Here is a 57,671-nt window from a genome sequence, read left to right as displayed (position 1 = left end):
TTCTATCTGTTCACCCCGCAGGCGCAGCAGGATGGCTCGTTGTCGTTGCCGGGGCCGCTGGCGTCGCTGACCACCACGACGGTCAGCCAGAATCAGCTCAACGCGCAGGGGTACATCGACATCACGTACACCTCCATCCCGACCACCTCGGGCGCTGCGGCCGCCCCGATCGACAAGTCGTCGATCGAAACCCGCACGACTGCACCGTTCACGCTCACCGGCCCCCTCGGTGACCTCGCCATGACCGGCAGCACACCGGTCATCATCGGCGCGCCTCTGCTGATCGCCGGTGACGCGGCAGATGCCACGACCGTGACGTACCGGTACTTCCTGAAGGACAAGAACACCGCCAACACTCTCGGTCTGTTCTCGGGGGCCGGGCCCCTGACCATCACGATGGTCGCCGGCCAGGTGCGCAGCGGCAGCGGTGCCGTCCAGGCATCCAACGCGGCGCAGACACTGACGATGACCGTCGGCGCCGGCACGGTCGGCGAAGCGACCTCGGGCGGCCCGATCTCACTGGGTCCCCTCACACTGCAGGGGCCCACGGTGGGACTCGGCGGCTTCGGCTTCGTCGACGGCAAGGTCGTCGTCTCGGTCACGGTCGGGGTGCAGCGGGCCTCACTGGCGTTCGGCGGCGGCGGTGCAACCAGCGATGCGCAGTCGAGCTCCGGCGTCACCGTCGACCTGATCGGCCTGTCCGGCTCGTTCGAGCTGGCCGTCGACGTCTTCGGTCTGCTCAGCGGCAACGTCGATGTCCGCCTGACCGGAAAGTGGGGCATCCAGGTGGCTGCCCTGGACGCGCAGATCCCCGGAGTCGCCCGACTGCAGGCGACCGGCATCAAGCTCGGCTACGACCCGAAGGCACCGTCGACCCAGCAGCTGGTGAGCATCAACACCGCGACCATCACCTTCCCCTCACTGGGAGTCACCGGCTCCCTGCGCCCCTACAATCCGGCCACGTCCTCCAACATCGCCGCGAACAACGATCAGACGCTGGCCGCTTCGGTGATCCCGGGGCTGACCATCTACGGCGACGGATTCAAGCTGGGCACCGCCGAGCTCGCGTACGGCCTGCCGCCGACCACGGGCACGACCGACCCCGGCAACGCGCTGTCGTCGACGGCGGCCGACAAGCAGATCTCCCTCGGCGGCATCCTCATCCTCAACGACATCCGCATCGGAGTCTCGGGCCTCGAGGTGCACTTCCCGTCGGGGTCGGGGGCGACGGCAGCCTTCACCGGGTCGGTCTACATCGCCTCCGGCGGGGCGGCGCTGTTCCCGGGCAAGCCGTTCAGCGCGACGCTGAAAGACCGCTCCGCGGCCGACGACGTGCGCCCCGACGGCTCGCCCGATGACGAGGCGTTCCGCATCGCGCTCACGTTCACCGACGGCAGAGTGGATGCCTTCCAGCTCACCGTCGACACCCTCGAGGTCGATCTCGGCTCGTATGTCACCTTGACCGCGACCGACTTCCGTCTCGACACGGGCGCAACCGGCAGTCAGCGCATGGCCCAGTTCCAGTCCGTGGGCGCGAAGGTGACGATCGGCTCGCTGGTGATCAGCGGCGAAGGCCGCAATTTCGCGATCGACGGCGACGGATCGTTCGAGACGCTTCCCGGGTTCGGCGTGTTCCTGACCGTCGGATCGGCCACGGGCGACTCGTTCAAGTGGCCGTCGTACCTGCCGGTGCGCATCGACGCGATCGGCATCCAGTGGGCCGACATCCAGAACGACCCGGGCGATTTCGTGCTGATCCTCTCGGCCAGCGTCACCGGCATCCAGGGCCTGCAGGGGCTGCAGATCACCGGCTCCATCCAGGGAGTCCGCATCCAACCGTCGCTGCTGCTGCAGGGCGAGTTCCCGATCATCGGCATCGACTCGATCGGTGTCACCGTCAAGGGCAAGATGTTCGGCGGCGACGTGAGTGCGGGCCTGATCGGCGGTATTGAGAAGCTGGACACGAATTACGCGATCATCGGCACCTTCGACACCACGACGCCGGTGTTCAAGCGCGTGTTCTACCTCGGACTCAGCGGCTCGATCTCGATCGCGGGCCTGGCCGGATTCGGCATCAGGATCGGGCTGAGCGATCTCGGTCCTCTGCAGGTGTACCTCTCGGTGGACCTGCCCGGTGGAATCCTGCTCGAGCCCACCAGCGGGCTGTCCATCAACGACTTCGCCGGAGGCGTGGAGTTCTTCAAGACGCTGCCGTCCATCGACGACCCGTTCGCGCTGCGCTCCAGCGCGTTCCAGCTGCCGACGGTGCTCACCGCCGACCAGTGGATGGCGTCGCTGCAGCAGCAGGTGGCCACACAGGCCAAGAGCATCGCGGCAAACCCCGGGCAGAGCGGGTTCGCCGCCGCATTCACCTCGCCGATGGTCATCACCGGCTCTGCGAAGATCTACTCGATCTACACGTCCGAGGCCGTGTTCAACGGGCAGGTGATCGTGAAGATCTCCACCGACGGCAAGATCCTCATCATCGGCAAGCTGAATTTCGCCGCCGACAGCATCTCGATCTCGGGTCGCCTGTACGCGGATCTGTCGAAGGTGGCCACCGGAGACGTCACGGTGCTGTTCCTGGCCGACTTCCCCGACCAGGTGCGCCTGCTCACCGTCTACGGCAAACTCAAGATGGGCTTCCGCAACTCGTCGGGGCAGGAGGTCACCTTCGCGGTCGCGCCGGGCGCTGACCCGGTGGCCACCGGCATCGCGCCGACGATCGGACTCGGCGCGCCGAGCGGCGGCTCCATCGATGCGGGGGTGTTCAACGGGGCGGCCGGATCGACCAAGCACATCGACATCGTGTACACAGCGCCCGCCGGGGCGAACCTCGACATCGCCCGGATCCTGAACGGCACCACGACCTTCACGCTGTGGCAGGGCACGACCCAGCGCGCGCTCACCATCACCGCGCCGGTACCGATCGTCGCGGTCACGACCGACTCCGGCATGGTGTTCGCTGAGCTGCAGACCGACGCCGCCGGGGCGTTCTACATGCTGAACGGCACACGCGTGGACGTGCTGCTGGTCGGAGATCTCGCCGCCGGCGACGACCTTCTGCAGGCGGCGGTGCGCCTTGTCGGCACGACGCGCTTCCGCTACGCGCTCGGCACGGACGCCTTCGGGATGGGCACCTGGCAGGTGCACTTCGACGCAGGCGCCGTCAAGAACGCCAGCCTGACCACCGACGCCGGCACGACGGCCGGGGCGGGCAGCGTCGACACGAGGCTCACCTTCACCCTGACCGGAGTCGTGCCGTCGATCGTCAACCCGATGCCGGGCGCGTCCGTCGACGTGAACGTCATCAACGGTCGCGCCTGGATGACGGTGACCTACACGAACCCGACCCTGTTCACGATCGACCCGGCCTCGATCACCGACCTCGCGCCCGAGTTCCAGCTGTCCGGCGCAGGCCTGGGTACGATCGCCCTCGACGGCACGCAGGCGCCGCAATGCACTCCGACTGCCACCGGCCTGGAGTGCCGCTACTGGCTGACCGGACGATTCGCCTCCACCGGCGCGGTGCAGCTCGCCTTCGTCCCCGGCAGCTGGTCGTATCTGATGACCGTCACCGCCGCCCTGACCGTCACCGACGAACCCGACCAGACCGGCAGCGCGAGTGTCGGGGTGCTGTTCAACCTCGGTGCCGGCCAGGGCGTTCCCGCGGGGTGGACCGTCGATCCCGCTGCGATCATCTCGCGACTGAACGGGCTGTCGTTCGGCGGACCCGGCTGGACCGTCGCCCTCGACCCCAGCCAGCCCATCACCGCGACCGAGACGCCCGGCGAGTTCCGCATCCCCGTCACTGTCACAGCCCAAGGCGATGCCGGCGCCCTCACCGCAGCGCTCACGAACAGCTCGCTGGCGTTGCGCGGCACGATGAACGCCGGCACGCAGCCCTTGCAGACCCTGGCCGTCACACCGACCGCCTACCTCGACATCGACTTCGACACCTCCGCCGGCAACGGCTACACGCTCGATCTGACCTCCGTGCTCGACGCGGCGCCCGAGTTCGAACTGTCGGGCGAAGGCGTCGGCAGCATCGTCCTGGACGCCGGCAGAGCGCCCGTCGCGGTCAGCGGCGCGCCCACCGGCAAGACGCGCGTGCGCTACTGGCTGACCGGAGAGTACGAGACGGGCTTCGCGGTCACTCTGCACCTGATCGCCGGCTCCTGGTCGTACCTGGCCTCGGTCACCCCGACCACGGGCCAGACGCTCAGCGCGAGCGGAAGCACCCTCAGCTGGCGCGACCAGATCACCGTGACCGTGCCGGCCGCCTCCGGTCCGAGCGGATACGCCATCGATGCGGCATCCATCCTCGCGCGCTTGGCGGCGATCCGGTTCACCGCCACAGCCTCGGGCTGGTCGGTCGTGGTCGACCCGACGCAGGCGATCCGAGAGGGCGCGACGGCGGGCACCTACATCATCCCCGTCATCGTGGAACGACCCGACACCGCCGACTCGACCTCGACCGTGACCGCCATCGCGCTGAACATCGGGTACTCCGCGACCTTCAGCCCGAGCGACACGTCGTTCACTCCGGCCGCTCGGACCTGGGTGGACGTGCCGTTCACCGCCCCCTCGGGTCTGCTGATCGCCGCGGGGACGCTGACCACCTCGTCCATCACCCTCACCGTCATGCGCGGCGGCGTGGCCCAGATCATCACGATCACCGGCATGCAGATCCTGGCGACCATCGGCGACACGGTGTGGGTGCGCTACACACTCAGCGCCGCTCTGCAGCCCGGCGACGAGGTCTCGGTGCAGTACGCCGCGAGCGGCTGGTCGTACACGTCGCTGACCGGTGGCACCGACACGCACACACCCGGTGCCGTGACGGCCGGAACCCTGCCGGGTGCGGTCGTGCCGCTGGCGGCGGAACAGATCGACCCGGCCGAGACCTACCTCGACGTGACGTTCACGCCGCCGGCATCACGCACCGACGGCACGCTGCCGTTCGACCCGCTGACGCTCGGCATCGGCGCCTTCACCCTCACCGGTCCGGGCGCCGGAGGCGTCACCGTCACCGGCGTGGTGGCGCTCGGCGGCAACACCTGGCGGTACCTGCTCTCGGGCGCCTTCGGGCCCGGACGCGTCGACATCGTGTTCAACCTGCACGCGTACGCCTCCGGCGGCGCCAACGCTCCCCCGGTCGACACGACGCTGACACAGTCGTTCCAGGTGGTGGGCGCCACCGGTGACGTCGTCCAGACGATCCCCGACGACCCGTCCACCACGACCATCGACGAGAGCGACGTGCGGCCCGTGGCCGGCGCGACCCTCGGCCGCGACCTCATCAATGCCCTCAAGTACTTCGAGATCCGCTTCACCGGAACCAGTGGCTTCGCCCTCGACCCCTCCACGATCGGCGGCGACGAGATCGAGTTCCGCGACGCCGCGGGCAATCTGATCCCGCTGGCCGCGCCGGTACGCGTCGGGACCAGCAACGTCTGGCGCTACGCGTTCACCGCGGCGCTTGCCGTGGGTGCCTACAGCATCACCTTCCGCGCCGGCAGCTTCGCCGACCTCGGTGGCAACCTCAACGCCGCCGAGACCGAGATCTTCACCGTCTCGGCGCCCACCGCCGCCCTCATCGATCCGACCCCCGGTTCCGTCCTCGACGTATCCGCACTCACCGGCCGCGGCTGGGTCGACATCACGTTCGCGCCCCTCGGCACCAGCCCGGTGGCCGGCGGCGCCGATGTCAACCCGGCGACGATCCTCGACAGCGGCGCCGAGATCACGATCACCGCGAACGGGACAGCGCTGGAAGTCTCGGGCACACCGTCGCTCGTGGCCGGCACGGCCGCGACCTACCGGTACTTCTTCACCGGCTGGACAGGTGGCGCGCTGTCGGTCACGTTCCTGGATGCGAGCTGGGCGAACAACGACGGAACCCTGTTCAGCACCGCGACCTCTGCCGGCACGGTCACCGCAGAGGCCCCCACCGAGGCGACGCTGCGGGACCGCATCTGGTTCGCCGTGCAGCTGACCACCCCCGGTGCCGCGGTCGATGTCTCGACCCTCGGCGCAGACGACCTCGTCTTCACCGGAGGCGGCACCCAGGGTCTGACGTTCTCGAGTGTGATGTACGACGCCGCGACGGGCATCGCGCGCTACCTGTACACCGGAGCGCAGGGCATCTCGACCGGCAAGGTCACCGTCGCCTTCGCCGAAGGCGGGTGGAGCGACATCGCCGGCAACCGCTCGGCCGCCGGCGCACAGTCGTTCACGCTCATCACGCAGGGCACATCGTTCTTCATCGAACTGTCCGGCGGCATCATGCTCTCGGCCGGCGACTTCCTCGACGAGCCGCTGCTGAACCTGCACGCCGACGTGACGCTCGAGATCGACACGACCCGCAAGATCTTCATTCTGCGCTTCACGGGTCAGCTGGACGTCTACGGACTCGGTACGATCGGCGCGGCATCGGGAATGTTCGCGCTCATGGTCGGCGACGCGTCCACCAACCCGATGTACCCGATTCCGCAGTTCTGGGGCGTCGCGGCGATCCAGACGAACTTCCAGGCGCTCGAGAAGTACGGCCTGCACCTGAACGGTTCCGCCCAGCTGCAGATCAACCTGACCAACCAGGTCAAGACCGAGACCATCGTGCTGCCCGGAGTCGGCAGCGGCGGCAGCGACCTGTCCGAGACGGTCACGTTGCAGCCGTTCAGCTTCGGATTCCAGATCGTGGGACAGGCCATCGTCTCCCCCGGCGGCACCGAGCTGATGCGGGTCCAGGGCGGACTGCTGCTGAACATCTCGATGGATCCGCCGGCCCCCGAGCTGAGCCTGTTCGTCACCGGCACGCTGTCCTTCGGCTCCGGGTCGGCGCGCATCGAGTACGGTTCGGTCACCGGCGTGCTGATGATCCGCACCAGCACCGCCGGGGGTGCCATCCCAGGCGTCGCCGGCAGCATCAGGGTCGGCCGCAGCGCCGGGATCGGTCTGCCCTCGGTGGGATCGCTGTTCTCGGCGACCGGGTCGGTGACCATCATCTTCAACACCACTCTCGTCGCGCAGTCGCTGACGGTGCCGGCGGCGTTCCTGCCGCTGCTGCAGCCGGGTCAGTCGCCGACGTTCATCATCCCGGCCTCGCCGCCGGGAATCGACGGATCCGCAGACCCGTCGGCCGCGCCGGCCGTGTACGTGGTGGCGACCATCCAGGCCGACCTGACCATCGGCGGGGCGTTCACGCTCAGCGGCTTCATCTCGATCACCGCCGCATACGACACTACGGGCACCGCCTACCTGAAGCTCGACGGGTTCGTCGGCACCACGATCCCGTATCTCGGCTCACTGACCGGCTCGCTCAATCTCGCCGTCTACGTCGGTGCCCAGACCGGCGTGGTCGGGCGCGTGCAGCTGACCCTGGGCGTCAACGCGATACCCGGCCTCAAGCTGAACGGGCAGTTCCTGCTCGAGATCAACACATTCGCCTCGGTGCGCAAGATCGAAACGTACAAGGTCGTCACCGAGACCGTCGACGGCAGTCCCGAATTCGCGGGCTTCATGCGCAACGACGACGGGTCGCTGGTGGTGGGCGAGGAGACGCTGCAGGTCGTCGGCGGATTCCGCCTGGAGATGTACGGCTCGCTGCAGGTCATGAACGCGCTGAACATCACGGGCCACGTGGTGCTCACCGTGAGCACCTCCGAACTGTCCCTTCTGGTCAACGGCAGCGCCTCCCTCTCACCGTTCGGCAATCTTGCGATCGTCGACTCCGGCTTCTCGATCACCGGCGACGGCGTGCTCGCGCGCCTGGCGATCTCGCTGGATTCCGACTTCGGCAGCACCATCGGCATCGGGTTCTCGGCCAGCGCCGTCATCCAGCTGAACACCACCGGCAGCGCCCGTACGTTCGGCGGCACGAGCATCGCACCCGGATTCCTGCTGCGCCTGGACGGCTCGATCGAATTCGCCCACCTCGCACGCGGCACCGGCTTCGCCGAGATCCGCATCGCCGCGGGCGCCTTCGAGATGTCGTTCGGCGTGTCGTTCGACCTCGCCGGGCTGAAATTCATGGCCAACGGCGTGGCGGGGGTGTATTCCGACGGGTTCGTCATGAGCGTGTCTGTGTCCGCCTCTGCCGACGCGTTCGTCTTCAGCCTCTCTGCCGGCGGCACTCTGCGCATCAACACGACCGGAGTGGTGCGTCAGGGTGTCGATCCCGGCTTCCTGCTGCAGCTGACCGGCACGGTGACACTGCTCAAGCTGTTCCACTTCGATGCCGGATTCACGATTGCTGTCGGCAAGACGGCGGCGGATGACACGACCTACTCGTCCGGGGACTGGTACCTGGATGCCTACGCCAACCTGAGCTTCTTCGGATTCTCGCTCTCGGGGAAGATCTTCCTGAACTCGGCGGGCAACTTCGCCCTCAACCTGTCGGGCCACATGAAGCTCGGCGGCTCGTTCATGGGCATCCGCGGTGACTTCCGGCTGGACGTGTCGTTCCTGACCCACGAGCAGGACGGCATCATCTGGTACACCCTGCACATCGGCGGCGGGGCCAGCGTGGAGGTCTACTTCGACTTCAAGATCTTCAGCATCAGCTTCGGTGTGGGGCTCGACCTCGACGTGACCGCCGATTCGCGCAACGCCGACTCCAACGGCGCGACACCGCTGAATCTGTCGATCCGAGTGCGCTTCAAGATCCTCGGTTCGTGGCATTCCGCCGGCGACACTTTCCGCATCGGAACCGTCTACTTCCCGGTGGTGCCGTACCTGGCCGGCAACAACCAACCCAGCGGCGACTTCACGAGCCTCAAGAAGTGGACGGCGACCGACCGTGACCTGTATCTGAACGTCGGCGACAGCGCCCACCGCACCGCACGGGCCGTCGCGACGGCGGTGACCGCCGAGACGGTGTACATCCAGCAGTTGGGTCCGGCCACCACCGACGGCGCGACGATCCGGATCACCGCCTTCGGGTACACGCGCGACTACGCGCACGTCACCTCGATCCACGGCGACTTCGGCGACGACGCCGATAACGTGACGATAGATCCGAGCGTGACGATTCCGGTATACCTGACCGGCGGCACCGGCAACGACACCATCCTGCTGCAGGGCTCCGGGCAGGGCAGCACGCTGGACGGAGGGGCCGACAACGACACGATCACAGTCGGCGGCAAAGCCACCGCCACCGTCCACGGCGACTCCGGCGACGACATCCTGCGCCACACCGGCACCGGGGCGGTCAGCCTCTCCGGTGACGACGGCGACGACGTGCTCGTCGGCAACAGCCTCGACGACGTGCTCTCAGGCGGCGCGGGCAATGACACCCTGTCCGGTCGCGCAGGCAGCTACGCGGGCGGCGCCGGCAACGACACGTTCCTGGTTCCCTCGGCCGTGTTCGGTTCGACCGTCGCCGCGGTCGTGGACGGCGGTGACGGCAGCGACGCGCTCACCCTGACGCTCACGGGCGGCACCGACATCCTCACCGTCGCCAACCCGTCCACCGGCACGCTGGCGTTCACACTCGGCGGTGTCGTCAAGAGCACCACCGGCATCGAGGCGCTGACCATCGACGCCGGGGCCGGGGCCGACCAGCTCACCCTGGACGACATCACCGGCAACGCCTCGGGGCTCTCCGCGGTGACCCTGCTGCTGGGCACCGGCAGCACCGACCTCGTGACCATTCTCGGCTCCGCCGCAGACGCCGACACGTTCACGGTGGCCACCGCGGCCGGCAGCACCACGGTGACCCGCTCGTCGGGCAGCGGCTACACCGTCACGATCACGGGAGGTGTGCGCGGCCAGGGTGACGCGCTCACGGTCGACGGCCGCGGCGGCGCCGACCGGATCGACGCCTCTGCCGTCACCGCCGACCAGCTCGCCCTCACCCTGGTCGGCGGCACCGGCGACGACACGCTCGTCGGCTCGCCGTTCTCCGACGTGCTGGACTCCGGCACGGGCGACGACACCGTCACGGGCGGTCTCGGCTTCGACGTCTTCATCGACGCAGGCGGCACCGATACCCTCGTGGAGTCGTTCAGCGGCGTCGACTTCGGACTGTACGACAACCTGTTCGTCGTCGGCCGGGTGGTGGGCACCACCGACTTCAGTGCCGACTCGATCGCCGAAGACATCGCGGGCATCTTCGAGATCGCCCGGCTCACCGCCTCCGGCTCCGGCGCCACCACCATGCTGGTCGGCGACGCCGACGGCCGGCTGCTGGTCGGCGGCGCGGCACGCACGGTGAGCGCGTGGACCGGAACGGCATATCTGGATGCCGGCGCCGGCGACGACCTCGTGCGCGTCGAACTCACGAAGTCCACGGGCATGGCCGTCCACGTCACCGGCTCCCCCGGCACCGACCTGCTGCAGGTGTGGGGCACGCCGCAGCCGGACGACCTCATCGCCGACACGGTCGCCTCGCCTCCCGCCGGCACCGGGTCCAACCGCATCCGTCGCGTCTCGTTCGACACCTCCGGGGTCATGACGCTCCTCGGCACGATCACCTACTCGGGCGTGGAGTCGGTGCAGGTGCGCACTCTCGCCGGTGCGGACCGTGTCGCCGTGCGTGAGCTCGCGGTGCCGATGACGGTGTTCGCCGGCGAGAACAACGACACGATCGCCGTCGGCTCGAACGCCGCCGGCACCGGTACCAGCCGCAGCAGCTGGACCAACACCGGCGGCACCGTCAACGCGATCCTCGCCGCACTCATCGTCGACGGCGGCAGCGGTCCCGGCGTCGCCACCGGCGACGACCTGCTCGCCGTCGACGACACCGCCGACGACGCCCCCAACACCGGCGGGCTCACCCTGAACCAGATCACCGGATTGGGCATGGGCCCCGACGGCATCGCGTACACGACGTTCGAACGCCTCACCATCGACCTCGGTTCCGGCGACGACATGTTCACGGTGCACTCCACGCACACCGGCTCCACGGCGCTGACCACCCGCGCCGGCGACGACACCGTGATCGTGCGCACCGTCAACGGCATCACCACCGTCGACACCGGCACCGGTGACGACACCGTGCGCCTGAGCTCCACTCTGAACGGCATCGGCGGCACCCTCACCGGCATCGCGGCACCGCTGACGATCACCGGCGGCACGGGCACCGACACGCTGTACCTCGATGACGCCGCCACGGCGCTGGACCGGGTGGGGGTTCTCACCGGCACCTCGATCACGGGCCTGGGCATGACGCACGGGATGCCGCAGCCCTCGCTGGTGCAGGTCGTGACCGTGTCGGGGGCTGCTGACGGACGCTTCGTCCTGTCGATCGCGGGCGTCGGCACCACGGGCCAATTGGCCTTCGATGCCACCGCCACTCAGGTGCAGACTGCGCTGGCCGCACTCGTCGGCGTCGGCAACGTCGTGGTGACCAAGGCGGGCACGCGCTGGACGATCGCGTGGGCCGGGACGCTGGCCGGCGCCGCCGGTCGCGCACTGGCCATCACGATCGCGCCCGTCGCCGGTCACCCGCTCGTCGCCGCGGGCGGCGGCACCGTGACCACCGGAGTCACCGCGTCCACCGACGGTCGCGTGGACTACGCCCAGTTCGAAGGTCTGGACGTCACCCTCGGCACCGGTTCCGACATCCTGAACGTGGACAGCACGCACTCCGGCACCACGAGCGTGCACGCCGGCGCGGGTGACGACCGGGTGTTCGTCGAGGCCACCACCGGCGCCCTGACCGTGCGCGGCGACACCGGCGACGACTGGCTGACCGTGAACGCCGTGCCCGACGCCGTCGGCACGAACCCGCTGCGCGGAACGGTGGGCCTGGACGGCGGCAACGGCTCCGACACGTTCGTGGTCAACCTGTTCGGCGCAGGCACCGACCGCATCGACACGACCGACTCCAACGCCGACGGCGGTACGAACGTGCTCGTCGTGAACGGATCGGCCGCCGACGACACGTTCCTGCTGCGGCGCAACACCACCCGCGCGCTGATCGCGCTGCTGACCGACGGCAGCGCCGAGAAGGTCACCTACGGCCAGGAGATGACCGGCGGCGTCGTCCTCAACGGCGGGCTCGGCGACGACACTTTCGCTTTCGATGACACCGCCTCGGTGCTGACCGTCAACGGCGGCGACGGCAACGACACCTTCCGGTTCGGCCAGCTGTACACCGCCTACACGGGCGACGCCGAGTTCCCGGCATCCGGATTCTTCTCGTCCACGCGCGGCTCCCTCACCCGCGGGGTCTCGTTCACCGCTGCCGTGCACGGCGATGCGGGCGATGACACGTTCGAGGTGTTCCGCAATGTCGCCACCCTTAACCTGTACGGCGAGGCCGGCGACGACACCTTCGTCATCCGCTCGTTCGTCGGCGAGTCGGAGCAGACCTCGCTGGACGCCGGCGCCGGCCGCGACTTCATCCAGTACGCGGCCAACGCGCCGGTCAACATCGACGGCGGGTCGGGCGATGATCTGGTGGTGGTCATCGGCACGGAGTTCAACGACACCTTCGTGGTCACCGCGACCGGGATCTACGGGGCCGGCCGCGTGGTGCGCTACGTCAACGTCGAGCGGGTCGCGTTGTACGGCATGGCCGGTGACGACGTGTTCATCGTGCTCTCGACCGACCCGGCCGTCTCGACGTCGATCTATGGCGGACAGGGCTCGGACCGCGTCGAGGTGGGCGCCCTCGCCCCCGCCGTGCAGGCTGATGACCTGCTCGGCTACACCGGCCTGGTGCGCCACCAGGTCGAGAGCACGGTGCCCAGCAGCGCGTGGGCGCTGCTGCCGGTCGACGGCATCTCGACCGAGATCATGGATGACGACACGCCCAAGGTGGTCGTGGCCCCCGTCGGCGGATCGCTGACCCTCACCGAGGGCGGTCCCGCCGGGCGACTGCTCGTGCGACTGACGCAGGCGCCTGCCACCGCCGTGCAGGTCACACTCACGGCGCCCGCCGTCGATCCGACGTCGACGAGCCGCTCCCGCGCCCTGCTGCTCTCGCTGGACGGCCAGGTGTGGCACACCTCGGTGACACTGGCCCTCGCCGCCGGCGACGACGCCGAGCACTTCGTCTGGGTGAAGGCCGACGACGACCTCTCGGCCGAAGGCGAACAGCTCGCTCCGATCGACGCGATCGTGACCGGCGGTGCGTACGACGGTGCACTCGTGCTGACCACCTTCGCCCGGATCATCGACGACGACACCCCCGAGGCAGCGGTGGTTGTCCCCGACGGCGGCGTCACCGTCGTCGAGCCCGCCACGGGCGGCCAGGGCGGGGAGGACGCGACCTATGAGGTGCGTCTGAGCGCCCCACCGGTGAACATGACGACGGTCGTGGTCACGGCACCGGCGGGCCTGCGCCTGTCCTCCGACGGCATCCATTGGGCCGTCTCGGTCACGCTCATCTTCACCACCACGGTCATGCAGACAGTCCACGTGCACGCGATCGACGACGGTGTCATCGAGGGCAAGCGCGTGGCGCAGATCACCGCCGTCATCAGCTCCAGCGATCTGAAGACCGGGACGGTGTCGGCAGCCGGCGGCCTCGCGAACGAGTTCGCGTTCACCGGATTCACCGCCGCGCCCGGCAGCCTGAAGGGCCTGCTGCTGCGCCTGACCGGCGGCGCAGGCGCCGGTCAGACCGCCCGTGTCTGGAACAACACGGCCACGACGCTCGAGATCGAGGGTCAATGGGACATCGCACCCGCCGTCGGCGACTCGTTCGTGCTCACCGGCTACACCGGGCCGGTGTCGACAGCCGAGCCCGGCGGCACGGTCTCGGCGATCTCGAGCGACCGCAGCACGATCACCCTGACCGGGGTGACGCTGCCGACCGCCGGCGGCGGCCTCAGCGGCGCGATGGTGCGCATCGTGGGCGCCACCGGCGCCGGTGCGTACCGCACGATCGCCTCCAACACGGCCACCACGATCACGGTGACCGACCCCTGGGGCGGCTCACTGCTGGTGGGAACGCCCGTGTTCGTCACCGAGATCCCCGGGGCCACCGTCGCCGACGTGAGCGTGCTGGTGCACGACGGCGACACCCCCGAGGTCATCATCACCCCGACCGGGAGCGTCCTGCGCCTCGTCGAGGGAGCCTCGTCCACCCAATTCGGCGGCACCGCGGCATACACCGTGCGCCTGTCGATGGCGCCAGGGGCCGGCGAGAGCGTGACGGTGAATGCGAACGCCATCGCATCGCACACACTGTCCTCCGCCTTCGGCGCCGATTGCGGACTCCCGAACGGATGCTACGCGCCACATCTGCAGTTCTTCGACGGCACGTCGTGGGTGTCGCAGCTGACGCTGACGTTCACCGCCGCCAACTGGTGGATGCCGCAGACCGTCACCGTCCGCGCAATCGACGACACCACCATCGACGGCGACGAGGTGCAGGAGTTCCCTGACGCGCCTCGCACGGTCGCGCTCATCCAGGGCCCGCTGTTCGTCTCGGGCGGCGAGGATCCGAACCCGCCCGTGCAGCTCGACCTCGACGGCTACCTGCCCGTCATGCTTCCCGGCGAATCCTCCGGCAACCCGCTGCCGATCACAGCCAGCACCGCCGATGCGATCGAGACCGCGCAGGTGGACACCCTCGTCGTGCACAACGAAGACAGCCCGGCGAACACGACGGGCATACTCACCGCCACGAGCCTGTCCGGCCTCGGCATGGGCGTGGACCGCACGGTGGCCGGGCGCGCGGTGGCCGGGGGCATCCAGTACAGCGACTTCGAGGACCTCACCGTCCTGCTCGGCTACGGCGACGACACGTTCACCGTGACCACGACGCACGCCGGGACCACCACGATCGACGCCGGCCCCGGGGACGACCACCTCGTCGTGCGCACGATCGCCGGCCACACCCGCCTGATCGGCGGGCCCATCAGCACCGCGACCCCGCTTCTCGGCCGCACCGACGACGACGTGTTCGACGTGGGCTCCTCCGGCGGCCTGCTCGACCTGCTGACCGCGCTGCTCGTGCTCGACGGCGGCGTGGGCAGCGACACCGCCAACCTCGTCGACACCGGTGACATCACGGCGAACCTCGGCTGGCTGACCGGCTCGACCGTCTCCGGGCTCGGGATGGGCCCGCGCACGGCGGACGACGAATCCGGGCGCCCGCTCGACCGGCTCTACAGCGTCACACCGCGGGGCGCGACGTTCACGATCATGCTGTCGCAGCTGCAGGACGGGACGCAGACCGGCATCGGTGCGATCACGTTCGCCGCGGGCGCTTCGGCCGCCGCCGTGCAGGCGGCCCTGCAGAGCCTGCTGTTCCCGACCACGCCGGGGGCGGACGCCGGCGTGTCGATGTCGTGCGGAGCCGACCAGCACACCCGTTGCGCTGCCAGCGTGTACGTGTGGCTCGTGGACGGCACCTACCTGATCGGATTCCGCGGCGAGACCAACGCCGACCCCAACCGGCCGGTGACGATCCTGCTGACCGCTCTGGGGGACTCGGCCTCCACCGCCGCGCCCGACGCCGACAGCCGCGCTGGCATCCGCTACGCGCGCCTGGAGACGCTGAACATCGCCCTCGGGTCCGGCAGCGACGTGTTCAACATCCGCGGTACGCAGCCGGTCACGAACGTGTCGCTCGGCGTCGGCGATGACCGCGTCTACATCTCCTCGCGCGCCGACGTCGCCCTCGGTGACTCACCACAGTTCTTGGCCGGAGACCTCGACGCGATCCTCGGCACTCTGAACCTCGACTTCGGCTCCGGACGGCACACACTGCTGGTCAGCGACGAGGACGCGACGCACGGCGACGGCAACGTGCTGATCACGGAGTCCGCCGCTGCCGCTCTCGCCCGCGACGGCCACCTCAGCGCGAACGGCGAGACGTTCGTCACGGGCCTTGCCCCGGCCGGAATCTCGTGGCGGGCCGGCGCCGACGGCACATTCGCCGACGGCATCCGCATCTGGACCAGCGCGTTCGCCGACACGATCCGCGTCGACGGGATCACGCACCGCGCCGGCGTGCGCACCACAACCTGGCTGAACACCGGGCTCGGCGACGACAAAGTCGTCGTGAAGCTGGATGCTGTGGCCGACGCCGGCAGGTTCTTCGTACTCGACACGCAAGGGCCGGCCGACAACCTGCTCGACCTGGGCGCCGACCTCGACGACGGCGACGAACCGGTCCAGCCCGACGTCGTGTCCCAGGTGCGCGTCAACGGCGTGCTGGTGCCGGCATCCCGCTATGTCGTCTCGACGCGCCTGGATACGGCAGGCCTGTTCGACTCGCTGCTGCCGGGCGACGTGGTCGCCGTCACGCTGCGGCTGACCGGCTGGGCGACGCAGTCCGTCGGGACCTACGACCTGGGCGCTGACGCCGATGTCGTCGGCTACCGGGTATGGGTCAACGGCCGACTGCTCTCGCCCTCTGAGATCACGCGTACCGGGAGCATCCTCGCCTTCGACGCACCGGCGCAGCGCGACGGATCGCCCGCATTCGTCGTCGTGGAGGTCACCCGCACGGAGACGCACACGTTCACGATGCCGGCCACGGGGGCCATCCTGCCCGCTGGCGTCACGGACGACGACGTGGTGGATGCCTCGGGTTCGTCGCTGCCGGTGATCGTGTTCGGCGGGATCGGCTCCGACCACATCACGGGAGGCACCGGCGATGACCTGCTGTTCGGCGACCGGGGTCTGGCCACCTGGCTCGACGCGTCTGGCGCGATCGTCGCGCAGTCCGGCAACGGCGGGCCCGGCGACCTCACCGACGGCATCGCCCGGCCGTTCGACGTCGCCACGACCGTGGACCACACGGTCGGCGGCCACGACACGATCCGCGGCGGAGGCGGCGACGACATCCTCCTGGGCGGGCGCGGCGACGACCGGATCGACGGCGGGGCCGGCCGTGACCTGATCTTCGGCGACAGCGTCACCCTCACCCGCACGCTCTCCGCTGCCAACCCGCGCTTCCGCGTGCTCAGCGGCGGTCAGATCTACAGCACCGATGCCGCGTCGGCCGGCACCGCCCTGGTGACGGCGACCTGGCAGAACAACCCCGCCGGGAGGGTGACCTGGAGTGATCTGCTGATCACGCTGCTCGACCACACGGCCACCACGCCCACCGACGTCTACGGCGACGATGTCATCGCCGGAGGCGCCGGTGACGACGTGATCTTCGGCGAACTCGGCGACGACGTCATCCAGGGCGACGGTTCGATCGACATCCCGGTCGCCGCGCACCGTGACGCGAACGGCAACCTCGTGGTCGTGCCGTCGGCCGAGGCGGCCACCGACGGCGACGACTACATCGAGGGCGGAGGCGGCTCTGACGTGATCTTCGGCGGCCTCGGCCGCGACGACATCATCGGCGGCAGCTCCGACCTGTTCTCGCTCACGACCGCCGCGCAGCGACCGGATGGCGCCGACCTGATCTTCGGCGGAGCGGGCACCCGCATCGGGCGCAACGACGACACCCTGCTGCACGGCCGCGACTCCGACACCGTCGTGGGCGACAACGGCGACATCCTGCGGATCGTCACCGTCGGCACGAACGGCGCCACCACCTACCGCACGTTCACGTACGACACCTACGGGGAGCCGGCGCGGCTGTTGCCGCGCGCGGTCGTGCTGCTGGACTACACGCCCGGCGGTCCCGACGCGGCCGCTTCTGCCCTGACGACCGACATCGGTGCGGCCGATGAGATCCACGGCGAAGCCGGCGATGACACCGTGTACGCGGGCCGCGGCGACGATGTGGTCTATGGCGACGCCGGCGACGACGACCTCATCGGCGGATGGGGCAACGATTGGATCTCGGGCGGCACCGGCACCGACGGCATCCTCGGCGACGACGGGCGGATCTTCACGAGCCGCAACGGATCGACCGAACCGCTCAACGGCGTCACCGTCGCTCACACGCAGACGGTCGTGGCCACCCCGGGCAACGCGCAGACCGCCACGACCTACCCCATCGGCAAGCTGTTCAAGAGCGTCGACCTCACTCCGTTCCAGATGAACGGCGACGTGCTCGACCCGACGTTCGCCGCGCACTTCGCCAACGATGTGATCTTCGGCGGCTGGGACGACGACTTCCTGCACGGCGGTGCCGGCGACGACGCGATCTCGGGGGCCGAGGCGATGCCGGGGACCAGCACCGCCACGATGGGCTGGGGCACCGGTCACATTCGCAGCGACTTCGCCCACCCGTTCAACGACGGCACCCTCCTCGGATTCGACAGCACCAGCGGCGAGTTCGCCCTGTACGACGAGTACCACCCGATGCGCAAGATCTTCGTGGCGGGCGGCGAGTGGTTCCTCAACTTCGACAGCGCCGAAGGCCGCCCCGACAGCGTCGCCACCATGGTGCGCACCGACGGCGACGATGCACTGTTCGGCGACAACGGCAACGACTGGATCGTCGGCGGCACCGGTCGCGACACGGCATGGGGCGGCTGGGGCAACGACCTGCTGAACATGGACGACGTGCTCACCACCGACGGCGGCGAGAACGACCAGCCCGACACCAGCCCCGCGTACGAAGATCGCGCCTTCGGCGGTGCCGGCCTGGACGTGCTCATCGCGAACACCGGCGGTGACCGGCTCATCGACTGGGCAGGCGAGTTCAACAGCTACCTCGTGCCGTTCGCCCCGTTCGGCCTGGGAACGGTGAGCCGGCAGCTGTCGCCGCACCTGCAGGACTTCTTGTACGCGCTGTCGGCGGCCCAGGGCGCCGACCCGACGATCGCGCAGGAATCCGGCGCCATCTATCAGGCCCGCAACGGCGAGCCGTTCGGCGAGATCGGCCTCGTGATGCAGCAGGATGACGCGTGGGGCGACCAGACCGGCGGCCCGCGCGATCCGCAGCCCGGCAACGTCCCCGGCGGCGCACGCGACGTCTTGCGCTCGGCGACCTTCACCACCGGCAACACCGCCGGCTTCCTCACCGACTCCGGCTCGTTCACCGTGCAGAGCGGAGCGCTGGCCGTGTCCGCGGTCGGCACGGACGGCGACGCGACCGCGGTGTACTACATCGACGAGTACCTGCCCATCTACTACGAGATCCACGCGCAGGTGAACCTCACCAAGCCGATCGGTGGCTGGAAGGCCAACGCATACGTCCTGTTCGACTACTTCTCCCCCACCGACTTCAAGTTCGCCGGGGTCGACCAGTCCACGAACAAGCTGGTCATGGGCCAGCGCACCGCCGCAGGCTGGCAGGTCTACGTGCAATACGCCGTCAAGGGCGGAGTGAAGTACAACACGTGGTACACGATGCTCGTCGCGGTCAACGGCACAACGGTCACCGTGTCGCTGGGCGGCGTGGCGGCGTTCACCTACACGTTCGCGCCACGGGTGACCGACGGCGTGACCGTCGCCTTGAACAAGGGCCTCATCGGCGTCGGATCCAACCAGTCTCGCGGACTGTTCGACAGCATCTCGGTGCAGGTGCTGCCCCCGACCATCACTCTCGACGTCACCGATGACTTCTCGCAGGGACCCGGCATCATCGACGCAGCGGTCAGCGGGAGCTTCACGGCAGATGCCGGCACGCTCGTCGGCGGCCCCGTCGCCGGAGCGCCCGCGATCGCGTTGGCCGACCTCGGCGCACCGGTCTCAGCCAACGCGTTCCTGGAGATCACCGAGGTCGTGGTCCTGACCGCGGGGGCCCGTGCGGGCATCGTCTACGACTACTACAGCCCCACCGACTACAAGTTCATCCTGCTCGACCAGGCGGCCGGCAGGGTGCTGTTCGGCCATGTCGCCGGCGGCGTGAGCGTGGTCGACCAGTCGGTGACCAAAGACCTGGCGGTCGGCAGCCACACGCTGTTGGTCACGATCAAGGGCGCGTCGATCTCACTCGTGATCGACGGCGTGTTCGTCGCGTCCCGCGCCTACAACGCGGCCCTGGCCGACGGCAGGTTCGGGCTGTATGCGGATGCCGGCACTGCGCGCTTTGACTCGCTGCGAGTGCGCACCGACGGCATCACGTCACCGATCGCCGCTCCTCTGGCCGCAGCGCAGCCTGCTGCGCCGGATCCGTCGGCCGATCCGACCCAGCCACAGCCGACGACCGCCGATCAGCCCGCGCTGACACCGCCCGGCCCTCCAGGCAAGCGCAAGAAGTGACGCCGCGCGCGCCGGTCAGACCGTGGCGAGTTCGGGGGCGGTCACGCGCGAGCGGATCGATCGGTTCACACCCGACACGATCGCCTTGAGGCTCGCCGTGGAGATGTCCCCGTCGATGCCCACGCCCCACAGGCGCTGCCCGTCGACCTGCAGCTCGACGTAGGCCGCAGCCTGTGCGTCGCCGCCCGAGCTGAGCGCATGCTCGACATAGTCGTACACGGTGACGTCGATGCCCTCGGAGTGCAGCACCTCAAGGAACGCATCGACGGGGCCGTTGCCGGATGCCCCGGCCTGCACGTCGACGTCCCCATCGCGCAGGGTCACCTCCAGCGTGACATCGCCGGTCATGTCGCTCGAGGTGCGGGTGCTCAGCAGTTCGAACCGTCCCCAGCGGGCTGCGGCGTCATCGGTCGGCAGATACTCGTCGGTGAATGCCGACCAGATCTCGTCACTGGTGATCTCGCCGCCTTCGGCGTCGGTCTTGGCCTGCACGACGCCCGAGAACTCGATCTGCAGGCGACGCGGCAGATCCAGCGCGTGGTCGGACTTCAGCAGGTAGGCCACGCCGCCCTTGCCCGATTGCGAGTTCACACGGATGACGGCCTCATACGAACGCCCGAGGTCCTTCGGGTCGACCGGCAGGTAGGGAACGGCCCATTCGATCTCGTCGACGGTGACACCGGCCGCGGCTGCCCGGGCATCCATCGACTCGAACCCCTTCTTGATCGCGTCCTGGTGCGAGCCGCTGAACGCGGTGAACACCAGGTCACCGCCCCACGGCGTGCGCTCGGGCACCGGCAGCTGGTTGCAGTGCTCGACCGTGCGCTTGATCTGGTCGATGTCGCTGAAGTCGATCTGCGGGTCGATGCCCTGGGTGAACAGGTTCACGCCCAGCGTGACGAGGTCGACGTTGCCGGTGCGCTCGCCGTTGCCGAACAGGCACCCCTCGATGCGATCGGCGCCGGCCATGTAGCCCAGCTCGGCAGCCGCGACGGCCGTACCCCGGTCGTTGTGCGGGTGCAGCGAGAGGATGACGTTCTCGCGGTGGTTCAGGTGCCGGTTCATCCACTCGATCGAGTCGGCGTACACGTTCGGCGTGGCCATCTCCACCGTGGCCGGGAGGTTGATGATGACGTTGCGTTCGCGGGTGGGCTCGAACACCTCGAGCACCTGGTTGCAGATGTCGGCGGCGAACTCCAGCTCGGTGCCCGTGTAGCTCTCGGGCGAGTACTCGTAGTACACCGTCGTTCCGGGAACGCGCTTCTCGTTCTCGCGGCACAGCCGTGCTCCCTCGAGGGCGATGTCGACGATGCCCTGCTTGTCGGTGCGGAACACGACCTCGCGCTGCAGGATGCTCGTGGAGTTGTACAGGTGCACGATGGCCTGCTTGGCCCCGGAGATCGCCTCGTATGTGCGCTCGATGAGGTGCGCCCGCGACTGGGTCAGCACCTGGATCGTGACGTCGTCGGGGATCAGGTTCTCATCGATCAGCTGGCGCACGAAGTCGAAGTCGGTCTGGCTGGCGCTGGGAAAGCCCACTTCGATCTCTTTGTAGCCCATGCGCACGAGCAGGTCGAACATGATGCGCTTGCGCTCGGGGCTCATCGGGTCGATGAGCGCCTGATTGCCATCGCGCAGGTCCACCGCGCACCACCGCGGCGCCTTCGTGATGCGCGCGGACGGCCAGGTGCGATCGGGAACATCGACGTGGAACTGCTCGTGGAACGGACGATACTTGTGGGTCGGCATCGTCGAGGGCTTCTGGTTGTTCTTCATGGTGCGGCTTTTCTCTCGTCTGGGTTGCGGGCCGACAGCAAGCTCCGCGACGAGGATGGCCCTAGAACGAGGACTCGCCGCGGCAGCTAAGGAGAAGCACGAAGCCTGCACGCATGCAAATAGGGTACACCCGCTCGATCGAGCAGCCGAAAGTGTGTCAGAAGCCCAGACGACCCAGCTGCTTCGGGTCACGCTGCCACTCCTTGGCCACGCGCACGTGCAGCGACAAGAACACGCGGCTGCCGATGAGCGGCTCGATGCCGGCGCGTGCCCGGGCACCCACGTCCCTGAGTCGCGATCCCTTGTGGCCGATGATGATCGCCTTCTGGCTGTCGCGTTCGACGACGATATCCGCGTACACGTCGGTCAGATCACTGTTCTCGCGCGCGGCGATGTCTTGCACGACCACGGCGATCGAGTGCGGCAGCTCGTCGCGCACTCCTTCCAGCGTCGCCTCGCGGATGATCTCGGCGACCCGGTCGTCGAGACTCTCGTCGGTCACCACGCCGTCCGGATACAGGGCCGGGCCGGTGGGCATGAGCTTCAGCAGCTCGGTGGCCACGACATCCAGCTGTTCGTTCGCCACCGCCGACAGCGGGATCACCGCGGCCCAGTCCTCGCGCAGCGCATCGACCTCCAGGAGCCGCTCGGTGATCTGATCGCGGGTGGCGGCATCGGTCTTGGTGACGAGCGCGACCTTCTTGGCACGAGCGTAGCCGTCCAGCGACGCGGCGATCCGCCGGTCGCCGGGGCCCACCTTCTCGGTGGCGGGCACGCAGAACGCGATCACGTCGACATCTCCGAGCACCTGCTCGACGAGGTCGTTCAGCCGCTGCCCGAGCAGCGTGCGCGGACGGTGCACGCCAGGGGTGTCCACGATGATCAGCTGCCCGTCGGGACGGTTCAGGATGCCGCGGATCGCGCGCCGCGTCGTCTGCGGCTTCTCGCTGGTGATCGCGACCTTCTCGCCGACCAGCGCATTGGTCAACGTGGACTTCCCGACGTTCGGACGTCCCACGAACGTCACGAAGCCGACGTTCATCTCGCTCATGTCTCTCCTGCTCTCTGATCGCCCGCACCGGGCGTGCGCGAGGCACCGCCGCCCGCGCGCTGCACGAACACTGTGGCGATGCCTCGCCCTCGGCCCTGGGAGACACCGCCGGTGAGCCGCAGGCCGTCGACGTCTGCCGTCGCCCCCGGCTGCGGCACGCGCCCGAGCGCCTTGCCCAGGAGGCCCCCGATCGAATCGACGTCCTCGTCGTCCAGCTCCAGCCCGAACAGCTCGCCGACCTCGTCGACGCTCAGGCGCGCGCTGACCCGGTAGCGCCCGGGCTCGAGTTCGACGACCTCGGTCTGACGCGCGTCGTATTCGTCGGCGATCTCGCCGACGAGCTCTTCGATGAGGTCCTCGAGGGTGACCAGCCCCGCCACGCCGCCGTACTCGTCCACCACCATGCACACGTGCACGGCGTCGCGCTTCATCTGCTGCAGCAGGGTCTCGGCACGCATCGATTCGGGAACGAACACCGGCGGGCGGGCGATCGTGCTGACCGAGACCTCGTGCCACGCCGACTCCTGCCGGAATGCAATCTGCACGAGGTCCTTCAGGTAGAGCACTCCGACCACGTCGTCGGCCTCGTCGTCGACGACCGGGACGCGCGACACTCCCCGCTCGAGGAAGATGCTCAGCGCCTCGCGCGCGCTGGTGGCGGCATCCACCGTCACCATGTCGGTCCGCGGCACCATCACCGCGCGCACGACCGTGTCGGTGAAGTCGAAGACCGAGTGGATCAGGTCACGGTCATCGGCCTCGATGAGATCGTGCGAGGCCGCCTCGTCGACCATGCTCAGCAGCTGCTCTTCGCTGGCGAACGAGGCACCGCGCGCCCCTCCGGGGGTCACCCGGTCGCCGAACGCGATCAGCGCGCCGGTGACCGGTCCGAGGATGATCCGGATGCCGCGGATCACGCGCGCCGATCCCTGCAGCAGTCCCTGCGCGTGTCTGCGGCCGACCGAGCGCGGGCTGGCGCCGACCAGGACGAAGGAAATGCCGGTCATGAGCACCGCGGCGGCCAGCATCGCCCACCAGATGTTGTGGAACAGCAGCGTGAAGGCGACGGTGACCAGGACCGCGGCGGTGGTCTCGGCCAGAACACGGATGAACACGACCGCGTGCAGGTGGGCGTCGGGGTCTTCAGCGATGCGTCGCAGCTGGGCTGCCCCGCGTCCGCCTTCGTCAGCGAGCTCTGTGAGGTCCTGCCGGCTCGTGACGCCCATCGCGGCGTCGATGGCCGCCATGAGGCCGCCGAAGGCCACGAGCAGCACGGCTGCCAACAGCAGAAGCAGCGGTGTCATGCGTGGGGTCTGTGCCGCTCGGCGGTGTGGAATCCGAGCAGCAGGTCGCGCTGCAACCCGAACATCTCGCGCTCTTCGTCGGGTTCGGCGTGGTCGAAGCCGAGCAGGTGCAGCAGGCCGTGGGTGGTCAGCAGCAGCAGCTCATCCAGCGTGGAGTGCTTGGCCGCCTCTGCCTGGGTCTCTGCCACCTGCGGACACAGCACGATGTCGCCGAGCAGGCCCGCCGGCGTGGGCATGTCGGCCGTGCCCGGGCGCAGCTCGTCCATCGGAAAGCTCAGGACGTCGGTGGGCCCGGGCTCATCCATCCACTGGACGTGCAGTGCCTCCATCGCGCCCTCGTCCACGAGCAGGATCGCGACGTCCGCATCGGGGCTCACGTGCAGTTCGGCGAGATTGCGCTCGGTCAGACGCAGCAGTACGGCCTCATCGACCTCGACGCCGGACTCGTTGGTGATCTCGATCGTCATGCGCGTCCTCGCTTCGGTTGGCGGTCTCGGGGGGTGCCCGGCCGCGTCCCGTGCCGACGCTCGGCACGGCTCGCGAACTCCGCCGCCTCGTCGCGCTCGTGGCGGGCGGCGGCACGCTGCTGGTCATACTCGCTGTAGGCATCGACGATGCGTCCCACCAGCGTATGCCGCACGACGTCGTCGCTGGTCAGGTACGAGAAGTGGATGTCGTCGATGTCGGACAGCACCCGCCTGACCAAGCGCAGCCCGGAGGCGGCTTCGGGCAGATCGACCTGGGTGATGTCGCCCGTGACGACCATGCGCGTGCCGAAGCCCAACCGGGTCAGGAACATCTTCATCTGCTCAGGCGTGGTGTTCTGCGCCTCGTCGAGCACGACGAACGAGTCCGAGAGCGTGCGCCCGCGCATGTATGCCAGAGGCGCCACCTCGATCGTGCCGCTGGCCATCAGCTTGGGCACCAGCTCGGGATCCATCATCTCGTTGACCGCGTCATACAGCGGCCGCAGGTAGGGATCGATCTTGTCGGTGAGCGTGCCCGGCAGGAACCCGAGGCGCTCCCCCGCTTCGATCGCGGGCCGGCTGAGGATGATGCGGCTGACTTCTTTGCGCTGCAATGCCTGCACGGCCTTGGCCATCGCCAGGTAGGTCTTGCCGGTGCCGGCCGGTCCGATGCCGAACACGATCGTGTTCTGGTCGATGGCGTCGACGTAGGCCTTCTGGCCCGCCGTCTTGGGGCGGATGACCTTTCCGCGCGAGGTGAGGATCGCCTCGCCCAGCACTTCTGAGGGGCGCATGCCGTTGTCGGCGCGCAGGATCCTGCTGGAGGCGGCGACGTCCACGGGGTCGAGCCCTTGGCCGGCACGGGTCATCGCCATGAGCTCTTCCACGAGGGCGCGCGCCGCTGCCACGGAGGCGGTCGCACCGCTGAGCGTGATCTCGTTGCCGCGCACATGCACGTCGACGTCGGGGTGCTCGGCCTCCACGACGCGCAGCAGCCGGTCCTGTGGGCCCAGCAGCTGCACCATGACCACGCCGTCGGCGTGGATCCGTTCGGTCGCCGTACCGGTGTCATCGGGCATTCATGCTCTTTTCGCTCAGTGCTCCGCCGGGCACCTGCCCAGTCTATGAGACCTCGCCGACGTGCGACGGGTCTGTCACCAGCGCCCGAGACGCGCGCACAGCAGGGCGAGAGCGGCAGGCCCCGCCGTCGACGTGCGCAGCACCGTGGCCCCCAGTGCCGCCACCGTCGCGCCGGCCCGCTCGAACGCGTCGAGCTCTTCGGGGGCGATGCCGCCCTCGGGCCCGACCACCAGCACGACGTCCTCGCTGGCCGCGGCGTCGAACTCCATGCTGCTCAGCCGCACCGAACCGGTCGGATCCAGCACCATGACACGGGATGTCGCGGTCCGCGCGGCCAGCTCACGGGTCGAGGAGACTTCGGCCACCTCGGGGATCCACGCGCGGTGGGCCTGCTTGGCCGCTTCGCGCACGATGGTCTGCCAGCGCGCCCGTCCCTTCGCGGTCTTCTCGCCGGTCCATCGCGACACGCTGCGGGCTGCCTGCCACGGCACGATCTCATCGACGCCGAGCTCCGTCGCCGCCTGCACGGCCAGCTCGTCCCGATCGCCCTTGGCCAGCGCCTGGGCGAGCACGATCCGGGGCGAGGCCTCGGGCTCCTGGCGGCAGGCGGTGATGCGGACCCGCACACGACTCTGCTCGACCAGTTCGCACTCCCCCTCCAGCCAGGCACCCCGTCCGTCACCCACGGTCACCGCTTCACCCACGCGCACGCGGCGGACCGCAGCAGCATGGTGTGCTTCGGCCCCGCCGAACTCGACGAGGTCTCCGACGGTGGCGGCCACGGCATCCTCTGCCACAAAGTGCAGGGCCACCGATCAGCTGTTCCGGAACCGGTCGCGCAGCCGCGCGAACAGTCCCTGCTGGAACTCGGCGAGCTTGGGCGCGGGCGACTTGGTCTTCTTCTTGAAGTCTTCGATCAGCGCGCGCTCCTTCGCGTCCAGACGCGTCGGGGTCACCACGTGCACGCCCACGCGCAGGTCGCCGCGCTGTGTGCCGCGCAGCGGCGTGATGCCGCGCCCCTTGATCGTCAGGACGTCGCCCGCCTGCACGCCGGGTCGGATCTCGAGGTCGACGGGACCGTCCAGAGACTCGATCGTGGTGGTGGCGCCCAGGATCGCATCGGGCATCGACACATCGAGTGTCGCGAGCAGATCGTCGCCCTCGCGGCTGAAGACGTCATGGTGCGCGACGGTCATCTCCAGGTACAGGTCACCGTTCGGCCCGCCTGCCGGGCCCACCTCGCCCGAGCCGGGCATCTGCAGGCGCAGCCCTGTCTCGACGCCGGCCGGGATGTCCACGGCCACCGTGCGCCGCGCGCGCACCCGACCCTGGCCCTGGCACGTGGCGCACGGATACGGGATCGTCGTGCCGTAGCCCTGGCACACTCCGCACGGAGCGCTGGTGACGACGTTGCCCAGAAGGCTGCGCACCGTGCGCTCGACGTGCCCGCTGCCGTGGCAGATCTCACACGTGACCGGAGAAGTGCCCGGCTGGCAGCACGAGCCCTCGCACGTCTCGCACAGCACAGCGGTGTCGACCTCGAGGTCGCGGTGCGTGCCGAAGACGACATCCGCCAGATCGAGCGTGACGCGCACGAGGGCGTCCTGCCCCCGCTCGCGCCGGGAGCGCGGTCGCGCCGCGCGCGCTCCGCCCCCGCCGAAGAATGTCTCGAAGATGTCGCCGAAACCGCCGAACCCGGCGCTCTGGCCGAACGGCGAGTCCCCGCCCATGTCGTAGCGGCGGCGCTGGTCGGGGTCGCTGAGCACGTCGTACGCGTGTGTGACGAGCTTGAACTTCTCTTCGGCGTCCGCCCCCGGATTCACATCCGGGTGCAGCTCGCGTGCCAGGCGCCGATACGCCTTCTTGATCTCGTCCGGTGACGCATCCCGCGCCACGCCCAGTACTTCGTAGTGGTCCTGGTCAGCCACAATCGCCTTCCTGCCCGCCGATGCGGGGTCGTCTTCCGTCCGCGCTGCTCAGCGCCTGCACCTGTTCAGCGCGGCGCGTCATCGTCTTCGAGCAGTCGGCTCAGATAGTGGGCGACGGCTCGCACCGCCGCAAGGTTCGTCGGGTAGTCCATGCGGGTGGGTCCCAGCACCCCCACACGCGCACGTGCACCGGTGACGTCGTAGTCGCCGGTGACCACGGATGCCTCGGACAGGCCGAACGGTTCGTTCTCGCGCCCGATCGAGGCGGCAAGACCCTCCCCGTCGGCGACCATCTCGCTCATCAGCCTCAGCAGCGTCACTTGCTCTTCGATGGCCTCCAGCAGCGGGTAGATGCTGCCGCGGAAGTCGGACTCGCGTCGGGCCAGGGTGGCGGTGCCGGCCATCAGCAGGCGGTCCTGCCGGAACTCCTCGAGCTCTTCGGAGACCACGCGCAGCACGATGCCGGTCGCGGCATCCTCTCGGCTCATGCTCAGCGGCTCGCCGGCGAGCATTGCCGTCACCGCTGCCGCTCCCTCACGCACGCTGCGGCCCGACACCAATGACGACACCCGTGTGCGCAAGCGCCCCACCTCGGCCTCGTCCAGCGGTTCGGCGACGCCGACCACCCGCTGCGAGACCCTCCCCGTGTCGGTGACCAGGATCACCAGCACGCGGCCGCCGAGGTCCACGATCTCCACGTGCGAAACGCGCGCGCGGGCGAACGACGGGTACTGCACGATCGCGACCTGCCCGGTCAGATTCGTCAGGGCACGCACGGTGCGCGCCAGCACATCGTCGAGGTCGGTCGAACCGTCCAGGAACGTCGTGATGGCCGTGCGCTGGGCCGGCGAGAGCGGGCGCAGCTGGGCCAGGTGGTCCACGAAGACGCGATAGCCCTTGTCGGTGGGCACCCGCCCCGACGAGGTGTGCGGGGCCACGATGAGCTCTTCGTCTTCGAGCAGCGCCATGTCATTGCGGATCGTGGCCGCCGACACGCCGAACGCGTGGCGATCGACGATCGTCTTGCTGCCGACCGGCTCGCGGGTCTCGACGTAGTCCTGGACGATGGCCTGGAGAACCTGCAGTCCGCGCTCGCTGACCATGGCTGCCTCCTGTTCGGCCTCACGCACCAGACACTGGCACTCTCGCAATCTGAGTGCCAATTCTACCGGAACGCCTGCGTCACGCGCTGAACGACGACCCGGATTCCTCCGCCGCGACCCCGCGACGCACGCCTCACACGACCGAGTAAGCCACGATCCCGCGACGGACGAGCTCCAGGGCCTGTCGGGCCCGGCGCGCCAGGGCGCCATCGGCCACGAGCGAGAGCTGGTCGAGCAGATCGATGGTCTGCTTGGCCCAGCGCACGAAATCGCCGGCGGCCATGTCGGCTTCCAGCAGCACGCGATCCAGCGCACCGCCGCGCGCCCAGGTGTGCATGGCCTGCGCGAGGCCCGTGGCCACCTCGATCGTGCCGGGCAGCTGGTGGTCCTGCTCCACGTCGTCCAGCTGCGCCCACAGCAGCTGGGTCGCCGACAGTGCCGCACGGAACGATCCTCGCGGCAGAGCGCGGTCGCCGGCGCCGGCCTCGTCACGGCGCGGCTCGTAGACCAGACAGCACACGAGCGAGGCCAGGGAGGCGGCATCCAGATCCTTCCAGATGCCGGTGCGCAGCGCCTCGGCCACGAGCAGATCGCGCTCGCCGTAGATGCGCCGCATCGTGCGGCCCGCGTCACTGAGACGTGTGGTCCCGTCGGCGTCGACGATCACGTAGTGCAGCGTCGACAGCACGTCCACGACCCGGTCGAAATGACGGGCGACGCTGCCGGTGCGGGTCGCGATCTGGGTGCGCAGCCGGTCGGTCTGCCGCAGCAGCTTCCAATACCGCTCGGCCCAGCGCGCATGGTTCTCACGGTCGGGGCAGGAATGGCAGGAGTGGCGCTGCATGCGTCGGCGCAGCGACTCGATCTCGCGCAGCCGCTTCTGCCGTGTCGTGTGCGAGGCTCCGGCATCCTTGCGATTCTGCTTCTCGAGATCGCTGAGCTGACGACGGATCCCGGAATACTCGACGAAATCGCCGCGATCGCATGTCATCGCCTTCGCGTAGCCGGCCAGCGACTCCTCCTGCTCGCGCACCTGCCGGGCCAGCCCCACCACCGCTCGGTCGGCCTGGAACTGCGCGAATGAGGACTCGAGGATCTCGCGCGCCCGCTGTCGGCCGAACTGATCGATGAGATTGACGGCCATGTTGTAGGTGGGACGAAAGCTCGAGTTCAACGGGTAGGTGCGCCGAGACGCGAGGGCTGCGACCGCCTGCGGGTCCATCCCCTCGGTCCACTGGATCACGGCGTGACCCTCCACGTCGATGCCGCGTCTGCCCGCACGCCCCGTGATCTGCGTGTACTCCCCCGAGGTGATGGCCACGCGCGCCTCGCCGTTGAACTTCTCGAGCTTTTCGAGCACGACGGTGCGGGCGGGCATGTTGATGCCGAGGGCGAGGGTCTCGGTCGCGAAGACGACCTTGACGAGCTTGCGCTGGAACAGCTCTTCGACGACCTCTTTGAACGCGGGAAGCAGCCCGGCATGATGGGCGGCGATGCCCCGTTCGAGGTCGTCCTTCCACTCCCAGAAGCCGAGCACGCCCAGGTCCTCGTCGTGCAGAGTGCGGGTGCGCTCGTCGACGATCGCACGGATCTCGTCGCGCTCTTCGCGACTGGTCAGGCGCAGGCCCGAGCGGCGCACCTGCTGGACCGCCGCCTCGCACCCCACACGGCTGAAGATGAAGAAGATGGCCGGCAGGAGCCGGTCCCGTTCCAGCAGCCGCACGACGTCGGGCCGGTCCATCCGCTCGACGCGTCGCACGTTGGCCGCGCGCACGGGACGCCGGTTGCCGCGGGTGGGACGCCGGCGGGATGCCTCGTACCCTCCGCTGCTGCGCAGCTGCTGCGCGCGACGGTTGTTGTCGAAGTTCGGCCCTTTGACGGAGCGGATGCGCATGAGCTCCTGGTTCACGCGCGCGACACCGACGCCCGCACGGTCGTCGAACAGCGGCAGCAGGTCGCCGCGCACCAGCACGTGCTGCTCGAGAGGAACCGGGCGCGTTTCAGAGACGATCACATCGGTGTCGCCGCGCACAGTGTCCAGCCAGTCCCCGAACTCCTCGGCGTTGGAGACCGTCGCCGACAGGCACACGAGCTTGACCGCCTGCGGAAGGTGGATGATCACCTCTTCCCACACGGCGCCGCGGAACCGGTCGGCCAGGTAGTGCACTTCGTCCATGACGACGAAGCGCAGCCCGCGCAGGGCGTCGGAGTCGGCGTAGAGCATGTTGCGCAGCACCTCGGTGGTCATCACGACCACCCGTGCATTGCCGTTGATGCTCACGTCGCCGGTGAGGAGCCCCACCTCGTCAGCTCCGTAGACCTCGACCAGCTCACGGAACTTCTGGTTGGACAGGGCCTTCATCGGCGTGGTGTAGAACGCCTTGTCACCGGGCTGGAGCATCGCCAGGTCGACGGCGAACTCGCCGACGATCGTCTTGCCGGCACCGGTGGGCGCTGCCACCAGCACGCCACGACCCTCCTCGAGGGCCTCGCATCCGGCGATCTGGAAGGGATCGAGTTCGAACCGCTGCCGGTCGGCGAAGGCCGTGGTGAGGGGATGCCGCCGCCCCGCGCTCATCCGCGCGTAGCGCTCGGCAGGCGAAGGGTCTGTCACGCCAGCGGCTCCACCGGGTTGCGTTTGCGCTTTCGCCGGTCGAACAGCATGGACAGGAACGCCGCAGCGAAGTACAGAATGCACAGGATGCCGCCCAGCAGCAGCATCGAGGTCACATCGGCGGCGGGGGTGGCTGCGGCGGCGAACACGGCGATGATCAGGATCGCTACGCGCCAGCCCCGCAGGATGGTGCGCCCGCTCATGATGCCGGCCAGGTTCAGCGCGACCAGGAACACCGGGGTGATGAACGAGACGCCCACCACGAGCAGGAGCTTGAAGACGAAGTCGTAGTACGTCGAATAGTTGTAGAACTGCGCGATGCCCTTGCCGGAGGGGACGAATATCGCCATGATCTCGACCATGTGCGGCATCACCAGCCAGCCGACGTACAGACCGGCCGCGAACAGCGGAATGGCCGAGGCCAGGAACCCGATCGTGTACCGGATCTCTTTGCGCGTGAGCCCGGGCATGATGAATGCCCACAGCTGCCACAGCCACACCGGCGCCGAGACCAGCAATCCGATCGCGAACGCGATCCGCATGCGCAGATCGAAACCGCTGGTGACGGTGTCGAAGTTCAGCGCCGCGTAGTTGTCGCCGTGGGCCACGGCCACCTGCCGGATGGGTTCGGCCATCAGATCCACCACGGGCTGGCTGATGACGAACCCGATCACCATGCCCACCACGACACCGATGGCGGCGATGAACAGACGCTTGCGCAGTTCGCGGAAGTGCTGCGCCAGCGACATGCGCTTGTCATGCCGCGGCATCTCCGGTTCGGAGACGCGCGGGGGGCCGGTCTGAGTCACGACCGACTACGGCTTGGTATCAGAAGATCCCGACGTCGAATGCGTCTCGGCCGGTGCGCTGGCGTCGGTCGCCTCACCGGAGGCCGAGGGCTTCTCGCCATCGTCGTCCTTCATCGCCTTCATCTCGCCCCTGAACACCCGGGCGGACTGCCCGACGCTCTTGGCCAAGGCCGGCAGCTTCGCCGCACCGAACAGGAGCAGGATGACGGCGAGGATCAGCAGCAGATGCCATCCCGAAAAGAGGTTCCCCATGGTGTCTCCAAGTCGTGCGCTTCGGGCCAGTCTAACCCGGTTGGCGATGACCGGCGGTCATCATTCGCGGTCGGGATACAGATCCAGCCCCGCCTGAGCCCATTCGGCTGCCGCAGCCCGTGCCGCAGCGGGCTCGAGGATCTCGAGGTCTCCGCCGCGACCGGTGGCCAGACGCTTCAGACTCTGCGGGTCGGCGACCCGGAGGGTGGCCACCGTCATGCCGGCCGTGGTCTTCGACCGCGCCTGATCCAGGTACCGTCCCATCAGGTGCGACAGCTCACGCGGAAAGCGAATGCGCACGACGTTGTCGGCTTCGCTCCCCTCGAAAAGCTCGGGGACCGGCTCCTCGCCGTGGGTGATCGGGATGTCGGTCAGCTGCAGATCGCCGACCCTGTCCAGGTGGAACGTGCGCATCGCGTGGCGCAGATGACACCAGCCCTGCAGGTACCACTGCCCGTTGGCGATGTGCACCTTCACGGGGTCCACCGTGCGCGTGGTCACCGGGGCATCGGGCGCCTTGTAGGCGAACGAGACCGCGACGTGGCGGCGCAGCGCCTCGTCGACGGTGATGCGCACATCGTCGACGGGCTCCGAGGCGACGATCACGTCGGCCGGTGTGCTCGACGCGCCGGCGGCGAGCTTCGCGAGCAGGCCCGCCACCACACCGCTGTCGCCCACCCCGGGCAGCGACTGCGCCAGCTGCAGCCCCGCCAGCAGCGCCGCCGCTTCGCGCGCCGTCAGGCGCGGAGCCTCTGCCAGCCCGACGGTGTTGGTGATCACTATCCGGTCCTGCTCGTCCAGCAGATCCCAGTCGATGTCGAAGAGGTCGTTCGGCAGCTGCCAATAGCCCCGCTCGCCGGGCCGGCCGATCATCGTGAGCATCTCGACCATCTGGCGCATCTGAGCTGGGGTGACGTCGAAGTCGGCCGCCGCGTCGGCCACCGACACCTCACCGAGGTTGATCAGATACGGAACCAGCTGCAGCATGAGGGCTGCCCGATCGGTTGCCAGCACGGGCCGTCCGCTGCTCATCGTGCGCCTCCGTGCGTTCGCAGCGCGGCCTCGAGCCGGCTGATCACGTGCGCGCGCAGGTCGGCGGGCTCGACCACGCGCACTTCGGGTCCATAGCCGGCGAGTTCGTCGGCGAGGATGTGGACGTCGACGTACGGGACGCGGATGCCCTGCTCTGCCGGTCGCGCGCGACGCTGCAGACGCAGCGCCGCCTCAGACCCGGGGTTGACTTCGAGCAGCGCCGATTGGCGCGCGGCGAGGGCTTCGAGCCCGGCCAGGCCCCGCTCCCCCGCCCCCTGGCGAAGTGCCGGGTCGAACGCCTCGCGCGTGAGCTTCACATCGCCCGAGATGCGCGCCAGCAAGAAGGTGCGCTCGGCTTCGGCCTCGACATCGATGCCGTACACATGCCAGCGCGCCTCGTACTCGACCAGCGCGAGCGGGCGGATCCGACGGGTGCGGGCGGCATCCTCGCCCGGCTTCAGATAGGGGAAGGTCACCACGCGTGCTTGTTCGATCGCGCGCTGCAAGGGTGCGAAAGACGACTCACGCAGGCTGATCCGGGGCGAGTAGCCGATGATCGGTTCGTCGACGGGGATGCCCAGTGCCCGGATCTTGCGCAGTCCGCTGCGTGCGTCGGCCGACAGCGAGCCCTGGCTCCACACGCCGCCGGCGAGGTTGAGCACCGCGATCTCGGCGGGCGAGAAGGTGATCTCGGCCGGAAGGGCGTATTCCGCGGACGGGATGCGATAACGCGCTTCGCGCAGGTCGTCAGGGTCCAAGCGGTCGCCGATGGTCTCGATCGGGACCCCGAGCCCACGCAGGTTCTCCTTGTCGCGCTCGAACATCTTCTCCAGCGCGTCTTTCGTGGCACCGGCCTCGCCCTGCTCGCGGTACCCCGACACCGACGTGAGAATCGTGTCCTTCGTCAGTCCCTGTTCGGTGGCCATCAGTGCCACCACCAGGTTGAGCAGGCGTTCTTCTGGAGCGCCCCGATCGGCGCCAGGCGACGGAGCTGCGGTGGCGGTCACCCCCCAATCCTAGAGGTGTGCCGACACGGCGTCAGCCGACGCGCCAACCGTCACTGCGCGGGCGCGGCGGCCTTCGGCGCGATACCGAGGATGTCGATGACGGCCACCTGCGTGTCCTTCGCATCGGGCGAGCCGTCGATCTTCGGGATCACGGCCATCACCTGCGAACCGACCGTCTGACCTTCGACAGCGTCACGGAATCCCTTCGATTTGTCCGAGAGGGTGATCGCCTGCGGTGTGCTGTCCCATGTGGTGTCGGCCACCGCCTTGTCGGTCCAGTTCACGATCGTGTAGTTGACCATGACCGGGGCATCTCCGGTGACCTTCTCGCCGTCTCCGCGCTTGAGCGTCCAGATCTTGAGGTTCTGCGGGGCGGCGGCGTCACGGATGACCACACCGGGCCGGCCGTCCGCAGCACGCACGACGGCGGGCATGCCCCAGCCGGAGTTGTAGACGAGTGCGCCGTTCGCGGCACCCAGGTACACGCGCCGCACATCCACGACCGCCACCAGCGAATCCTTGGGTCCGAGGCCGAGGTTCTGCGCAGACGATGCCTCCAACCCACCGGGGGCGATCGCCAGGGCGACACGGGTGCCGGCCGTCGCGCAGTGCAGCGCGTCCACGAATGCGGGGAACTGCGTGGCCCAACGGTCCAGCGGGACCGCCTGCGTCTGGTCGCCGTTGTATGCGGTGGCCACCAGGGGCTTGCCGGTGGTGGCGCTGACCAGCGCCACGTCGAGCACGACCATCTGCTTGGCGCTGGAGATGGGCACGGCGCCGTCGCCTCGCGTCACATCCTTGAACTGCGTGGTCGTCGTGTGCAGCGGTGCGTCCACATCGACGATCGGCTTCGAGGTCGTCGGCCCTGCGACCTGGATCTGCGCCATCGTCGGGGAGTTCGCATCGGTCACCCGCGGGCAGGATGCGGCCGGATCCGACGACGAGGAGCAGCCGACGAGTGCGACCGAGGCGAGGGCGATGACGGTGAGGGCAACGGGAAGTCTGCGCACCCGCAACAGTCTAGGCGCTCGCCTGATCAGCTCCCGACGCCTCGCGATCGGCTGCGGCCTGCCGGGCACCGCCCGCTGCGCGCTGCGCATCGCGCAGGCGCTTGCGCAGGTTCTTGTCGTTGATCTGGCGATCGCCGACGGCGCCGGGCGTCCACAGGTCGACATCCTCGTCGCCGTACGACGTCTTGCGGATCGCACGGGTGCGCACGTCGGGCGGCACTGCGCCCGGCGCGAGGCGCCGCGCCGTCATCAGAAAGCCGGTGTGGGCGACCATGCGGTGGTCGGGGCGCACGGCGAGTCCTTCCACGTGCCAGCTCCGGATCATGGTCTCGGACGACTCGGGCTCGGTGAAAAGCCCCGTGCCCCGCACGTATTCGACGACCCGGCTCAGCTGCGTGACAGTGGCCACATAGCAGAGCACGACTCCCCCCGGCTCCAGGGCCTGCGACACGACATCGATGCACTCCCACGGCGCCAGCATGTCGAGGATCACCCGGTCGACGCCGCCATCGGGGAACTGGCGCGGCAGGGCTTCGACGAGGTCGCCGAGCTCGACGCGCCAGTTCTCCGGCGCCCCGCCCAGGAATGTCTCGGCGTTCGCTCGCGCGACCTCGGCGAACTCCGCACGGCGCTCGAACGAGACCAGCAGTCCTTCGGTTCCCAGCGCCCGCAGCAGCCACAGCGAGAGCGCGCCCGAGCCGACGCCCGCCTCGACGACCACCGCCCCCGGAAACACGTCTGCCTGCGCGACGATCTGCGCGGCGTCCTTGGGGTAGACGATCGCTGCGCCCCGCGGCATCGACATGACGAAGTCGCGCAGCAGCGGTCGCAGTGCCAGGTATTCGGCGTCGCCGCTGTTGGAGACGACCGACCCGTCGGGCAGTCCCACCAGCACGTCGTGGCGCAGCACGCCGCGGTGAGTGTGCAGCTCGCCGCCCTCGCGCAGCGTGATGGTGTGCAGCTTGCCCTTGGGGCCGGTCAGCTGCACACGATCGCCGTAGCGGAACGGGCCGCTGGGCCGTGGCGCAGAAACGCTCATGCTTCTCCTCCGCCGGCGTGTGCCGGTCGATGTGCGCCGAACACGGCGGCGATGTCGTCGGGTGTGCGGCCGTCCAGTGTGGGCCACAGCGTATGCCCGCCCACGCCTTCGAGCGAGACCATGTGCGGCACGCCGATCGAGACGGCTCCGGATGCCACCGCCGCGCGCAGCCCATTCGGCGAATCCTCGATCGCGACGGTGTCGGCCGCATGCAGACCCAGCAGCTCACACGCCCGCAGGTACGGGTCGGGGTAGGGCTTGGGGCGCGACACCTCATCTCCGGCGACGATGAGATCGAACGCGTCGAAGTCGATGAAATCGACGACCGACTGCGCCATCCGACGCAGCGACATCGTCACCAGCGCGGTCCTGACCCCGGCCTCTCGCAGGCTGCGCAGCAGTTCGCGCGCACCCGGGCGGAACGGCGCCCCCTCGCGGGCGAGCGAGGCCAGCACGTCCGCGGTGAGGCGATCGACGATGGCCGCGGCATCCATCCGCACCCCGCGACCCTGCAGGATGCGGCCTGCGTCCAGGAGCCCGAGTCCGACCATCTGCAGCGCGTCCTCTGAAGACCACGCACCGCCGTAGGACTCGACCAGCTCGGTCTCGGCGGCCATCCAGTGCGGTTCGGTGTCCACGAGCGTGCCGTCCATGTCCCAGAGAACGGCGGCAGGCAGTCGGGAGGTCATCCGTCCATGCTATCGACGCCGCGCTGCGGTGCCGTGGTCGTGCCGACGCGCGCACCGGCCCAGCGCCTATCCTGGAACAGATGGAGAGCCCACAGGATCGCGGATTCGGCCGGCGCGTGCTGGTCACGGCCTTCGACGGCTGGAACGATGCCGGCGAGGCGGCGTCGTCGGCGGCGACGCTGCTCAAAGAGAGCCGCGCCTATGAACCGGTGTTCTCCGTGGACCCCGAGCTGTATTTCGACTACCAGTACACGCACCCGCAGATGATCGCCGCCGCCGACGGCACTCGCACCCTGCGGTGGCCCGAGGCGACGCTGTTCCGGCCCTCGCGTCGCACGCGCGGCACGCAGCTGTGGCTGCTGACCGGAGTCGAGCCCGCGCGGGCGTGGCAGGCATTCTGCGCCGAGATCGTCGACGTTATGCTGCGCGAGGATGTCACGGGCCTGATCGCGCTCGGATCGATGATGTCCGATGTTCCGCACACCCGCCCGATCTCGGTGTTCGCCGGCAGCGACAACGAACGGCTCCGTGCCACGCTCGACCTGGAGCGCAGCACCTATGAAGGACCCGTCGGCGTGCTGAGCGCTCTGGCTGCGGCGGCCGAGAACGTCGGCATTCCCACAGCGGGGCTCTGGGCGAGCGTGCCGCACTATGTGGCCGGGCACACACCGTCGCCGAAGGCGACCCTGGCGCTGCTGGACAAGCTCGAAGAGCTCACCGGCGCGAGCGTGCCGCGCGGCGATCTTGCGACACAGTCCAGCGTGTGGGAGGCATCCATCGACGCGGCCGCCGCCGACGATGAGGAGATGACCGCCTACATCCAGCAGCTGGAAGCCGCCCGCGACACGTGGGACTCGCCCGAGGCGTCGGGCGATGCGATTGCACGCGAGTTCGAGCGGTACCTGCGCCACGGCGGCGACGGCCCGAACAAGCCCGGCGACCCGCGCTCCGGACGCTGAGTGCGCACTACGGCTGGATGACCCCGAGGCTCAGCAGCACGATCAGCACTGTGCCCAGCAGAACCCGATACACCACGAACGGCATGAAGCTGTGCTTGGTGATCCACTTCATGAAGAACGCGATCACCGCCAGCCCCACGACGAACGCCACAACGGTCGCCGCGGCCGTCTCGCCCATCGTGAACACTTCGGGCGTGGGAGACTTGACGACCTTGACGAGCTCGAACAGACCGCTGCCGAACACCGCGGGGATCGCGAGCAGGAAGGCGTACCGGGCAGCGGCCTCCCGCGTGTAGCCCAGCAGCAGCCCGGCCGTGATCGTGCCGCCGGAGCGTGAGACGCCGGGGATCAGCGCGAGGGACTGCGCGAGGCCGTAGATCAGGCCGTGCCCCACGGTCAGATCCTTCAGCTCCCGCTTCTGCTTCGCGTTCATGTCGGCGATGCCCAGGATCACGCCGAACACGATGAGACTGACCGCCACGATCCACAGCGACCGCAGCGTCGTCTCGATCTCGCTCTGGAACAGCAGCCCCAGCACCACGATCGGGATCGTGCCGATGATGATCAGCCATCCCATCTTCGCGTCGGGGTCATTGCGCGGAATGCGCCCGATCAGCGATCGGAACCAGTGTCCGATGATCCGCACGATGTCGCGCCAGAAGAACACGACGACGGCCGTCTCGGTGCCGATCTGCGTGATGGCGGTGAACGCCGCGCCGGGGTCGCCGGCATCGGGCAGGAATGCTCCGACGATGCGCAGATGCGCGCTGGAGGAGATCGGCAGGAACTCGGTGAGACCTTGGACCAGTCCGAGGAAAATGGCCTCGATGAAGTGCATGTGCGCCTTTCCGTGCAGAGCAGGGATGCCGCAGCCGTACCGGTGGGTTCAGTGGCTGCGGAAGAGGTCGGTCAGAACGGCGGTGCCGAAGTCGAGGGCGTCGAGGGGCACACGCTCATCCACGCCGTGGAACATCCCGGTGAAATCGAAGTCGACCGGCAGGCGCAGGGGCGCGAAGCCGTAGCCCGGGATCCCCAGGCGCGACAGCGCCTTGTTGTCGGTCCCGCCGCCCATGAGATAGGGCACCACGGGCACGCCCGGGTCGTGACGGCCGAGGGATGCGACCATCGCATCCACCAGGTCGCCGGCGAACGGCTCTTCGAGGCCGACGTCGCGGGTGACGACCTCGATCTCGATGTCGTCGCCGACGATGCGCCGGATCTCGGCGAGCACGTCGTCCTCGGTGCCGGGCAGCACGCGCACGTCGATCAGCGCCTCGGCGGCATCGGGGATCACGTTGTGCTTGTATCCGGCAGCCAGGGCGGTGGGATTGCTCGTGGTGCGCAGCGTCGAACGGATGAACCCGGCGGCCGGGCCGGCAAGATCGGCCAGGGCGTCGGGGTCGGCGCCGTCGGCCGCGGATGCGGCGAGGTCGGCGAAGCGCTCCAGCAGCTGGGAGGTGGCATCGGTCAGCTGCACCGGCCACTCCGTGCGGCCCACCGCCGCGACGGCCTCGGCCAGTCGCGTCACCGCGTTGTCGGGGTGGAAGCCGCTGCCGTGCCCTGCCCGTCCCCGCGCGCGCAGGCGCAGCCAGAGCAGGCCCTTCTCGCCGACCTGCAGCAGATAGGCGCGGTGCCCGGCCACGCCCACCGAGTAGCCGCCCACTTCGCTGATGGCCGCTCCGGCACCGTCGAACCACTCGGGTCGGTCACGCACGACAAGAGCCGAGCCTTGTTCGCCGCCTGCCTCCTCATCGGCGAAGAACGTCACGATCAGGTCCCGTTCGGGCTGCTCGCCCCCGGCCAGCAGCCCGCCGACCGCAGTGAGGATCATCGCGTCCATGTTCTTCATGTCGACCGCCCCACGCCCCCAGAGCATGCCGTCGCGCACCACGCCGGCGAACGGATCGACGCTCCAGTCCTCGGCGATGGCAGGAACCACATCCAGGTGCCCGTGCACCACGAGGGCGGGCTTGCTGCCGTCGCGTCCGGGCACACGCGCTCGGACGTTCGTGCGTCGTGGCACAGGCTCGAAGTAATCCGTGGAAAGACCCATGCCCTCCAGGAGCGCACCGACGTACTCGGCGGCCTCGCGCTCGCCGTTGGCCCGCCCGCCGCCGTAGTTCGTCGTGTCGATGCGGATCAGATCGCGCGCGATGCGCGCAACCTGGCTGAGCTCGGCGTCGGATGCGGCGGTTGGCATGCCGTCAAGGCTACCGGTACGGCGCCCGCTCCTCGGCGCGCCCGGGTGCCGGGCGGATTCCATGCCACCGGGCGAACGTGATAATGTCGTTCCTCGGTTGCAAAACCATCTCCACCTGCGCGGGTGGCGGAATAGGTAGACGCGCTAGCTTGAGGTGCTAGTGCCCTTTATCGGGCGTGGGGGTTCAAGTCCCCCCTCGCGCACGCATGTGAGAACAGCCCCCGACCCGGAATCTCGGATTCCGGGTCGGGGGCTGTTCTCGTTCGGCACGACAGGAGCGGTCGCGTGCCGATCGGGTCTTCGTCGCCCCCCTTTCCCGAGTCGCTCGCGCGCGTCGACGGCCGGCTCATGGCAGGCCGCCGCCGGCCGCGATAGGTTCGTGGCGTGGCTTCCCGACCTCGCTCCCCGCGGTCGCCGGCCTGGCGCAGCCAGACCGCGATCCCTCTCCGCCCGGCGCCGGCTGCAGAGGCCGGCACGACCACGATGGGCCGCATCCCGCTCGTGGATCCGCGGCCTGCGCTCAGCGACGGAGGCCTCATCCGCCCGAAGGCCTTCGCCGGCGAGATCGTTCCGTTCCGCGTGACGGCGTTCCGAGAGGGGCACGACCTGATCGGGGTGCATCTGCGACTGTTCTCCCCGTCCGGCGACGAGTCGCTGCACCGGGTGACGCCGCGAAACGATGGATTCGACCGCTGGGTCGCGCACATCGGCCTCCTCGAGCAGGGCGACTGGTCGTTCCGCTTCGAGTCGTTCGCCGACGAGGTCGCCACCTGGCGGCACACGGCCCGCATCAAACTCACCGGGGGCGTCGACATCGCCGTCACCGCCGCGGGCGGCCGGCTGCTGTTCGAACGCGCGGCGGCCGACACCGACCGACCCGCATCAGAGCGCACGCTGCTGCGTCGGGCGGCCAAGCGGCTGGCCTCGGCGGGTGAGGATGCTGCGGCATCCCTCGCCGTCGTCGAAGACGACGCTCTTGCCCGCGCGTTCGCACAACGCCCTCTGCAGTCCCTCGTGACGCTCTCCGTCGATCTGCCGCTGCGCGTGGAACGCGAACGGGCAGGCGTGGGCGCCTGGTACGAGTTCTTCCCGCGATCCGAGGGTGCCCAGCGGCAGGAGGACGGCTCGGTGCGCAGCGGCACCTTCCGCACCGCGGCCGCCCGCCTGCCGCAGGTTGCGCAGATGGGGTTCCAGGTCGTGTACCTGCCGCCGATCCACCCGATCGGTCTGACGCATCGCAAGGGCCCGAACAACGCGCTGGAGGCCGGCCCCGGCGATCCGGGCTCGCCGTGGGCGATCGGCGGGGCCGCCGGTGGGCACGACGCCGTACACCCCGATCTCGGCAGGCTCACCGATTTCCGCGCCTTCGTCCGCGCTGCGCGCCGAGAGAAACTCGAGGTCGCCCTCGACCTGGCCCTGCAGGCCTCGCCCGACCACCCGTGGGTGAGCTCTCATCCGGAATGGTTCACCACCCTGCCCGACGGCACCATCGCCTATGCCGAGAACCCGCCGAAGAAGTATCAGGACATCTATCCGATCAACTTCGACAACGATCCCGACGGCATCCGCGCCGAGGTGCTGCGCATCGTCCGGCACTGGATCGCCCAGGGAGTGCTGATCTTCCGCGTCGACAACCCCCACACCAAACCCCTGCAGTTCTGGGAGTGGCTGATCCGCACCGTCACCGACGAGAACCCGGATGTCGTGTTCCTCGCTGAGGCGTTCACCCGGCCCGCTCCGCTGCAGGCGCTGGCGCGGGCCGGCTTCCAGCAGAGCTACTCGTATTTCACCTGGCGCAACACCAGGGCCGAGCTCGAAGAGTTCCTCTCGTCGGTCGCGAATGACACCGCCGACTTCCTGCGGCCCAATCTGTTCGTGAACACCCCCGACATCCTCACCGAGTATCTGCAGTTCGGCGGGCGTCCCGCATACAAGATCCGCGCCGCCATCGCCGCAACGGCGGGCGCCTCCTACGGCGTGTACGCCGGCTACGAGTTGTTCGAGAACGTCGCCCGGCCGGGGTCGGAAGAGAACATCGACAACGAGAAGTACGAGTACAAGCTGCGCGATTGGGCCGGCGCCGAGGCATCCGGCGACTCCCTCGCCCCGTACCTGCGGCGGTTGAACGAGATCCGTACCGCGCACCCGGCGCTGCGGCAGCTGCGCAATCTCACGATCCACGCGAGCGACGACGACGGCGTGCTCGTGTTCGCCAAGCACGTCGATGCGGACCTGTCGCCCACCGGCGCTGCCGACACGATCATCGTGGTCGCCAACGTCGACCCGCATTCGGTGCGCCAGACGATGATCCATCTGGACACCACGGTGTTCGGCATCCGGCCCGGCGACGCCTTCGAGGCCGAAGATCTCATCACCGGAGCGCGGTGGACCTGGACCGACCACGACTATGTGCGCCTGGACGCGTTCACCGAACCGGTGCACATCGTGCACGTGGTGCACGCAAAGGAGCCGCGATGACCATCTCCGACGCCCTGCTGGATGCCGTCGCCCACGGTGAGCACCACGCTCCGCACGACGTGCTGGGCCTGCATCAGGACGTGGATGCCACCGGTCGCGCGGTGTGGACGGTGCGGGCACGGCGCCCCCTGGCACGCTCTGTGACCGCCGTGTTCGCCGACGGTGAGCGGGTCCCTCTGATGCACGTGCGCGAAGGGATCTGGGCCGGCGCGAAAAGCGGCCGCGCGCGCCCGTACGTGCTGGAGACCGTCTACCCCGACGGGTCGGGCAACACCTGTGACGATCCGTATCGCCATCTGCCCGGCCTGGGCGAACTGGACCTGCACCTCATCCGCGAAGGCCGCCACGAGCGCCTCTGGGACGTGCTGGGTGCGCATGTGCGCGAAGATGACGGCTCGGTCGGCACCGCCTTCGCAGTGTGGGCGCCCAATGCCCGCGCCGTACGCGTGGTCGGCTCCTTCAACGCGTGGGACGGTCGCGGGCACGCGATGCGCTCACTGGGGGCCAGCGGCGTCTGGGAGCTGTTCGTGCCGGGCCTGGCCGCAGGTGCCGTGTACAAGTTCGAGATCCGCACCCCTGCCGGCGACTGGATCCTCAAGGCGGACCCGATGGCGCAGGCAGCCGAGGTGCCGCCGGCCACAGCCTCGGTGGTCGCCGCCTCGACGTATGCCTGGACCGATGCAGAGTGGATCGCCGCGCGTGCAGCCCAGCAGCCGGTTGCCCGGCCGATGTCGGTCTATGAGGTGCACCTCGGCTCGTGGCGCGAGCACATGGACTATCGCGGAGCCGCCGACGCTCTGATCTCGCATGTGCAGTCGCTCGGCTTCACCCACGTGGAGTTCCTGCCGCTTGCCGAGCACCCTTTCGGAGGCTCGTGGGGCTACCAGGTGAGCGGCTATTACGCCCCGACCAGCCGGTACGGGTCGCCCGACGACCTGAGATACCTCATCGATCGCCTGCACGGGGCCGGGATCGGCGTGATCATGGACTGGGTTCCGGGGCACTTTCCCAAAGATGCGTTCGCGCTGGGTCGGTTCGACGGCACACCGCTGTACGAGCATCCCGATCCTCGGCGTGGCGAGCATCGCGACTGGGGCACGTACATCTTCGACTACGGCCGCAACGAGGTGCGCAACTTCCTCGTGGCCAACGCCCTGTACTGGTTCGAGCAGTTCCACGTCGACGGGCTGCGTGTCGACGCCGTCGCCTCGATGCTGTATCTGGACTATTCACGCGCCGACGGCGAGTGGGAGCCGAACATCCACGGCGGACGCGAGAATCTCGAGGCCATCCGGTTTCTGCAGGAGGTGAACGCGACCGCATACCGGCTGCACCCGGGTGTCGCCATGATCGCCGAGGAGTCCACCAGCTTCACCGGTGTCACCGCACCCACCGACCACGGCGGGCTCGGCTTCGGCTTCAAATGGAACATGGGGTGGATGAACGACTCGCTCGTCTACATCCAACGCGACCCGATGTACCGTTCCCACCACGCCGGCGAGCTCTCGTTCTCGTTCGTGTACGCGTTCAGCGAGAACTTCGTGCTGCCGATCAGCCACGACGAGGTCGTGCACGGCAAGGGAAGCCTGTTGGCCAAGATGCCCGGCGACCACTGGCAGAAGCTCGCGAACATGCGGGCGTTCCTGTCCTACATGTGGGCGCACCCCGGCAAGCAGCTGCTGTTCATGGGCCAGGAGTTCGGTCAGCTCTCGGAGTGGTCCGAGCAGCGCCCGCTGGACTGGTGGCTGCTCGACCAGCCCAGCCACCGGCAGCTGCAGGACTTCGTGGCGGCGCTGAACGCGACCTATGCCGACCAGCCCGCGCTGTGGCAGCGCGACGGGGACCCGTCCGCGTTCGAGCGGCTCGGAGCGCCCTCGTGGAATCCCGACGTGCTGGCCTTCCGGCGCGACGGCGGCGGGTCGACCGTCGTCGTGGTGTGCAACTTCTCGGGTGCGCCGCTGCGCGACCACCCGCTGCACCTGCCCGCGGCCGGACGCTGGGACGAGATCCTCAACAGCGACTCCTCCGCCTTCGGCGGCTCGGGCGTCGGCAATCTCGGCGCCGTTCAGACGGATGCCGCAGGTCTTGCACTCCTGCAGCTCCCGCCGCTGGGTGTGCTCTGGCTCGTGCACCACCCCGGTCGTTGAGCCAGCCGAGCGAGACGAAACGACGCCCCGCGTCGCTCAGAACATCAACGACGTGAGCCGGCGCCGCGCAGAGCCGACACGCGGGTCGGTGTCGCCGACCAGGCCGAACAGCTCCAGCAGGCGCTCGCGCACCGGGGTCCGCTCGTCGGACGGCAGCGCGCCGAACAGCTCGAGAAGGCGGTCGAAGGCATCTTCGACGTGCCCGCCGGCCATGTCCAGGTCGGCCACGGCGAGCTGCGCGTCGACCTGCAGCGGCGCGGCCGCTGCAGCATCCCTCGCCTCGTGAAGGTCTGCGCCCTGCACCCGCTGCAGCAGCCGCACCTGTGCGAGCCCCGCGCGCGCGTCCTCGTCGCGCGGGTTCTCGGCCAATGCCTGCTCGTAGGCGACGGCGGCGCGGCCATAGTCGCCGGCTTCGATCGCGGCGAACGCCTCGGCGTGCAGCGGCGGCAGCTCCGGCTCGGCGGGAGCCTCGGCTGTGTCAGCGTCAGCGTCAGTGTCGCCGCCGGCGGCGTCGACGGTTCCGGTCACACCGTTCTGCGCGGCCACCTGCAGCAGCTGATCGAACACGTCACGCACCTGCTGCTCGGGCACGGCGCCCGTGAACAGCGGCACCGGCTGACCTGCCACCAGCGCCACGACCATGGGGATCGACTGGGCACGGAATCCCTGTGCCAACTGCGGGTTCGCGTCGACGTCGACCTTGGCGAGCACCAGGCGCCCGGCCAGTTCGGTGACGACCTTCTCCAGGATGGGGCTGAGCTGCTTGCACGGTCCGCACCACTCGGCCCACAGGTCGACGACCACCGGGACGGTGCGCGAGAGCTGCAGCACCTCCCCGAACGTGGCATCGGTCACCTCGATGACCAGCCCGCTGACCGCGGGGGTCGCCGCCTGCTCGGCAGGCGCGGGGCGATTGCGCAGCGACGACAGGTCGACGGCGCCGCGCAGCACGGTGCTGGGATTGACGTGGGGATTCTGATCGCTCACTTGCTGACCACCTTGGCTCCGAGGATGTTCGAAGAATAGCCCAGCAGTCGGATCTGGGAATCCCCAGCACCGACTCCCGGCACGTAGAAGAAGAGCTGGTCGCTGTACGTCGTGACGAATCCCGACTGAGACTCCTTCACGCCGGTCAGCGCCTGGACCCGCGGTGTCTTGTCGAGCTTGATGACCGCGTCCTTGTTGGTGGGTTTGACCGTCTCCACCTCGTGGACGTTCAGCGCCACGATCGCGCCGCTCTCCAAGGTCGCCAGGGCCAGCGGCGGGAAAGTCCCGGCCGTGGCGGAGAACGCCATGCTCCCGGTCTTCTTGGCCGTCTTCTGGAATTTGACGAGCTGGTTCTTGCGCGTCTCGGTGACGCCCTTCAGGAACGGATCGCCGTCGATCGCGAACGCCCCGGACGACGGGCTCTTGGTGCCATGGTCGATGACATCGGCGTACGCCGCGGCGATCTTGTCGGGTGGCATCACGAGGAACGACGAGTCGGGCTGTACGGCCGCTGCCCCGACGTAGGTCGGTGCGACGTCGGGCAGGGTCGTGGCATCCAGCTGTCCGACGTAGTCGACCTTGTACTCCGACCAGGCATCGTGCTGCGAGATCATCATGACCGTCGAGGTCGTGGCCTTCGCGTCCTTCTGCTCGGCGACCAGCATCACCGTGCGCGGCCAGCCCTCGTACGCCTGCGGCAGGACGACCTTCATCCCCGATGCCGGCAACGGCGGCAGCGCCTGTTCGTCGGAGAGCTTGGCGCGCAGCCGGTAGTTCGTGGTGCGCTCGGCCAGGGCGGCACCGGCCAGACGGGTCGAGGCGAGCTTCGCGTCCTTCTTCTCGTCGGCGGTGGCCACCGTCTGCGAGATGTGCGTGACGATGCGATCCGCCTGCGACGCGGTCACCGCCGGCTGCTGTGTGTCCCCGGCATCGACGACGGTCTCGCTCGGCGTGGGCGACGGCGATGCACCCCACTGCGGCCAGGCGTCCGCCGAGCACCCCGCGAACATTACGGTCGACAGGGCCAGCACCGGCAGCACGGCGAAACTGCGCCGGCGCGCTGAGCGCGTGGGCGCGGCCGGCCCGGCCGTGATGACGCCCTTGTCCGCCTGTTCGACGGACAGATCGATCGGCGCCGTGTCGGGCAGCGGCGGGAGTGCCTTGCGCCGGGGGCCTCGCGAGCGACGCAGACGACGGATGCCGAGGATGTACAGGAAGACGCCGATGGCCATGACCACCGCACCGCCGACGATGAGCGGCCCTGCCCACGGCGTCGTGGCCTTGATGGGCCAGGTCACCGAGACATCGGCCGGCGCGGGCTTCGTGCCGTCGGAGGCGACCAGCACGCTCATCGTGGTGGGCAGCTGCAGATGCTGGATCAGGATGTCTTCCTGGTGGAACTCGTCCAACCACAGGTCCGATCCCGCAGGGTTGCGATGCGCGGGCGTGGCAGCGGCTCCGTCCGCGGGCTGCGGTTGGACGGTCGTGGTGACCACCTTGCCCTTGTCGAGGGTGACCGAGGTGTAGGCGGTGTCAGAGAGCCACGCCTTCACATCGACCGTGCGGCCGTACGCGGCGAACAGGTCGCCGCTGTGCGCCACGCGCAGAGTCTGCGATCCGGGCAACCGGTTCAGCACCGCACCGTCGATCAGCGTGTAAGAGGTCTCCGACGGCGCGGAGATCGTCGTCGTCTCGCTCTTGGGGCCTTGGAACAGCGTCCGCTGCGCGATTCCCGTGGCGATCATCACGGCGGCCAGCACGAAGGCTGCTACGGCCCACACGAAACGCACGAATTCTTCCTCTCGAGTCCGGCACGGGTTCGCCGGACTGGTGACTCGACGTTCCAGACTAGCGAAAGGCTTCTGTGTGCGCCCCGAGAAGCACCACATTTCCCGATGTGCGCAGCGTGCCGAACCGAGAGCGCATGTGACGTGCGGGAGGGTCGCTGCCCACGCGGACGCGTCGGGAAAGTAGTCTGACGTGACAGCGGCTCCGGGACGGATGCCCCGACACACGCCGTGACACACGCCCCGCGGCGACAGGCCAATCCGAGAGGAGCACCATGAAGGTGCAGAACCCGTTCCGCGTCGCCCTGGTGGCGACCCTGGGCGTCGGCGTCGGCCTCATGCTCATCGGCAGCGTGCAGACCCTGTCGACCATCCTGCTGTACCTCGGCACGGCGCTGTTCCTCGCGCTCGGGCTCGAGCCCATCGTGGCGTTCCTGGAGCGGCGCCGTCTGCGCCGTTGGGCAGCAGTGTTGCTGACGATCCTGCTGGTCCTGGCCGTGTTCGCGGGAATCATCCTGGTCGTGGTGCCGGTGATCGTCAATCAGATCACGCAGCTGGTCGACACGATCACGCAGATCGCGCAAGACCCGCACACGCTCGTGAACATCCGCCATTGGGCCGAGGTCACCTTCCCGGGCCTGGAGATGGACACGATCTACAACACCATCCAGGACTGGGTGCTCAAGAACCTCGGCGAGATCAGCGGGTCCATCGGACAGGGGGTCCTCAAAGTCGGCATCGCCTTCCTCGGAGGCCTGACCGGCGCCTTCATCGTGCTGATCCTGACGATCTACTTCACGGCATCCATCCCCTCGCTCAAGCGCGCCGTGTTCCGCCTGGTGCCGGCGTCGCGTCGCGAGCGGTTCATCGACATCTCCGAGCAGATCACCGACTCGGTCGGCTACTACGTGATGGGGCAGGTGACGCTCGCGGTCATCAACGGCGTGCTCAGCTCGATCTTCCTGTCGATCATCAACGCCCCATTCCCCGCGGTGCTGGCAGTGATCGCCTTCTTCTTCTCGCTGATACCGCTGGTGGGAACGCTCACGGGATCGACGCTCATCGTGCTGACCTGCCTGATCCCTGGGCTGAGCTCGCCGACCACGGCGCTGATCGCGGCGATCTACTACCTGATCTACATGCAGCTGGAGGCGTACCTCATCTCGCCGCGCATCATGAACCGCGCGGTGTCGGTGCCCGGCGGCGTGGTCGTGGTCGCAGCCCTCGCCGGTGGCTCGCTCCTGGGGCTCTTGGGCGCGCTGATCGCGATCCCGGTGGCTGCCAGCATCCTGATCATCTACCGACAGGTGATCATCCCCCGCCAGAACGAACGCTGACGCGGGCCGTGCGTCGCCCCCTCAGCCGAGCGGGCCATCCCACTGGGTGGGCAGCGGCAGCGCCGACGGGTTGACGGCCGCGACGATCTCGTCGAGCACGCGACGCGTCTGGTTCTCGCCCACCCACAGATGCCGGCCGCCGGCGACGGCGATCACCTCGGCGGCGGGGACCGCAGAGAACTTCTCGCGGGCCTCGGCCGGGCGCAGATAGTCATCGAACTCGGGAATCACCGCGATCAGCCGCCGACGGTCGCCCGCCCACGCGGCCAGTTCTGCCGGGCTCGTGCGGTGCAGCGGAGGCGAGAGCAGAATCGCGCCCTCGACATCCTGGTCGAGACCGTGTTTGAGCGCCACCTCGGTGCCGAACGACCACCCCACCAGCCAGGGCCGGGGAAGACCGCGTTCGCGCACGAAGGCCATCGCGGCGGCAAGATCGAGCCCTTCGGCATCGCCGCCGTCGAACTCGCCCTCGCTGGTCCCTCGCGGTGACGAGGTCCCGCGGGTGTTGAAGCGCAGCACGGCCAGGTCGGCCAGTGCCGGCAGCCGTCCTGCGGCCTTGCGCAGCACGTGCGAGTCCATGAAGCCACCGGCGGTGGGCAGCGGATGCAGCGTGACCAGAGTCGCCACGGGTGCGTGCATCGCCGGCGAGGCGAGTTCGCCCACCAGAGTCAGCCCGTCGGTCGTGTGCAGCGTGATGTCCTCCCGCTGCGCCGGCAAGAGGATCGGTCCGCGGATCTCCATCTCAGAACACCTTCCAGCAGTGCACGTGCCAATGCCGCCGCGCGGCCAGGTCTGCCGCATCGCCGAGTACCCCGTCGGCGCGCCAGGCGACGAGGTGTGCCGTGCCGACCTCGATCACGCGGCCGCAGCCGGGGCACGTGTATTCCTTCTGAGAGCGTTGCTCAGAGACCGGCTGGACCACCCATTCCGCACCGTGCTTGACCTCGGTGCGCTTGAAGCCGCTCACGAAGCGCCCGAATGAGTCGTCACGCGCCGGGTCGGGGCGCCGACGGTGCGACCGCGGCACCGGCTCAGTACCAGCCGGTCGACTGGGAGTGTCCCCAGGCGCCGCACGGCGTGCCGTAGCGTGCGGAGATGTAGCCGAGGCCCCACGTGATCTGCGTCGCCGGGTTGGTCGCCCAGTCGCTGCCTGCCGTGGCCATCTTGCTGCCCGGGAGAGCCTGCGGAATGCCGTAGGCACCGCTGCTGTTCGAGGCGTTCACCCGCCAGCCCGACTCGCGCTTCCACAGCGCCACCAGACACGAGAACTCGCCCTCGCCCCAGCCGCGTGCCTTGACCATCTGGTAGGCGATCGCCTGCGCCGTGCCCGGACTGGGCGCGACGAACGGTGCCCCGACCGATGCCGCGCTCCCCTGCACGGGCGCTGTGGGCGTCGGCTTGGGCTTGGGCTTGACGTACACGACGTAGCTGTCGCGGCTGAAGTCCGCGGAGGCGCCTGCTGCAGTGGATACGACCTGCACACTCTGCGCGTCGCCCAGCGCGCTGGCATACAGCGTGATGGGCGCTTCGACCTGTGCATTGGCGCGCGTCATGATCGTGCTGCCCAGGGGGCTGAGATATGCCGCTGCCATTCCGGCGACCGCAAACGTCGCGAGGGCGCCCAGAACACGTCGACGACGCGACGCCCGCGGGGGGCGACGAGAGGATGTCTGAGATGCCGGAGCCAGAGCCGCCGCCTTCAGATCGCGGCGCAGGACCGCGCGGGGTGGCTCAGGGGTCGTCGGGTTGCCGGAGGTCACAGTTCCCCGAGTCTAGCGGGCTCGTGCACCGGTTGCCACGCCCTGCCCCGGCGGGTCGTCATGCCACGGCCAGCATGACATCGACGACCGCGTCCAGAACGGCATCCACCTGCGCCTCGCGGTAGCCTCGCCGCTGCATGCGGAAGGCCACGGTGCGCACCTGCTCGACAGTGACCGGTCTGCCGTCGGAGAGGAACTCCGAGAGGCGGTCGGCCACGATGTCGACCTCGTCGATGCGGTAGCCGTACCCGAGGCCCCGCGCCCGGTCGAAACGGTGCCGAGGTGGGCGGCTCAGGCGATCGAGGATCTCCTGTGCCCGCGCCCGGGTGCGGTCGATCCATACGCCGGTGCCGCCGGTGCGCACCACCCGCTTGCGCTCCCGCGCGGCGAACGCGTCCTCGACGCGGGCCAGTGCCGCATCCACCGCCTCGGGCTGGTAGCCGCGCCGCACGAGCGGGAACGCCACCGAGCGAACGTCGGCGGCCGACAGAGTCGTGCCACCGCTCTCGAACACGCTGCGCGCGTTGCGCAGGAAGTCGTCCACCGCTTTGGCCGCGTATCCCTTGCGTCGGCCGGTCACCAGAGGGAACATGGCGGCCGCAGGCCGGCCCTGAGCAGAAGTGTGAGTCGTCATGGAGCCACCAGGGGGGTCAGGAGGTAATACAGGGCGAGTGCGGCAGCGGCCGACGGCAGGATCGAATCCAGCCGATCGAGCACGCCGCCGTGCCCGGGCAGCCAGGAGCTCATGTCCTTGATGCCGAGGTCGCGCTTGATCATCGATTCGCCCAGGTCGCCGAGGGTGGCGGTGACCAGAATCGCAGCGCCGATGATCAGGCCCGTCCACCATACGAGACCCAGCATGAAGATCGCCAGGAGAACGCCCGCGATGAGGGCGGCCAGCACCGCGCCGCCGAAGCCCTCCCATGTCTTCTTCGGACTGATCCGCGGTGCCATCGGGTGGCGACCGAACGACAGCCCCGTCGCATACGCACCGGTGTCGGCCGCCACGGCGATGATGATGAACGCCAGCACCCACCACTGGCCGCCGTCCTGACGCAGCAGCAGCACGCACAGGCTCGCCGCGAATGCCACATACAGCTGCACGAGCGTGCCGGCCAGGATGTCTCTGCCCACCTGTTGCGCGCCGCGTCGTTCCCGCACGATCAGAACCGCGCACAGTCGCCACACGACGACCAGCACGACCGCCGCGCACACCGCCACCCAGTGCATCCACAGCGTGAGCAACCACGCGGACAGGATCATCGCCGCAGCGCCGGCCAACTGCGGCGCGAGATCGATGCGCCGTCCGCTGCCGGACAGTGCACGGCTGAGCTCGAAGACGCCCAGGATGGCGGCGGCGGCGGCCAACAGCAGGAAGACGGGCTTCCAGATCACCAGCGACAGCACGAGCACCGCACCGATCGCCAGGCCGATCGCGATGGCGACGATCAGGTCGCGGCCGGTGCGCTGCTTGATGCGCTCATTGGCCTCTTCGAAGTCGGCGCGCGTACGCGCCACCTGATGCTCGAACTCGGTGCGGGCGGCACGCAGCGCGGCCAACGGCGTGTCTCCCGTCGAATCGGGCACCGACGTGCCTTCGCCGCTCGCAGAGACGTCGTCAGCCGCCTGCTCTCGTCGGTCGTCATCCTGCGGAGACGGCCCGGACGCATCGGTCATCGGCCCGATTCCTCAGACCTCGAGAAGTTCCGCTTCTTTGCGCTTGAGAGCATCGTCGATGTCATCGACGTGCGAGCGGGTCAGAGCATCCAGCTCCTTCTCCGCGCGCGCCAATTCATCCTCGCCGAAGTCGCTCTTGAGCGCATCGAGGTCGTCCTTCATCTTGCGGCGGATTCCACGCACATGCACCCTGGCGTCTTCGCCCTTCGTGCGCACGAGCTTGACGTACTCCTTGCGCCGATCCTGTGTGAGCTCCGGCATCGTGATGCGCACGATGTTGCCGTCGTTGGTGGGGTTGACGCCGAGGTTCGGGATGTCGCGGATCGCCTGCTCGATGGCCTTCAGCGCCGACTTGTCGTACGGGGTCACGATGAGCGTGCGCGCCTCGGGGGCGTTCAGCGAAGCGAGCTGATCCAGCGGTGTCGGGGTGCCGTAGTAGTCGACCAGCACCTTCTGGAACAGCTGGGGGTTGGCACGCCCCGTGCGCACCGTGGCGAAGTCGTCCTTCGCCATCTCCACGGCCTTATCCATACGGCTGGCAGCATCGGCCAAGACGTCCGCGATCACGGTCTCTCCCATCGGTCAGGCGTTCCCGCCTTAGTTTAGTCAGAGCGCGGCCCTCGGCCGCCTGCCACGGATGATCACGCGGTCACGAGCGTGCCGATCTGCTCGCCCAGCAGCGCCCGGGTCACGTTCCCCGCCGGCTCCATGCCGAACACGCGCATGTCCATGCTGTTGTCCATGCACAGGCTGAACGCGGTCGAGTCGACCACCTTCAGGCCTCTCTGCAGGGCATCCAGATACGTGATGCGGTCGATGCGGGTGGCCGAGGCATCCTTCTTCGGATCCGCGGTGTAGACGCCGTCCACGCCGTTCTTGGCCACCAGCACCTCGTCGGCGCGGATCTCGAGCGCGCGCTGTGCGGCGACGGTATCGGTCGAGAAGTACGGCAGTCCCGCCCCGGCACCGAAGATCACCACCCGGCCCTTCTCCATGTGACGCTCGGCCCGCAGCGGGATGTAGGGCTCGGCGACCTGGGTCATCTGGATCGCCGACTGCACGCGCGTGGCGGCACCGGCCTGTTCGAGGAAGTCCTGCAGGGCGAGCGCGTTCATCACCGTGCCGAGCATGCCCATGTAATCCGCACGGCCGCGGTCCATGCCGCGTTGGCTGAGCTCGGCGCCGCGGAAGAAGTTGCCGCCGCCGACGACGATCGAGATCTCGACGCGGTCCACGGCCGCCGCGATCTCGCGGGCGATCTGACCGACGACGTCGGGGTTCACGCCCAGCGCGCCACCCCCGAACGCCTCACCGGAGAGTTTCAGCAGGACGCGGCGGCGTCCGGTGGCCTCATTGATCACGTGTCTTCCTCTCGTCGCGACCACGCTCTCTCGTCGCGATCACACTGTAGCGAACGGGCATGGCAAGGGGCCCGCATCTCGTCTGCGATGCGGGCCCCTGCGCGGTCTTACGCGCCGACCTTGAACCGAGCGAAGTCGGTCACCGTGATACCGGCGTCCTTCGCGACATGCGCGACCGACTGCTTGTTGTCCTTCGCGTAATCCTGCTCGAGCAGCGCGACCTGCTTGAAGTACGCGTTCACGCGGCCCTCGATGATCTTGGGCAGCGCCGCTTCGGGCTTGCCCTCGTTGCGCGAGATCTCGGTGACGATCTCGCGCTCCTTCTGAACGTCGGCCTCGGGCACGTCCTCGCGCGAGAGATACGACGGATTGGCGAACGAGATGTGCTGGGCGATGCTGCGGGCGGTGACCGCGTCGTCGCCGGTGTAGGCGACGACCACGCCGATCTGCGGAGGCAGGTCCTTGCTGGTCTTGTGCAGGTACACCTCGAACTTGTCGCCCGAGAGCGTGCGCACCCGGCGCAGCTCGACCTTCTCGCCGATGATCGCGGCCTCTTCAGAGATGAGCTGCGCGACGGTCTGGTCGCCGGCCGGGGCGGCCAATGCGGTCTCGGCCGAGTCGGCGGCAACGGCCGCGGCGGCGTCGGCGACCTTGTCGGCCAGCGCAATGAAGCGGTCGTTCTTGGCGACGAAGTCGGTCTCGCACGCGAGCTCGATCAGAGTCACCTTGCCGTCGCCCTCACGGGCGACGACCAGGCCCTCGCTCGTGGAACGGTCGGCGCGCTTGGCGTTGCCCTTCGCGCCCTTCAGACGCAGGATCTCGACGGCCTTCTCGATGTTTCCGTCGGCCTCTTCGAGCGCCTTCTTCGTGTCGACCATGCCCGTGCCGAGCTGCTCGCGCAGCGCCTTGATGTCGGCGATGGTGAAGTTTGCCATGGGTGGCGGCTCCTTGTGTGTGGTGTTCTCATGGATGCGGCTCGCGGAATCATCTGCCGATGACCCCGCGAGCCGTTCGAAGATGTGTGGGGTCGGTCACTCTGCCGAAGCGGCAGGCTCCTCGGCCTTCGCGGCCTCGTCTGCACCCTCGGCCGTCTCGACCTCAGCAGGCGTCTCGGCAGCCTCGGCGGCGGCGGTCTTCTCGGCAGCCTCGGCGGCCTCGGCTTCGACCGTTGCGGCCTCTTCCTTCGCCTCGGCGACGTCGGCCACCTTCTCGGTGGAGGCAGACGACTGCTCCGGTGCGCCCTGCTCGAGTAGCTCGCGCTCCCACTCGGCCAGCGGCTCGGCGGGCTCGGCCGCCTCGTCTGCCGGCTGGTGGCGCTGGATCAGGCCCTCGGCGGCGGCGTCGGCGATGATACGGGTGAGCAGGCTCACCGAGCGGATCGCGTCGTCGTTGCCCGGGATCGGGTACTGGATCTCGTCGGGGTCGGCGTTCGTGTCGAGGATGCCGATGACCGGGATGCCCAGCTTCTTGGCTTCGTCGATGGCGAGGTGCTCGCGCTTGGCGTCGACGACCCACAGAGCCGACGGCGTCTTCTGCAGGTTGCGGATGCCGCCCAGTGACTTGTGCAGCTTGTCGAGCTCGCGCTTCTTCAGCAGCAGTTCCTTCTTGGTGAAGCCGCTCTCGGAGGGGTTCTCGTAGTCGAGCTCCTCGAGCTCCTTCATGCGCTGCAGGCGCTTGCTGACGGTGCTGAAGTTGGTCAGCAGACCGCCGAGCCAGCGCTGGTTCACGTAGGGCTGGCCCACGCGCGTGGCCTGCTCGGCCAGGACTTCCTGCGCCTGCTTCTTGGTGCCGACGAAGAGGATCGTGCCGCCGTGGGCGACGGTCTCCTTGACGAACTCGTAGGCGCGGTCGATGTAGGCCAGCGACTGCTGCAGGTCGATGATGTGGATGCCGCTGCGCTCGGTGAGGATGAAGCGCTTCACTTTCGGGTTCCACCGACGGGTCTGGTGTCCGAAGTGTACGCCGGCATCCAGCAGCTGGCGGATCGTGACGACGGCCATGGCCGTGCTCCTGTTCTCGGCGCGTGTGCGCCGCTTTCGGTTCTCTCCGGCGGAAGATGTCCCGCCGAGCCTGGTGCCCGGCGCACTCCCCGCCTCGTTCTGAGGACCGTTGGGGGATGCTGCCACGCCTGGCGAAGCCGGCGCTGTGGGCACGCGTAGTCACCTCGACATGCGAGGTGCGTGTTCAGTGTATCAGGAGAGGGATGCCGCGCCGGAGTCCGCACGATCAGCGCCTCCTCCCCCGGCCCGCGCCGATCCGGGCATCACGCGGTGTGTCCACAGATCGTGCTCCGCCGGCGCGCAGCGGCCGGAAGGCCGTGCAGGCTCGGGACATGACCGCACTTCGTCCGCTGCGGCAGCGGGGAGCTCGGATCGCCCTCACGGTGGCGCTCAGCGTGCCGCTGCTGGGCGCGGCTTCAGCTCCCTCGGCCGCGTCGACGGCGGCGTTCGCGGCGTCGTCCGCAGCGCCGCCGCATGAGGTCCTAGCCCCCGTCGCCCCGAGCATCCCCGCGAGCGGACAGGGGCAGGGCGACGCAGTGCTCGACGATTGGGTGTGGCCGTTGACGGCGTTCCGCATCACGCGGGCGTACGTGGCTCCCGCCCACGAGTACGGACCTGGCCATCGCGGCATCGACCTGGCACCGCTGTCGACCGACACGGTGCGCACGCCGGCGGACGGGGTCGTCGCGTTCCGCGGGTCGGTGGCCGGTCGTCCGCTCATCACCATCGATCATGGCGATGGGCTGGTCACCACTCTCGAGCCGGTGGCCTCGCAGCTGACGGTCGGCTCGCGCGTCGCGCGCGGGCAAGAGCTCGGGACGATCTCGACCGGAGGACATGCGGCCGCCGGCACCGTGCATTTCGGCGTACGCCGGTACGGCCAGTACATCAACCCGATGCTTCTGCTCGGCGGCATCCCACGGGCGGTGCTGCTGCCCTGCTGCTCGTAAGCGCAGCCCGTCAGCGCTGCCCGTCAGCGCTGCGCGCGCGGGTGCGCGATGCGATAGGTCGCCAGAAGCCGTTCGCTGGAGACGTGCGTGTAGATCTGCGTGGTCCCCAGGCTCGCGTGCCCGAGCATCTCCTGCACGCTGCGCAGGTCCGCCCCGCCATCGAGCAGATGCGTCGCCGCCGAGTGCCGCAGCGCGTGCGGTCCGATGGTCCGCTCCCCCACGATCGGTCCGATGACCCGCGAGACGAGGCTGTAGACCGACCGCGGTCCCAAGCGCGCGCCGCGCGTGCCCAAGAACAGAGCGGCGCCGCCGGCTCCGGCGGCGTTTCGCGCGGCAAGAGCCGGACGCCCGTGAGAGAGGTACGCGTCCAGGGCGAGCCCGGCGGGCAGGCCGAACGGCACCACGCGCTCTTTGGAGCCCTTGCCCAGCACGCGTGCCGTGCGGCGATCGCGGTCCACGTCGTCCACGTCGAGGCCGCACAGCTCCGACACGCGCAGCGCGGCGCCGTAGAGCAGTTCCAGCACGGCCCGATCCCGCAGGGCGACCGGGTCGGCGGCAGCCGAGGCATCGGCCGCCGATGCCTCCGCTGCGGCATCCAGGACCTGCGACATCGCCTGCGCGGTCGCCACCTTCGGCAGCGTGCGTCCGCGCTTGGGCGCCACCAGCCGCACGCTCGGGTCGGCGTCGAGTTCCCCGATCTCGTCGCACCAGCCGAAGAAGCCCCGCATCGATGCGGTGCGTCGCGCCAGCGTCGAACGGGAGGCACCGTCCTGCGATGACGCCCACAGCCACTCCCGCAGCGTCTCGATGTCCACGTCGGCGAGCTCCGCGTCGGCCGTGTGGGCGGC

Annotated in this window: 36 protein-coding genes and 1 tRNA gene (2 of these 37 only partly in view); 7 read left to right on the top strand and 30 right to left on the bottom strand. The window is 69.0% G+C overall.

Features of this window, described 5'->3' with window-relative positions:
* On the top strand, window positions 1–20,019 hold the 3' portion of the coding sequence (locus QU603_RS07375) for a hypothetical protein (protein ID WP_308493834.1). The gene continues 16,497 nt to the left of window position 1, outside the view; 20,019 of the gene's 36,516 nt are visible here — the last part of the coding sequence; its start codon lies off the left edge, out of view; its stop codon occupies window positions 20,017–20,019.
* Between the two features lie 15 nt (window positions 20,020–20,034).
* Here the strand turns inward: QU603_RS07375 and leuA are convergent, their stop codons facing one another.
* The 16 genes from leuA to QU603_RS07295 all read right to left on the bottom strand — a co-directional run bounded on the left by leuA (window position 20,035) and on the right by QU603_RS07295 (window position 37,180).
* Window positions 20,035–21,795 carry a 2-isopropylmalate synthase gene (gene leuA, locus QU603_RS07370; RefSeq protein ID WP_308493833.1) on the bottom strand — a complete coding sequence of 587 codons (1,761 nt, stop codon included), beginning with the start codon at window positions 21,793–21,795 and terminating at the stop codon, window positions 20,035–20,037.
* A 157-nt stretch (window positions 21,796–21,952) separates the two neighbouring features.
* On the bottom strand, window positions 21,953–22,846 hold the full coding sequence (gene era / locus QU603_RS07365; protein WP_308493832.1) for a GTPase Era: 894 nt from the start codon (window positions 22,844–22,846) through the stop codon (window positions 21,953–21,955).
* Window positions 22,843–24,150: a hemolysin family protein gene (locus tag QU603_RS07360; protein ID WP_308493831.1), complete on the bottom strand. Its 1,308-nt coding sequence runs from the start codon at window positions 24,148–24,150 to the stop codon at window positions 22,843–22,845. The genes era and QU603_RS07360 overlap by 4 nt, the downstream gene beginning before the upstream one ends.
* Entirely contained in the window at window positions 24,147–24,617 is a 471-nt protein-coding gene (ybeY, locus tag QU603_RS07355; RefSeq protein WP_308493830.1) for an rRNA maturation RNase YbeY, read from the bottom strand. Before ybeY ends, QU603_RS07360 begins: the two co-directional genes overlap by 4 nt.
* Entirely contained in the window at window positions 24,614–25,696 is a 1,083-nt protein-coding gene (locus QU603_RS07350) for a PhoH family protein (RefSeq protein ID WP_308493829.1), read from the bottom strand. Before QU603_RS07350 ends, ybeY begins: the two co-directional genes overlap by 4 nt.
* Window positions 25,697–25,771: 75 nt before the next feature.
* The gene (locus QU603_RS07345; protein ID WP_308493828.1) at window positions 25,772–26,509 is read right to left on the bottom strand and encodes a 16S rRNA (uracil(1498)-N(3))-methyltransferase; all 738 of its coding nucleotides are present in this window, start codon (window positions 26,507–26,509) and stop codon (window positions 25,772–25,774) included.
* A 3-nt stretch (window positions 26,510–26,512) separates the two neighbouring features.
* Entirely contained in the window at window positions 26,513–27,625 is a 1,113-nt protein-coding gene (gene dnaJ / locus QU603_RS07340) for a molecular chaperone DnaJ (protein WP_308493827.1), read from the bottom strand.
* Between the two features lie 65 nt (window positions 27,626–27,690).
* A complete protein-coding gene (gene hrcA, locus QU603_RS07335; RefSeq protein WP_308493826.1) occupies window positions 27,691–28,728 on the bottom strand; it encodes a heat-inducible transcriptional repressor HrcA in 1,038 nt (345 codons plus the stop codon).
* A gap of 133 nt (window positions 28,729–28,861) precedes the next feature.
* A complete protein-coding gene (locus tag QU603_RS07330) occupies window positions 28,862–31,342 on the bottom strand; it encodes a DEAD/DEAH box helicase (RefSeq protein ID WP_308493825.1) in 2,481 nt (826 codons plus the stop codon).
* Window positions 31,339–32,112, bottom strand: coding sequence for a twin-arginine translocase subunit TatC (gene tatC / locus QU603_RS07325; RefSeq protein WP_308493824.1), 774 nt, complete (start codon window positions 32,110–32,112; stop codon window positions 31,339–31,341). Before tatC ends, QU603_RS07330 begins: the two co-directional genes overlap by 4 nt.
* Before the next feature lie 45 nt (window positions 32,113–32,157).
* Window positions 32,158–32,403, bottom strand: coding sequence for a twin-arginine translocase TatA/TatE family subunit (tatA, locus tag QU603_RS07320; RefSeq protein ID WP_308493823.1), 246 nt, complete (start codon window positions 32,401–32,403; stop codon window positions 32,158–32,160).
* 60 nt (window positions 32,404–32,463) lie between these two features.
* On the bottom strand, window positions 32,464–33,435 hold the full coding sequence (locus QU603_RS07315; protein WP_308493822.1) for a helix-turn-helix transcriptional regulator: 972 nt from the start codon (window positions 33,433–33,435) through the stop codon (window positions 32,464–32,466).
* Complete coding sequence (locus QU603_RS07310; protein WP_308493973.1) at window positions 33,432–34,361, bottom strand: helix-turn-helix transcriptional regulator; 930 nt, start codon at window positions 34,359–34,361, stop codon at window positions 33,432–33,434. The genes QU603_RS07315 and QU603_RS07310 overlap by 4 nt, the downstream gene beginning before the upstream one ends.
* Before the next feature lie 131 nt (window positions 34,362–34,492).
* On the bottom strand, window positions 34,493–35,452 hold the full coding sequence (locus tag QU603_RS07305; protein WP_308493821.1) for an FKBP-type peptidyl-prolyl cis-trans isomerase: 960 nt from the start codon (window positions 35,450–35,452) through the stop codon (window positions 34,493–34,495).
* A 10-nt stretch (window positions 35,453–35,462) separates the two neighbouring features.
* Complete coding sequence (locus QU603_RS07300) at window positions 35,463–36,491, bottom strand: tRNA (adenine-N1)-methyltransferase (RefSeq protein ID WP_308493820.1); 1,029 nt, start codon at window positions 36,489–36,491, stop codon at window positions 35,463–35,465.
* Complete coding sequence (locus QU603_RS07295) at window positions 36,488–37,180, bottom strand: HAD family hydrolase (protein WP_308493819.1); 693 nt, start codon at window positions 37,178–37,180, stop codon at window positions 36,488–36,490. Before QU603_RS07295 ends, QU603_RS07300 begins: the two co-directional genes overlap by 4 nt.
* Before the next feature lie 80 nt (window positions 37,181–37,260).
* Here QU603_RS07295 and QU603_RS07290 point away from each other — a divergent pair, with 80 nt between their 5' ends.
* Entirely contained in the window at window positions 37,261–38,139 is an 879-nt protein-coding gene (locus QU603_RS07290; protein WP_308493818.1) for a PAC2 family protein, read from the top strand.
* Between the two features lie 7 nt (window positions 38,140–38,146).
* Here the strand turns inward: QU603_RS07290 and QU603_RS07285 are convergent, their stop codons facing one another.
* Window positions 38,147–38,977, bottom strand: a complete 831-nt coding sequence (locus tag QU603_RS07285; protein ID WP_308493817.1) for an undecaprenyl-diphosphate phosphatase — start codon at window positions 38,975–38,977, stop codon at window positions 38,147–38,149.
* A gap of 48 nt (window positions 38,978–39,025) precedes the next feature.
* Entirely contained in the window at window positions 39,026–40,339 is a 1,314-nt protein-coding gene (locus QU603_RS07280) for a M20/M25/M40 family metallo-hydrolase (RefSeq protein ID WP_308493816.1), read from the bottom strand.
* 117 nt (window positions 40,340–40,456) lie between these two features.
* Here QU603_RS07280 and QU603_RS07275 point away from each other — a divergent pair.
* The 3 genes from QU603_RS07275 to glgB all read left to right on the top strand — a co-directional run bounded on the left by QU603_RS07275 (window position 40,457) and on the right by glgB (window position 44,964).
* A tRNA-Leu gene (locus tag QU603_RS07275) sits at window positions 40,457–40,542 on the top strand.
* A 280-nt stretch (window positions 40,543–40,822) separates the two neighbouring features.
* Window positions 40,823–42,817, top strand: a complete 1,995-nt coding sequence (locus QU603_RS07270) for a maltotransferase domain-containing protein (protein ID WP_308493972.1) — start codon at window positions 40,823–40,825, stop codon at window positions 42,815–42,817.
* Window positions 42,814–44,964: a 1,4-alpha-glucan branching protein GlgB gene (gene glgB, locus QU603_RS07265; protein ID WP_308493815.1), complete on the top strand. Its 2,151-nt coding sequence runs from the start codon at window positions 42,814–42,816 to the stop codon at window positions 44,962–44,964. The genes QU603_RS07270 and glgB overlap by 4 nt, the downstream gene beginning before the upstream one ends.
* 36 nt (window positions 44,965–45,000) lie before the next feature.
* On the opposite strand, the gene QU603_RS07260 is transcribed toward glgB, so the two are convergent.
* Window positions 45,001–45,951 (bottom strand): tetratricopeptide repeat protein, encoded by a 951-nt coding sequence (locus QU603_RS07260; RefSeq protein ID WP_308493814.1) that lies wholly within the window; start codon window positions 45,949–45,951, stop codon window positions 45,001–45,003.
* Entirely contained in the window at window positions 45,948–47,741 is a 1,794-nt protein-coding gene (locus tag QU603_RS07255) for a DUF8094 domain-containing protein (RefSeq protein ID WP_308493813.1), read from the bottom strand. The genes QU603_RS07260 and QU603_RS07255 overlap by 4 nt, the downstream gene beginning before the upstream one ends.
* A gap of 272 nt (window positions 47,742–48,013) precedes the next feature.
* Between QU603_RS07255 and QU603_RS07250 the strand changes: the two genes are divergently transcribed.
* Window positions 48,014–49,075, top strand: a complete 1,062-nt coding sequence (locus tag QU603_RS07250; protein WP_308493812.1) for an AI-2E family transporter — start codon at window positions 48,014–48,016, stop codon at window positions 49,073–49,075.
* Window positions 49,076–49,096: 21 nt separating this feature from the next.
* Here QU603_RS07250 and QU603_RS07245 read toward each other — a convergent pair whose 3' ends face one another.
* From QU603_RS07245 to rpsB, 9 genes are all read right to left on the bottom strand, one after another.
* Window positions 49,097–49,816, bottom strand: coding sequence for an alpha/beta hydrolase (locus QU603_RS07245; RefSeq protein WP_308493811.1), 720 nt, complete (start codon window positions 49,814–49,816; stop codon window positions 49,097–49,099).
* A gap of 1 nt (window position 49,817) precedes the next feature.
* Window positions 49,818–50,102, bottom strand: a complete 285-nt coding sequence (locus QU603_RS07240; RefSeq protein ID WP_308493810.1) for an Rv1322 family protein — start codon at window positions 50,100–50,102, stop codon at window positions 49,818–49,820.
* A 4-nt stretch (window positions 50,103–50,106) separates the two neighbouring features.
* Entirely contained in the window at window positions 50,107–50,667 is a 561-nt protein-coding gene (locus QU603_RS07235) for an aggregation-promoting factor C-terminal-like domain-containing protein (protein WP_308493809.1), read from the bottom strand.
* Between the two features lie 226 nt (window positions 50,668–50,893).
* Window positions 50,894–51,469 carry a DivIVA domain-containing protein gene (locus QU603_RS07230; protein WP_308493808.1) on the bottom strand — a complete coding sequence of 192 codons (576 nt, stop codon included), beginning with the start codon at window positions 51,467–51,469 and terminating at the stop codon, window positions 50,894–50,896.
* Window positions 51,466–52,512: a phosphatidate cytidylyltransferase gene (locus QU603_RS07225; RefSeq protein ID WP_308493807.1), complete on the bottom strand. Its 1,047-nt coding sequence runs from the start codon at window positions 52,510–52,512 to the stop codon at window positions 51,466–51,468. The genes QU603_RS07230 and QU603_RS07225 overlap by 4 nt, the downstream gene beginning before the upstream one ends.
* Before the next feature lie 12 nt (window positions 52,513–52,524).
* Entirely contained in the window at window positions 52,525–53,079 is a 555-nt protein-coding gene (gene frr / locus QU603_RS07220; RefSeq protein WP_308493971.1) for a ribosome recycling factor, read from the bottom strand.
* Window positions 53,080–53,153: 74 nt separating this feature from the next.
* Complete coding sequence (gene pyrH / locus QU603_RS07215) at window positions 53,154–53,873, bottom strand: UMP kinase (protein WP_308493806.1); 720 nt, start codon at window positions 53,871–53,873, stop codon at window positions 53,154–53,156.
* A gap of 107 nt (window positions 53,874–53,980) precedes the next feature.
* Window positions 53,981–54,808 carry a translation elongation factor Ts gene (gene tsf / locus QU603_RS07210; protein WP_308493805.1) on the bottom strand — a complete coding sequence of 276 codons (828 nt, stop codon included), beginning with the start codon at window positions 54,806–54,808 and terminating at the stop codon, window positions 53,981–53,983.
* 96 nt (window positions 54,809–54,904) lie between these two features.
* A complete protein-coding gene (rpsB, locus tag QU603_RS07205) occupies window positions 54,905–55,873 on the bottom strand; it encodes a 30S ribosomal protein S2 (protein WP_308493804.1) in 969 nt (322 codons plus the stop codon).
* A 332-nt stretch (window positions 55,874–56,205) separates the two neighbouring features.
* On the opposite strand from rpsB, the gene QU603_RS07200 reads away from it, so the two are divergent.
* The gene (locus tag QU603_RS07200; RefSeq protein ID WP_308493803.1) at window positions 56,206–56,823 is read left to right on the top strand and encodes a murein hydrolase activator EnvC family protein; all 618 of its coding nucleotides are present in this window, start codon (window positions 56,206–56,208) and stop codon (window positions 56,821–56,823) included.
* Window positions 56,824–56,846: 23 nt separating this feature from the next.
* Here QU603_RS07200 and QU603_RS07195 read toward each other — a convergent pair whose 3' ends face one another.
* Window positions 56,847–57,671: the 3' portion of a tyrosine-type recombinase/integrase gene (locus tag QU603_RS07195; protein WP_308493802.1), read on the bottom strand. 105 nt of this gene lie beyond the right edge of the window; the window shows 825 of its 930 coding nt (coding positions 106–930); the start codon falls outside the window, past its right edge — the gene reads right to left on this strand; the stop codon is at window positions 56,847–56,849.

It is taken from the genome of Microbacterium terrisoli (assembly GCF_030866805.1).
In the GTDB taxonomy this organism is placed as follows: Bacteria; Actinomycetota; Actinomycetes; order Actinomycetales; family Microbacteriaceae; genus Microbacterium; species Microbacterium terrisoli.
This window is presented reverse-complemented; position numbering and strand designations above follow the sequence as displayed.

What these genes read in the sequence shown, in the direction of transcription:
- leuA (WP_308493833.1), bottom strand. Translation starts at nt 21,795, where the DNA reads ATGAAGAACAACCAGAAGCCCTCGACGATGCCGACCCACAAGTATCGT.
- era (WP_308493832.1), bottom strand. Translation starts at nt 22,846, where the DNA reads ATGAGCGAGATGAACGTCGGCTTCGTGACGTTCGTGGGACGTCCGAAC.
- QU603_RS07360 (WP_308493831.1), bottom strand. Translation starts at nt 24,150, where the DNA reads ATGACACCGCTGCTTCTGCTGTTGGCAGCCGTGCTGCTCGTGGCCTTC.
- ybeY (WP_308493830.1), bottom strand. Translation starts at nt 24,617, where the DNA reads ATGACGATCGAGATCACCAACGAGTCCGGCGTCGAGGTCGATGAGGCC.
- QU603_RS07350 (WP_308493829.1), bottom strand. Translation starts at nt 25,696, where the DNA reads ATGCCCGATGACACCGGTACGGCGACCGAACGGATCCACGCCGACGGC.
- hrcA (WP_308493826.1), bottom strand. Translation starts at nt 28,728, where the DNA reads ATGGTCAGCGAGCGCGGACTGCAGGTTCTCCAGGCCATCGTCCAGGAC.
- tatC (WP_308493824.1), bottom strand. Translation starts at nt 32,112, where the DNA reads ATGCCGCGGCATGACAAGCGCATGTCGCTGGCGCAGCACTTCCGCGAA.
- tatA (WP_308493823.1), bottom strand. Translation starts at nt 32,403, where the DNA reads ATGGGGAACCTCTTTTCGGGATGGCATCTGCTGCTGATCCTCGCCGTC.
- QU603_RS07315 (WP_308493822.1), bottom strand. Translation starts at nt 33,435, where the DNA reads ATGAGCAGCGGACGGCCCGTGCTGGCAACCGATCGGGCAGCCCTCATG.
- QU603_RS07310 (WP_308493973.1), bottom strand. Translation starts at nt 34,361, where the DNA reads ATGGCCACCGAACAGGGACTGACGAAGGACACGATTCTCACGTCGGTG.
- QU603_RS07300 (WP_308493820.1), bottom strand. Translation starts at nt 36,491, where the DNA reads ATGAGCGTTTCTGCGCCACGGCCCAGCGGCCCGTTCCGCTACGGCGAT.
- QU603_RS07295 (WP_308493819.1), bottom strand. Translation starts at nt 37,180, where the DNA reads ATGACCTCCCGACTGCCTGCCGCCGTTCTCTGGGACATGGACGGCACG.
- QU603_RS07290 (WP_308493818.1), top strand. Translation starts at nt 37,261, where the DNA reads ATGGAGAGCCCACAGGATCGCGGATTCGGCCGGCGCGTGCTGGTCACG.
- QU603_RS07285 (WP_308493817.1), bottom strand. Translation starts at nt 38,977, where the DNA reads ATGCACTTCATCGAGGCCATTTTCCTCGGACTGGTCCAAGGTCTCACC.
- QU603_RS07280 (WP_308493816.1), bottom strand. Translation starts at nt 40,339, where the DNA reads ATGCCAACCGCCGCATCCGACGCCGAGCTCAGCCAGGTTGCGCGCATC.
- QU603_RS07270 (WP_308493972.1), top strand. Translation starts at nt 40,823, where the DNA reads ATGGGCCGCATCCCGCTCGTGGATCCGCGGCCTGCGCTCAGCGACGGA.
- glgB (WP_308493815.1), top strand. Translation starts at nt 42,814, where the DNA reads ATGACCATCTCCGACGCCCTGCTGGATGCCGTCGCCCACGGTGAGCAC.
- QU603_RS07250 (WP_308493812.1), top strand. Translation starts at nt 48,014, where the DNA reads ATGAAGGTGCAGAACCCGTTCCGCGTCGCCCTGGTGGCGACCCTGGGC.
- QU603_RS07245 (WP_308493811.1), bottom strand. Translation starts at nt 49,816, where the DNA reads ATGGAGATCCGCGGACCGATCCTCTTGCCGGCGCAGCGGGAGGACATC.
- QU603_RS07235 (WP_308493809.1), bottom strand. Translation starts at nt 50,667, where the DNA reads ATGGCAGCGGCATATCTCAGCCCCCTGGGCAGCACGATCATGACGCGC.
- QU603_RS07230 (WP_308493808.1), bottom strand. Translation starts at nt 51,469, where the DNA reads ATGACGACTCACACTTCTGCTCAGGGCCGGCCTGCGGCCGCCATGTTC.
- QU603_RS07225 (WP_308493807.1), bottom strand. Translation starts at nt 52,512, where the DNA reads ATGACCGATGCGTCCGGGCCGTCTCCGCAGGATGACGACCGACGAGAG.
- tsf (WP_308493805.1), bottom strand. Translation starts at nt 54,808, where the DNA reads ATGGCAAACTTCACCATCGCCGACATCAAGGCGCTGCGCGAGCAGCTC.
- rpsB (WP_308493804.1), bottom strand. Translation starts at nt 55,873, where the DNA reads ATGGCCGTCGTCACGATCCGCCAGCTGCTGGATGCCGGCGTACACTTC.
- QU603_RS07200 (WP_308493803.1), top strand. Translation starts at nt 56,206, where the DNA reads ATGACCGCACTTCGTCCGCTGCGGCAGCGGGGAGCTCGGATCGCCCTC.